This window comes from Corynebacterium sp. HMSC058E07 (assembly GCF_001809885.1).
In the GTDB taxonomy this organism is placed as follows: Bacteria; Actinomycetota; Actinomycetes; order Mycobacteriales; family Mycobacteriaceae; genus Corynebacterium; species Corynebacterium macclintockiae.
Genome location: NZ_KV799251.1, coordinates 1 through 47,033, shown reverse-complemented (window position 1 = coordinate 47,033; position 47,033 = coordinate 1). Strand labels below are relative to the sequence as shown.

Sequence of the window (47,033 nt, the reverse complement as noted above, 5' to 3'; positions counted from 1 at the left end):
CGCTATTGAGTTCTCAAACAACCTACGCACACCGATCGCACCAGTAAGGTTTGTGTTCCCCACTCGCTCTCGGCGACTTGATTTAATGTACACCCACCCCGAAGAAACACACAAATCCCCTGGTAGAAGCGGGAAATGCAACTACCAAGGGATCTGTTTAACGCATAAAGGCCGTTCGGGGTGGCGTCACTAAGAAGAAGCCCCAACGCGCGCACCGGCGAAACGCTTCTTGCCCTTGCGCAGCACCAGCCACGATCCGTGCAGCAGATCGTCGGCGGACGGCGACCATTCGATGTCCTCGATGCGCTGGTTGTTCACGTAAGCGCCACCCTCCCCGACGGTTCGACGGGCGGCACCCTTGGACTTCTCCAGGCCGGACTCGACGAGTAGGTCCAGGATGGTGGCATCGGAACCGACCTCGGCAACCTCGGTTTCCTGCAGTGCGGAAGACAGGGTGGCCTCGTCCAGGTCGTGCAGCTCCGCCTTGCCGAACAGCGCCTGGGCGGCCAGCTCCACGGCCTCAGTAGCAGCAGCGCCGTGCACCAGAGTGGTCATCTCGCGGGCCAGAACTCGCTGCGCCTCGCGCTTGAAGGGCTCCTCGGCGACCTTGCGCTCCAGCTCCGCGATCTCCTCCTGGGAAAGGAAGGTAAACCAGCGCAGGTAATCGATCACTACGGTATCGCCTGCGTTGATGAAGTACTGGTACCAGGAGTACGGGCTGGTCAGCTGCGGATCCAGCCACAGCTTGCCGCCGCCGGTGGACTTGCCGAACTTGTTGCCCTCCGCGTCGGTGACCAGCGGCACGGTCAGGCCGTGCACCTTGGCGCCGTTCACGCGGCGGTTCAGATCCACACCAGAAACGATGTTGCCCCACTGGTCGCCACCGCCGATCTGCAGCACGCAGTCGTACTCGTTATGCAGGTGCACGTAGTCGTTGGCCTGCAGCAGCATGTAGGAAAACTCGGTGTAAGAAATGCCATCCGATTCCAAGCGGCGCTTCACGGTATCGCGGTCCAGCATGGTGTTCAGCGAGAAGTTCTTGCCGACATCGCGCAGGTACTCAATGACGTTCATCTGACTGATCCAGTCAGCGTTGTTAACCATCACGGCCGGGCTGTCCACGTCGCTTTCGCCGGTGAAATCGACGAATGCCTCCAGCTGCTTCTTGATGGCCACCATGTTCTCACCGATCTGCTCTTCGGAAAGCATGGAGCGTTCGCCCACATCGCGCGGGTCGCCGATCATGCCGGTCGCGCCACCGGCCAGGGTGATCGGGCGGTGGCCGAACTGCTGGAAGCGCTTCAACATAATCAGCGGCACCAGGTGGCCCGCGTGCAGGGAGCTACCCGTCGGGTCGAAACCGCAGTACAGAGTGATGGGGTTCTGCGTGGCCTCCTTCAGCGCCTCCAGGTCCGTGGACTGATTAATCAGGCCGCGCCACTGCAACTCGTCAATGATGTTCTTGTTGTCGCTCATGCGTATTCGTTCTCGTTCCTCTTTTATGCGTTGCTACTTGACGGGGTTACTTGACCGGCCAGTCTTGAGCTTCTTCGACCAGCAATACCGGGATGCCGTCCTGCACCGGATAGGCCTTGTTCAGGCGGGGGTTCACCAAATAGTCACCGTGATCCTCCAGTGGCTGCTTGTCGATGGGGCACGCGAGGATCTCTAGGAGCTTCTGGTCAATCATGTTGCCCAGTCTAGCTGGTGGCTTGGGCTACTCTCTTAGTGACGCCCCCTACGTAGCCCAATACTTACTGGCCCTGTCCAGGGCAGTGGCCAGGCCGCCCTCTTTGGCCTTAAAGACTTCACCGCCGGTCTCTTCAGCAAGACGCTGCATGTCCTCTGCGTTTTCATTGCCGTAATGGACGATGTATACGGGGAAAATTACCCCCTCCTTGCGCTCCCTGTACCTCAGTTCGTGCGACCATTCCGCATAGTCCACACCTTTGGCAGGTGTTCCACTGGTCAGCAAGACTATTGACTGTCCTTGAATCAAGTTTCCTCTTCGCGGAATTCGCAGGTATTCCCTGTACAGCTGGTAATAGATATTGGCCTCTTGCCGGGGCGCCATACGGTCTACGTAATCCTTTAGAGCGTGTGCATGCTTTGGATCATCTGAGGAATAGTCCTTTTGGGTGAACGCTTTGCTCGAGGATGTACTGGATGTTGTGATATTTACCGCTCTGCCATCGACCCCCGCTTGTTCACCAAGCAAATCGAGTACGTCCTTCTTTACTTCCCTAAGGTTTTCCCCTTGCATGGAAGCGGAAACGTCGACTAGCAGGTTGATGTCTCTGGGGCGAAGCAGCTCCTCCCGATAAAAGCGCAATGTGTTATCGAACTCCTGCTTGGAGCTAGGGAGCTTATGAGTGGTTGTATCAGCACGGCGTTGCCCAGGTGAGTCGCCCAATTCAACTCGTATTTTATCCCGGAGTTCGTTGCCATGTTGAGTGATCCAATCAGCGAAGGCTTTCGTCTTAGCATGAGCAGAAGCCTCAGCTTCTTCGTCATCTGGATTCTTGATCACCGAAATCGGAAAGTCGTTAAACCCGATCCTGTCAGCGGGGATAACAAAGGTAATTTCTCCGTTATCCCTTAAAAGTTTCTCATCAGAAGAAAACGCGAAAACTGCTTGAGCAACATCATCTGTAGCAGAGAATCTGTCATACAATTCATCAGAAGTATCGCTTAAAAGCACCTGAGCGCCGAAAAACTTCTTCAATTGAGGATGACTTTACCTGCAACCTCTTCTGCTAAGTCATCTGATTGCAAGCCCCCGATCTTGTATAGTATGCCGATCAGAGACTGCATACCCAGGTTGGATTTGCCCGGATCTGCCATACCAAAAGTTAGGTCTCCCCTTGTGACCGCTTCCCGGACATCGTTCCACGTAACTTGCTTCTTCCGCCATCCCAAACGATCCAGGTCTTTGCTCCTTAATGCGAGCCCCAACGTATCCGAAGCCAACCCGTAGCTCTCTCCGAGCGCCTCATTGTTTTGCAGGTTCACATAGGAGTTAGTCGCCAACCAGACTGCATCGTACTCATCCCCTAGCTCCCCATTAGCAATCTTCCGGGAAAGCTCAACTGTGTCTCCCCCGAGGTCAATCTCGACTTGCATTCCGTAGTCACGCTTCGCTTCTACCCACAGGAACGGACTGAATGGAATGTCATTCGCCATCACTATCCGCAGCGGGCGCTCATCTTCTCCTCCATCACGTTTCTTGGCTACAGTCCCCACAGCCACAAAAAACACAACAAGGATAAATACGAGGAGAATACTGGCGGTCTTTTTGGAGAAAGCATTAGTCATTTCTTCAACTCTATTTGTGCGCAAACCGATGCATTATCTTGAAACCTAATTGATTTATACTCATTCCTCGGGCTTCCGTAGCACGCCGAATTCTAGTTCTAGGAATGTGCGATTGTCCTTCAGCTCTTGGAGGTTATCTTGCATGATCGCTTGGTGGACTTTGTCCATTTCCGATTGCAAAACTGCCAGCGAAGCACGGAAATCCTCAACGGCCTGGTTATGCGTTGCAGTCGGCATGTCATCAAGAATTCGGCAGGTCTCTGGGAAATAGACGTCCAAAATGCGGCGAACCTTGTTCTCTTGCGGCGGATCCGCAGCCAAGTGATCCCACTCGTGCACAACGTCCTTGCACGTGCTGTAGAAATGATCGAGATCCGCGTAGAACTCTTGGCGCTGCTGGCCGGAGACGCGCACGGATTCTTTGAGATGCTTAGAGTGGGTGCGGATGCCCTGTAGGGACTCGGTAGGAACCTCATAGAACGCGGGAGCTGGTTTACTAAAAGGTTCGTGCCGTTTCTTTTCCAGAGAGTGCTTCCCATCCTGGACTGGCTTCCCCTCTAGCGACTTTTGTTCCTGTCCTTCCGGCATGAGCATCCCAGCAGCACCGGCGAGGGCTCCCGCCACGACGATCCACAGAGATCCTAGATCCACCGCAGCATGCAAGCCCACGATCGCGACGAAAACGACAAGTCCAGCAACGATTTTCGGAAAGTACTTGGAGTTCATGGTTTCTTTCCTACCCTGTCCTACTGATTGCGGCCTACTGATTGCGGCCTACTGGTAACTGCGGATCTCTTCGAACGCCTTAGACAGATCACCGCTACGAGCGTTGAAAACCTTGCCACCGGTGAAGTCCGCCAGGAAGTTCATCTCCTCCTCGCTGGCTTCCCCATAGAGGATGACGAACACCGGGATCTTGCGGTCAGTCTCGGCCATCTTGCGCTTCATCTTGGTGATGAACTCCTGGCGATTCGTGCCGGAGTTCGACTCACCGTCGGTCATCAGCACAATCGAATTCAGGGAACCGCCGCCTTCGCCCACACGGTCGTAGGCGCGCAACACGGCGTCATAAATCGCGGTTTCACCACGGGGCTGCAGACCATTGACGTAATCCCGCAGGCCTCGACTCTGCTCCGCGCTGTCCGGGTCGTAGTGCTCCTGGGTGTATCCATCGGCAACCTTGCTACTGAAAGGCATAAGGGTGATCGTTTCGCGGCGGCCGAATCCCTTCGGATTACCGGCTTCGCCTGCGGTGCCGTCAATAAGCCTGTTCAGGATGCCCTTCAGATCTGCCAGTCGGTTGCCCCGCATCGAGCCGGACGTGTCGAGCAGGAAGTTGCTGTCAGCGGGGCGGCGAAGGTCATCACGATACAGGCTGACAAGAGAACGAATGTGATCCTTCGACGTCGGATACTCGTAGTAGTTCTGGGTGCCCTTGTTTTCCGCGTCCTTGCCCGAAACGATCAGGTGGGTTCGCTCCCCTACCTCTTCGCTGTGCTCTTTAAACCAATCGGCTAGGGCTTCGACCTTCGCTACGGTGTCCGCCTCAGGCCCCGTTTCTCCGGGCTTCGTGAGCGCCGAGAGAGGGTAATCAGCAGCGCCCGCGGCATCCCCGGGGACGATTACTTCAATATCTACCCCGTCGTTTTCCTTCATCGATTGCAGAACGGATTGATAGTTGAAGATGCCATCCGCCTTGCCAGGGTTCTTTACGAAGGTATCGCGCAGCCAACCGGAGGATCCGGAAGTGATCGTCTGGCCAGAGAAGAAGTCCTTCATACGTGGCTTGTCGAGAAACGCCGTCGAAAGATCGAACTTCTGCCCCTGCGGAGAATTGCTCAGTGCCGCCGCGACCGAAAGAAGAGTAAGGAAACCGGAGTTGGATTCCTGCGGATCTGTCATGCCGAACGTAAGATCACCGCGCTTTACGGCCTCAGCGATATCCGACCACTTGACGTCCTTATTGCGCCATCCCAGGCGATTGACCGCGTCCTGTTTGAGCCCCAGAGCTACCGGCGAACGGGCAATGCTGTGATCTTCGGACTGCTGGGATGAGCCCTCCGCTCTGGCAAAAGCGTTGGTTGCAAACCAGGTGGCGTCATACTTATCCCCATAATCACCATCCACCAGGTTACGAGTGTTGACGAGAGTGCCACTGTCGTACTCCATTTCAATCTCGAACCCCAAGTCCGAGGAAGCCTGTTGGATAAACGGTTCCATATCCGACAGCTCTGTAGCAGCGACAATTTTCAAAGGCTTGCTGGTGTCATAAGACTTCCCGCCAGATCCGGTAAGACTGCCGGGGAAATTCCCCGAGCCAACCACATAAGCAACCGCTGCTATCAGCAGCAACACAACTACAAGGAAAAACTTTGAACTGCTCTTTTTGCCGTTATTGGCGTTCAAGCTGCTGGGGTATGGGCTCGTCATAGGCCTGATCTTATTTCACACGCAGCTACTTTTCAGGTCAAACCGATCAAGCTGACAGGGCGAAACTACACGCTTGTGAGAGGTGCGTTACAGTGGAAAGCACAACCGAACACGGGCGCTCGAGGTATCGAGCTGAGACCGCGCTACATCCCGCGCGGGTACCGCTAGAACCTGTCTGGTTAGAACCAGCGAAGGAAGAGTCAGGAGAGTCTTTAATGACGGACACGTCTACCCAGAACACCGCTGCCACCCCCACCGACGAGTACGGCGCGGAGATCCACCCGAAGCACAGCTTCTCCCCCATCGAGAAGACCGTGGAATCCTTCGGCAAGACCTTCAAGCTGCAGGTTCCGGAGACGGAGATTCAGCTGGACGACTCACCGACCGGCCCCAACGCGCCAGTGAGGATCTACCGGACCCGCGGACCGTGGGCCGAGCCGACCAAGGGACTGGAAGGGCTGCGCAGCGAATGGATCGAAGCTCGTGGCGACGTGGAGCCCTACGAGGGGCGCCGCCGCAACCTGCTGGATGACGGCAACCGTGCAGTCAAGCGTGGCGAGGCCAGCGAGGAATGGAAGGGTTCCACCCGCCCCACCCTGCGCGCCAAGGACGGCAAGCGCGTTACCCAGATGCACTACGCCCGCCAGGGCATCATCACCCCGGAGATGGAGTACGTGGCGCTGCGCGAGCACTGCGACGTAGAGAAGGTCCGCGAGCAGGTTGCCTCCGGCAAGGCCATCATCCCGAACAACGTTAACCACCCGGAATCCGAGCCGATGATCATCGGCAACGCCTTCACCACGAAGATCAACGCCAACATCGGTAACTCCGCCGTCACTTCCTCCATCCGCGAAGAGGTCGACAAGCTGCGTTGGGCCACCCGCTGGGGTGCGGACACCGTGATGGATCTGTCCACCGGTAACGACATTCACACCACCCGCGAATGGATCCTGCGCAACTCCCCTGTACCCATCGGCACCGTGCCGATCTACCAAGCCCTGGAGAAGGTCGACGGCGTGGCCGAGGATCTGACCTGGGAGATCTTCCGCGATACCGTCATCGAGCAGTGCGAGCAGGGCGTGGACTACATGACCATCCACGCTGGCGTGCGCCTGCCGTTCGTGCCGCTGACCACCAAGCGCGTTACCGGCATCGTGTCTCGCGGTGGTTCCATCATGGCGGGCTGGTGCCTGGCACACCATAAGGAATCCTTCCTCTACGAAAACTTCGACGAACTGTGCGAGATCTTCGCTAAGTACGACGTCGCCTTCTCTCTAGGCGACGGCCTGCGCCCCGGCTCCATCGCGGACGCCAACGACGCAGCCCAGTTCGCAGAGCTGAAGACCATCGGCGAGCTGACCCACCGCGCCTGGGAGTACGACGTCCAGGTCATGGTCGAAGGCCCGGGCCACGTGCCACTGAACATGGTGCAGGTCAACAACGAAAAGGAGCAAGAATGGTGCGGCGGCGCACCGTTCTACACCCTGGGGCCGCTGGTTACGGATATCGCTCCGGGGTACGACCACATCACCTCCGCCATCGGTGCGGCAAACATCGCCATGGGTGGCACCGCGATGCTGTGCTACGTCACCCCGAAGGAGCACTTGGGTCTGCCGAACAAGGATGACGTGAAGACCGGTGTGATCACCTACAAGGTGTCCGCCCACGCCGCCGACGTTGCTAAGGGCCACCCGGGCGCCCACGAGTGGGATGACGCCATGAGTAAGGCCCGCTTCGAGTTCCGCTGGCACGACCAGTTCGCCCTTTCCCTGGACCCGGACACCGCGCAGGCGTACCACGACGAGACCCTGCCTGCGGAGCCGGCGAAGACCGCGCACTTCTGCTCCATGTGTGGCCCGAAGTTCTGCTCCATGCGCATTAGCCAAGACATCCGCGATGCTTTCGGCGACGAGATCGACGAGGCACTGGCCACCGATCAGAAGCAGTCGCTGGTCAAGGACCTGGGTCTGCCGGGCTTCGGCCGACAAAGCGTAGACGGCGTGGACGCTACAGATGCCAAGGCCAGCGCTGCGGGCGAGGAAGAGATGGCCGAGGAGTTCCGCCGTGCGGGCTCCCAGCTGTACCTAAACCGCGACGAGGCCAAGGAAGTTGCCGAGGATCTGCAGAAGGAGGCGGCAGCGCACGGTGAGCGCTAACGTCGATCTGCGCTGCTACCTGGTTACCGGCACACCGCACGAGAAGGTCGTCGACGTCGCCGCCGCGGCGGCCGCCGGAGGTGCGGGCGTGGTGCAGGTGCGCAGCAAACCCATTAGTGTGCGTGACCTGACGGCTCTGGCCATCGAGGTCGCCGCCGCGGTGCAGAAGGCCAACCCGGCCACCAAAGTGCTGATTGACGACCGCGTGGATGTTGCGGCTGCCCTCATGCCGGAGCACAACATCCACGGCGTACACATCGGCCAGGACGACCTGGACCCACGCTTGGCTCGCCAGTTGCTGGGCAAGGATGCCATCATCGGGCTGACCACCGGCACCCTGCCCCTGGTTCAGCAGGCCAATGAGTATGCCAACGTGATCGACTACATCGGCGCAGGGCCTTTCCGCCCAACCCCTACCAAGGATTCCGGCCGCGAGCCGCTGGGGCTGGAGGGCTATCCCGCGCTAGTAGAGGCCTCGCGAGTGCCGGTGGTCGCCATCGGCGACGTTCATGCGGAGGATGCAGCCGACCTGGCTGCCACGGGAGTTGCGGGAGTTGCGATCGTTCGCGAATTCATGAATTCGGCCGATCCGCGCGCTACGGCCCGGCAAGTGCTCGCTGGTTTTTCTTCGTGACGCCCACCACTTGCAACCCGCACAAGAAAGAGTGAGACACGTGACTAATCCCAGTCCCGACAGTTCCCAGCACCCCCAACACACCGAACGCACCCAGCACCACGCACACATCGTGGTGGGCGCGGGGATCGTGGGCCTATCCACAGCTTTCAAGCTAGTGGATCTCGGGGCAGATCCGGCTACCGTGGCGGTGATCGACCCCGCGCCAGTCAGCGGGGCCTCCTTCGTCGCTGGCGGCATGCTGGCCCCGGTCGCAGAAGTGCAGTATAAGCAGGAGCCGTTATACCCGCTGATGGTGGCGTCCAAAAACTTGTACGACGACCTGCTGCAACGGCTGGGCGAAAAGACGAACCTCAGCACAGGGCACAGAACAGAATCGACCTTTGTGGTGGGGGCGGATCGAGCGGACGCGCGGCACCTCAACGAGCTGACGGAACACCAGCACGGCCACGGCATGGAGGTACAGCGCCTGCCGCTGCGCCAGGCGCGCAAGGCAGAGTGGGGACTCAGCCCGCAGCTATCCGGTGTGGTCGAGATCCCCGGCGACCACCAGGTGAACCCGCGCATGTACTGTGCGGCGCTGCTGGATGCGCTGCGGAACATGGGCGTGGCGATCCTCGGCGAGCGGGTGGACAGCATCGAGGACGGTACCGTCACCACAGACGCCGCGACGTACACGGCCGACATGGTGTACCTGTGCAACGGGCTAGGCGCCGGGCAGGTAAAGGGCTGGTACGAGGGCGAGAAGTCTCCGCTGAAGCTGCGCCCGGTGCGCGGCGATATGCTGCGGCTGCGGGTGCCCGAGGGAATGGAGCCGCCCGTGGGGCGCGTGATCCGGGGATTCGTGGAGGACCGGCCGGTGTACATCATCCCGCGGACCGACGGCACAATCGCGGTCGGTGCGACCAGCCGCGAAGACGCCCGTCGTGGCCCCGCGGTGGACGGGGTGTACACGCTGCTGCGCGATGCGATTCGGATTGTGCCGGGCATCCAGGAGTGCGAATTCATTGAAGCGATCACCGGCGAACGGCCGGGCACGCCCGACGACCTGCCCTACCTGGGGAAAATCGGCGAGAAGCTGGTGATTTCCACTGGCTACTTCCGCCACGGAATTCTGCTGTCCGCGTTGGGGGCTAAAGTGGGGGCAGCACTGGGAATGGGCCAGCCGGTACCCACGTTGGAACCGGAGATCGATCTGGCCAGTTGCGCGCCACTGCGCCACGCCTAGAGGGGCGTGCGCGGGCGCTGCACAGAAGATCTTGCAAGGTAAAGCCGTAAAGCTAAGGAGTTTTCATGAACTACACGGTGAATGACGAACCGCGGTCGGCAGAAAACGCGCCGAGTGTGGCGGAAGTCGTGGCTGCGGAAACGGGCCGCGAGGCCTCTGCTGCGGAGGGCGCGAAGGGGGTCGCAGTGGCAGTGAACCGCGCGGTCGTTCCGGCTAGCGACTGGGGGCGCACCCTGGACGACGGCGACGCGGTGGACATCCTGATCGCCGTCCAGGGCGGCTAGGAGTAACCGGCGATGCTGAAGATTGCGGATAAGGAATTCGATTCCCACCTTGTCATGGGCACCGGTGGCGCCAGCAGCCAGTCACTGCTGGAGGATGCGCTGGTTGCCAGTGGCACGCAGCTAACCACGGTGGCGATGCGCCGCCACAGCGCACAAACTACCGGCGGCGGTGAGAGCGTCTTCGAGCTACTGAACCGCCTGGGTATAGACGTGTTGCCGAACACCGCGGGATGCCAGACGGCGCGCGATGCGATGCTGACGGCCCAGCTGGCGCGCGAGGCACTGGGGACGAACTGGGTGAAGGTAGAGGTCATCGCCGACGACCACACGCTGCTGCCCGACGTGGTGGAGCTGGTGGATGCCTGCGAGATGCTGGTGGCCGAAGGCTTCGTGGTGCTTGCCTACACCAGCGACGACCCGGTAGTAGCCCGGCGGCTGGAGGACGTGGGCGTGCATGCTGTCATGCCGCTGGGTTCGCCGATCGGCACGGGGCTGGGGATCCTGAACCCGCACAACATCGAACTGATCTGTTCGCGCGCCCAGGTGCCGGTGCTGCTGGACGCGGGCGTGGGCACGGCCTCCGACGCGGCGCTGGCGATGGAGCTGGGCTGTTCCGGTGTGCTGCTAGCCAGCGCGGTAAACCGCTGCCAGGATCCGGTGGCGATGGCGCAGGCCATGAAAGCGGCCGTGGAGGCCGGCCGATTGGCACGCGGGGCTGGGCGCATTCCCCAGCGCACGCATGCCCAGGGTGCGTTGGCGTCCTCTAGCTTCGACGGTTTGGCCAGCTGGGATGGCTGGGCAGACGAGGTGCTGTGATGTTCAGCGAATACACTTCGCTGCCCGCCGATGAACTGAAGCGGGTGGCGCGGCAGACGATCCTTCCGGGACACGGCCTGCGAGAACAGGAGCGCCTGCACGAGGCGCATGTGCTGGTGATCGGCGCGGGTGGCCTCGGCTGCCCCTTGATGCAGTCGCTGGCTGCAGCGGGGATCGGCGAGATTTCCGTCATCGATGACGACACGGTGGACATCACGAACATCCACCGCCAAATCCTCTTCGGCGCCAGCGACGTCGGCCGCCCCAAGGTGGACGTCGCCGGCGAGCGCCTGCGGGAGCTACAGCCCGGACTGCGCTTCCACGGCATCCACGGTCGCTTCCGCGCTGAGAACGCCGCCGAGCTGCTGGAAGGCGTGGACGTGCTGATCGACGGCTCGGATACTTTCGCCACGAAGTTCCTGGCCGCTGATGCTGCCGAGGCCACCGGCACTCCCCTGGTCTGGGGTTCCGTCCTGCGCTACCGTGGCGACGTGGCGGTTTGGTGGTCCGGCCCGGGCGCTGACATAAGCGCCGAGGAGTCCGCCCGGGGCGTCGGCATGCGCGACCTCTACCCCTCCCAACCGGATCCGGACAGCGTGCCGGACTGCGCCACCGCCGGAGTGCTGGGCGTAACGACCGCGGTAGTCGCGAGCCTCATGGCCACGGAAACCATTAAGTTCCTGCGCGATCCTGACTCTCGCGCACAGCAAGTTGGGCGGTTGCATATTTATGACGCCCTTAGCGCCAACATCCAGCACTTCAACGTCACCGCAGACCCAAAGCGGAAGCCGGTCACCGAGATCATGGCGGAGGAAACATCGAGCTGCGAGGTTGACGCAGCTCAGGATAGTAGGCCTGCAGCGGCTGGAAAAGATACAGCCGCCTGCCTACTGCGCGACCTAGCCGACGGCGCTGCGATAGCGATTGACGTGCGCGAGCCGGGAGAAAAGGCCATCAAGGACCTGCCGACGTTCTCCGAGTACCCCGGTTACCACCTGCCCACCAGCGTGTGGAGCGAGCAGCCGGAACTGGCGGAGCAGCTGCTTGAGAGCATGAGCAGCGCACACGGCACTGCGGAGGACACGGTGGATGTCGTGGTCTACTGCGCGTCCGGCAAGCGCTCGGCAAGCTTCGTCGAACGCTTCGCAAAGCACGCCGCCGGGCAGGGAGTGCGTCTGCACAACCTGCCCGGCGGGGCGAATGAACACGGGGTTGGGATCTAGACCCGATTGAACCTAGGTTCCCTGGGTGCTTAGACCAGGCGGGTCTTCTCAGCCCACTTGCGGTCGGTAGAGGAGGCTTCGCGCACGCGCTCCTTCTGCTCCGCCACGCGCACGCCAGCGGTGCCACCGCGGGTAGCGCGGGAGGCCACGGCACCGTCGATGGTCAGCACCTCGCGAACCTCCGGAGTCAGAGCCGTGTGCACACCCGCCAGTTCCTCGTCGGTGAGGTCCACCAGATCCACTCCGCGGGATTCCGCGATGCGGACACAAGAGCCGGAGGCCTCGTGGGCGACGCGGAAAGGCACGCCCTGGCGCACCATCCACTCCGCCAGGTCGGTGGCCAGCGTGAAACCCGCCGGGGCGAGCTCACGCAGGTGCTCCGGGTGGAAAGTCAGCGTATCGACCAGGCCAGCCATCGCCGGGAGCAGCAGGTTCAGCTGAGCCACGGAATCCGCGATCGGCTCCTTGTCCTCCTGCAGATCACGGTTGTAGGCCAGCGGCATAGCCTTCAGGGTGGCCAGCAGACCGGTGGCGTTGCCGATCAGGCGGCCGGTCTTGCCGCGCATGAGCTCTGCGACGTCCGGGTTCTTCTTCTGCGGCATGATCGACGAGCCGGTGGACCACTCATCGGCCAGCGTGACGTAACCGAACTCCGGGGTGGACCAGGCGATTACTTCCTCTGCCAGACGGGAAAGATCCACTGCAACCTGGGCAAACACGAAGGCTGCCTCGGATGCGAAGTCGCGGGAACTAGTGGCGTCAATAGAGTTATCCGCAGCAGAGTCAAAACCGAGCTCCTCCGCGATGGCCTCCGGGTCGAGCGCCAGGGAGGAACCCGCGAGCGCACCAGAACCGTACGGGGACACTGCCAGGCGCTTATCCAGATCCTGGAAGCGCTGCACATCGCGCAGCAGCGGATGCGCGTGCGCCAGCAGCTGGTGGGCCAGCAGCACCGGCTGGGCGGCCTGGAAGTGCGTCTTGCCCGGCATGATGGCCTCCGGGTGGCGATCACACTGGGCGACCAGAGCGTCGACGACGTCCAGTACGCCCGCGGTGATGTCGCGGATCGCATCGCGCAGCCACATGCGGAACAGGGTGGCGACCTGGTCATTGCGGGAACGACCCGCACGCAGGCGACCGCCGACCTCTGGGCCGACCCGATCAATCAGGCCGCGTTCCATCGCGCCGTGGACGTCCTCGTCGCTGGGTTCGGGGCCGAAGGAACCATCGGCGACGTCCTTCCCCAGTTTCTGCAAGCCAGCGATGAGGGTATCGAAGTCCTCGTCGCTGAGCAGGTTGGCCTTGTGTAGCACCCGTGCATGAGCCTGCGAGGCCAGCACGTCATAGGGGGCCAGGACCCAGTCGAAGTGCGTGGACTTCGACAGGGCAGCCATCGCCTCAGTCGGGCCGCCGGAGAATCGGCCGCCCCACAGGGCGCCCTCGTTCGTGCCGTGTGCCTCGGTGGTCATGGTTGGGTTCAGTGCCTTTCTGCTCTCGTTAGCCTCTGGTGAGCCTCTGGTGGGATTGGCCGCTAATTAGCCAGGTCGCGCTTCGCCGCGATCTTGGAGGACAGGCCGTGCAGCTCCACGAAGCCACGGGCCATGGACTGGTCGAAAGAGTCGCCCTCGTCGTAGGTGGCCAGGTTGAAGTCGTACAGAGACTTGCCGGAGCGGCGGCCGTTGATGGTGATGGAGCCAGCGTGCAGAACCAGGCGGATGTCGCCAGTGACGTGGGTCTGGGTGGACTCGATGAACGCATCCAGGGAGCGCTTCAGCGGGCTGAACCACAGGCCGTCGTAAACCTGGTTGGACCACTCAGCATCGATGCCGCGCTTGTAGCGGGCCAGCTCGCGCTCGACGGTGACTGCCTCCAAAGCCTCGTGTGCGCGGATCAGGGTCATGGCACCCGGAGCCTCGTAGATCTCGCGGGACTTGATGCCCACCAGGCGATCCTCAACCATGTCCAGGCGACCCACACCCTGGGCGCCGGCGCGGCGGTTCAGTTCTTCGATAGCCTCCAGCACGGTGACCTTCTTGCCGTCGATGGCGACGGGCTTGCCGCCTTCGAAGGAGATGATGACCTCATCCGGAGCCTGCCCCAGGCCCGGATCCTCGGTGTAGGCGTAAACGTCCTTGGTCGGGGCGTTCCACAGATCCTCCAGGAAGCCGGTTTCAATGGCACGGCCCCAAACGTTCTGGTCAATGGAGAACGGGGACTTCTTGGACTGCTCGATCGGGATGCCATTTTCCTCGGCGAAGGCGATGGCCTTCTCGCGAGTCCAGGCGTAGTCGCGGACCGGGGCGATGATCTCCAGGTCGGGGGCGGTGTTGGCAAAGCCGACCTCGAAGCGAACCTGGTCGTTGCCCTTACCGGTGCAGCCGTGGGCAACGGCGGTGCCGCCGTGCTCGGCAGCGGCCTCGGACAGGTGCTTCACGATCAGCGGGCGGGAGATCGCGGAGACCAGCGGGTACTCCTTCATGTACATGCCGTTGGCCTTGATGGTCGGCAGGCAGTAATCGTTGGCGAACTCATCGCGAGCGTCCACGACGATGGATTCCACGGCGCCGGCGCCCAGTGCGCGCTGGCGGACGGTCTCCATGTCCTCGCCGCCCTGGCCCAGGTCGATGGAGACACACACGACCTCTGCGTTGCGCTCCTTGGCGATCCAGCTGATGGCAACGGTGGTATCCAGTCCGCCGGAGTATGCGAGTACTACGCGATCCTTCATTCTTCTTTACGCTTCCCTTCGAAAGTCTTATGCAGTCTTTTGCGGTCTTGCTCTAGTATCAGTTAATTCATTCTAGCTTTGCGCCAGGTGGTAGAAGTACTCCCCCAGCTCCTTACCGCTGAGGGGCTCCCGCGCCAGGACGAACACCGTATCGTCGCCAGCGATCGTGGCCACCACTCGGTTGACGTCCGAGCGGTCGAGGATGCTGGCCAGGTACTGCGCGGCACCGGGTGGGGTACGCAGCACTGCGATGTTGCCGGAGTGATCGTGGTCGACCAGCAGCTCCCCCAATACTCGGCGCAGCTTATCCGGGCCATCGACACGCACGTCGTCGGACAGGGAGTAATACACCTCCCCGCCCACGCGCACCTTCTTGGCTCCCAGATCCACCAGGTCGCGCGACAAGGTCGCCTGGGTGACGTCGATGCCGCGGTTGACCAGGATGCCCAGCAGCTGGCGCTGGCTGCCTACCTTCTCGGCGCCGATGATGCGCCCGATCATGTCCTGTCGCGCGGTGCGGGTTAGCGAAGAAGCCATACCATCAGCGCCTTTTGTGCGTGCAAGCGGTTTTCTGCCTCATCGAATACCACGGACTGTGGCCCGTCGATAACCTCCGCGGTGACCTCGCTGCCCCGGTAGGCCGGCAGGCAGTGCAGGAAAATTGCGTCTTCCTTGGCGGTGCCCATCAGTTCCGCATCGACCTGGTAGGCCTTCAGCGCACTGCGGTCCTCGGAGGCATCCTGCCCCATCGACAGCCAGGTATCGGTGATCACCACGTCCGCGCCGGTGGCGTCCACCTTGTCGGTCACGGTCACGGTCGCACCGGTCTGCTCGGCGCGCTGCCGTGCACGCTCGACGAATTCTGCGGCCGGCTGGAAGCCCTCGGGTGCGGCGATGGTGATGTTCACGCCCGCGGTGGCGAAGCCCAGCATGTAGCTGTTGGCCATGTTGTTCGCACCGTCGCCGAAGTACACGGCGTTCAAGCCCTTCAGCTCGCCCTTGTGCTCCTTGATGGTCACCAGGTCCGCCAGGATCTGGCAGGGGTGGAAGTCGTCGGACAGGGAGTTGATCATCGGCACGCCCGCGGTTTCTGCCATCTGGTGCAGGTTGTCGTGCGCGCCGGTGCGCCACACGATCGCGGAGACGTAGCGGGAAAGCACCGCGCCTGTGTCTTGGAAGGTCTCTCCCTTTCCCATCTGCGAGCTTCCACTGTCTACGACGATGGCATTACCACCTAGCTCGGTGATGCCGGCGTCAAAAGAAAAGCGCGTGCGCGTAGAGGTCTTGTCGAACAGCACGGCGACAGAGCGGCGCTCCAACAGGGTGCGGTAGCCGTTGCCGTAGCGGTTGTCCTTCAGCTCCTCGGCCAGCGCCAGCACTTCGGCCTGCTCCGCCGGGGAAAGATCGTCGTCGGCCAGCACGTGGCGCAGCGGGGCGCGGTTCGGGGTATTCGTCATGTGGGGTTCCTTTGTTGTGTTACTGGTTCTGCTTGCGGTTGTCGTCCAGCATCTGCCTAATCTTTGTGACGCCACCCTGCACCTCATCCGCCGTGATGTTCAGCGGGGGGACCAGGCGAATCACGTCGGGCTGGGGCTTGTTAACGATCAGCCCGTAGTCCAGCGGATCCAGAGTCAGGGGCGCGTCCAGGACAATTCCCAGCATCAGGCCGCGGCCACGGATGGACTTAATGCTCGGGTGGTCGGTCAGGCCTTCGCGGATGGCTGCGGACTGGGTTGCGACGTTGGCCAGCAGGTCCTCTTCCTGGATCGTGTCGATTACCGCGTTGGCGGCCGCACACACCACGGGGTTGCCGCCGAAGGTGGTGCCGTGCATGCCCTTGGGCAGCAGCTGCGCCTTCGGCAGGGCTAGGGTCGCGCCGATCGGCAGGCCTCCGCCCAGTCCCTTGGCCATGGTGATCACGTCGGGCAGCACACCGGGTTCATGCTGGAAGCCGAACCACTGGCCGGTACGGCCCATGCCGGCCTGTACCTCGTCGACAACCATGAGGATCCCGTGCTGGTCACATAGTTCCCGGACGGCGGCCAGGAAGCCGTCCGGGGCGGGAATCACGCCGGTTTCGCCCTGGATGGGTTCAAGGAAGATCGCGGCCGTGTCGTCGTCCGCCATGTCCCGCAGCGCGTCGATGTCGCCGTAGGGGTAGTACTCCACGCCACCGGGCAGCGGCTTGAAAGGCTCCTGCTTGTCGGGCTGGCCGGTCAGAGCCAGGGCTCCCATGGTGCGACCGTGGAAGCCACGCTCAGCGGCAAGGATCTTGGTCTTGCCGGTCGCGCGGGCGATCTTGAAGGCCGCTTCGTTGGCTTCTGCGCCGGAGTTGGAGAAGAACACGCGGGCGCCGGCGACCGCCTCGGCGGCCTCCCCACTCTGCTCCGCCAGCAGGCCTTTAAGCCGCTCAGCGAGCTTGATCACCTGCGGGTGGGCGAAAAGGTTCGACGTGTGGCTGAGCGTGGCGATCTGACTCGTTACGGCGTCAATAATGGCTGGGTGAGCGTGCCCCAGAGCATTAACGGCGATACCGGACAGCAAGTCCAGGTACTCGTTGCCGTCGACGTCGGTGACGATGGCGCCGCGGCCAGACACGAGCTCGCGCGGCGGGGTGCCGTAGGTCTCGAAGATCGCGGCGTTCCAGTGGCTTTGCCAGTCAGTGCTTTTGCTGCTTGTCATGGCTAGTCCTCCCGGTAGTTGATGGCGGCGGTGGTTACGTCTTCCCAGTCCGCGGGACAGATCATGGTGCCGATACCGCCGGTGGTCATCAGCTCCAAGATTACGGAGTGCGGGATGCGGCCGTCGATGACGTGCGCGGCCTGTACGCCGGTGCGCAGCGCATCCAGGCAGGCCTCCATCTTCGGCACCATGCCGGAATCCAGGGTAGGTAGCAGCTCCGACAGCTGGTCGGGGGTCAGGCTGGAAACCAAGGAGTCCTTGTTGGGCCAGTCGGTGTACAGGCCCTTAACGTTCGTGAGCATCACGAGCCTCTCCGCGCCCAAAGCACCGGCCAGCGCTCCGGCGGCCGTGTCCGCGTTGATGTTGTAGATCCGGCCCTGGTCATCCGGTGCGACTGTGGAGACCACGGGGATACGGCCCGCGTCGATAAGGTCGATCAAGCTTTCAGCGTTGACGTGCTCGATCTGGCCCACACGTCCCAGGTCGACGGCTTCCCCATCGATGGTGATGGTGCGCTTGGAGGCGGTGAACAGACCTGCATCCTCGCCCGAGGCACCGACGGCGTAGGGGCCGTGCTCGTTGATCAGCCCTACTAGCTCGCGGCCGACCTTTCCGAAAAGCACCATGCGGACGTACTCCATGACCTCCGGGGTGGTGACGCGGAAGCCGCCCTTGAACTCCCCTTCCAGGCCGACGGTCTTCAGCATCTCGTTGATCTGCGGGCCGCCACCGTGGACCACGACCGGGCGGGCACCGATGGCGCGGAGGAATACCATGTCGGCGGCGAAGGCGCGCTTCAGTTCTTCGTCGATCATCGCGTTACCGCCGTACTTGACCACCACGATCTTGTCGCGGTAATGCAGCAGCCACGGCAGAGCCTCGGCCAGCACGTGGCTGCGCATCTCGGGGGTCAGCCCGGTGGTATCGATGGGATTGTGTTGGGGGGTCATTGGCGTATTTCCTGGTAGAAACGTGTTTTGGTCGCGGTTTAAGCCACAGCTTGGGGCGCGGTTTAGGTCGAGTACTCGGAGTTGATCTCCACGTAGGAGTACGACAGGTCGGTCGTCCACACCGTCGCGCGTCCCTCGCCCACGCCCAGGTCCACCTCTACGGCAATGTCTGCGCCCGATAGGTCCACCGTGCGGGCACCGGGAGCGCCCGTGGAATTGATGCACACTGGGTGGCCGTTGAAGGACACGCTGATGCCTGCCGGGTTCATCTTCACCGGCGCCATGCCCACGGCCGCCAGCACGCGGCCCCAGTTCGGGTCGGAGCCAAACATCGCGCACTTAAACAGGTTGTCGCGGCCGATCACGCGCGCGGCGGTCTGTGCGGCCTCGTCTGTTTCTGCGCCGCCGACGGTGATGGAGACTCTCTTTGTGACGCCCTCAGCGTCCGCCTGTAACTGCATTGCAATATCGAGGCACACCTGGTGGATCGCAGCGTTGAACTCCTCGGTATCAGGGGTCACGCCGGAAGCACCGGAGGCCATCAGCAGCACAGTGTCGTTGGTGGAGGTTGCCCCGTCGATGTCAATGCAGTCGAAGGTTGTGGGGGTCGCACTCGCCAGGGCCTGGTGGGCCATGGCGGAGCTGGGCAGGTGGGCGTCCGTAGTAATAAACACGAGCATCGTCGCCAGCGACGGAGCCATCATGCCTACGCCTTTGCCCATGGCGCCGATGGACCAGCCGTCACCGTGGTAGACGGCTTCCTTAGATACGAGGTCGGTGGTCATGATGGCGCGGGCGGCAGCGTTGCCAGCGGCGATGGACTGGTCGAGGTTACCGGCAAGCTCGTCGACACCGGCGAGGACCTTATCCATCGGCAGGACGTCGCCGATAAGCCCGGTGGAGCACACCGCAACGTCGCCGGGCTGGCAGCCCAGAGCCTCGGCTACCCTTTCCGCGGTAGCCTTGGCATCCTTGTCACCCTGTGCGCCGTTGCAGGCGTTGGCGTTGCCAGAGTTCACGACAACCGCGCGGAAGGTCCCGTCGTTATGCGCCTGGGTGTAACGCACCGGCGCTGCGGTGACCTGATTGCGGGTGAACATCGCCGCGGCGATGGCATCCGGGCCATCGTTGCGGATCAAAGCCATGTCCGACTTGCCGGAGGGCTTGATGCCCGCGGTCACCGCAGCGGCGCTGAAGCCCTGTGGCACCGTGACGCCGAGCTCGGCGGAGGAGGTCTTGGCTGTTACCTTGTCTGCGCTGGTCATAGCTGAATCAGAGTCCCGTCTGCGGGAGGCCCGCGGTTTCTTCCCAACCGAACATGAGGTTGAGGCACTGGATAGCGGCACCGGCGGTGCCCTTGGTGAGGTTATCGATGGCGCTGGTGGCGATAATCATGCCATCGGCGACCTCCACCTGGATGTGCACCATGTTGGAGCCGACAACGCTCTTGACCTCTGGCTGCTGGCCTTCCGGCAGCAGGTGCAGGAAGGGTTCGCCTGCACAGAAGTCCTCGTAGGCGCGGCGAATGTCACCCGCCTGTCCACGGGCTGCAGCGGTGACGGTGGTAAGGATGCCACGGGTCAGCGGTGCAAGCACCGGGGTGAAGGTGACGTGTACGTCGTCCGAGGAGTAGCCGGGAGCCAGCAGCTCCTCCACACTCTGCTTGATCTCCGGCGCATGGCGGTGCGTGCCCACGCCGTAGGCACGCAGGTTGCCCATCGTTTCCGAACCCAGGAGGTTTACAGCGGCTTTCTTGCCAGCACCCGTGGTGCCGGTGACGGAGACGACACTGACCTGCGGGGCCATGAGCCCGCTGGCAATGGCAGGCATCAGCGCCAGCGTGGCGCCGGTCGGGAAGCAACCCGGGGCGGCAACATAGTTGGCGGCGGCGATTTCTTCCCTGTGACCAGGCATCTCCGGGATGCCATAAGTGCGAGTACCCGCGTGCGGGGTGCCGTAGAAACGTGCCCAATGGTTGGCGTTCTTCAGGCGATAGTCCGCGCCGCAGTCCACAATCTTCATGGACTCGGGCAAGTTGAGGGCGGCGGAAACGCCGTGCGGAAGTGCGAGGATGGCAGCGTCGTTCGCGCCGAGGACTTCCTCGGTCGTCTCTTCGAGCACACGATCCGCCAGGGCGGGAAGGCCCGGGTTGAGGTCGCCGAAGCGCGTGCCGGCGTTGGAGCCGCCGGTAAGCGAGCCGATCTCGAAGTCCACGCCATAGCCAGGGTGGTTCAATAGGAGGCGAAGAGCTTCGCCTCCCGCGTACCCACTGGCGCCTGCCACTGCAATTTTCAACATAGGACGATTCTGCCCTATATTCCCCCACAATGCAAATTATTCAACATTGTGGGAATTATGCAGTTATCCGCGGAGCTGCGCCCCCACCCGCTCGGTGGCGGACTGCAGGGCGGCCTCGCGGGACTCGCTGGCTTCCTCTTCCGTCAGTGTCCGGTCGGCGGCGCGGAAACGCAGGCTGAAGGTCAGCGAGCGCTTACCCTCGCCCAGGGAATCCGAACGGTACACGTCGAACAGGCGAATCTCCTCGAGCAGTTCTCCCGCGCCGTCGCGCAGTGCATCCTCGACGTCCTGAGCCGGGGTGGTCTCGTCGACGACCACGGCAATGTCCTGCAGCACGGCCGGGAAAGCGGACAGCACGGGGCGCGGGAAGGTCTCCTCCAGCGGCAGTGCGTCCAGGTTTATCTCCATTGCGACGGTGCGCGGCGGCAGCTCCGCTCGCTCGCAGACCTGCGGGTGCAGCTCACCGGCGTGGCCAACGACCGTGTCCCCCACCGAAATCTCCGCGCAACGGCCCGGGTGCCACGGCAGGTACTCGGCATTTCGCACGGTGATTTCCACGCCTGCGGCACGGGCGACGACGCGGGCGGACTCGATGGCGTCCGCAGCCGTGAAGGACTCCGGGGCACCCCACGTACCCTGCAGCTGACGGTTACCCGTAGCAACAACGGCGACGTGCAGCGGCTGATCCGGCAGCGAAGCCAGCAGCTCGGCCAGCTCTTCCTTACCGGGTCGCTGCTTTACGGAAGGCATCGGCGAAAACGGCTTGGCCGACTTCGGCACGGAAACCTGCTCCACACCGTACAGAGCCACATCGCGCTGGCCACGGGTGACGTTCCGGCGCAGCGACTCGATCATCGACGGCAGCAAAGTGGTGCCGATGGAGGCGTAGTCGCTCTCCAGCGGATTCTGCACCTTCACAGTCAGGCGACGCGGATCGTCGGCGGGCAGCTCCCACACGTCGAACACGTCATTGGCGATGAACGGGGTCGGCAGGATCTCCGCGTAACCAGCCCACGCCAGCGCCTGGCCAACGTTGCGGCGCATCCGCTGGCGTGGGGTGTAGCCGCGGCCGGCCGGGGCGGTGGGAACGATCGATGGGATGTCCTCCAGCCCCTCCAGTCGCAGAACCTCCTCTACCAAGTCCGCGGGCATGGTCAGGTCAGGGCGCCAGCTCGGCGGGGTGACCTCGATCTCGCGGGCACCGTTATCGTCGCGGGAGCCGGTCTCGCGCACCTCGCAACCGACCTCACGCAGACGGGAGATAGTGGTGCCGTCCGGGTATATCTTGCCCGCCGTCTTGCCCGGGCGGGAGGTGTGCATGGTGATCATCGGCATCTCCGGAACCGTACCGAACAGGGTGCGGCCCTCCTCCACCTCGCCACCGGCGATGTTCACCAGCAGGGCAACGGCAAAGTCCAGGGCATCCTCAATGATCGCCGCATCCGTGCCACGCTCGAAGCGGCGGGAAGCCTCGGAGGATAGCTTGTGGCGGCGGCACGTCCGCGCCACGGTGATCTGATCCCAGTGTGCGGCCTCGAACAGCACGTTTGTGGTCTCGTGGGTGATCTCGGAGGTCGACCCGCCCATCACGCCGGCCAGCGACTGAATGCCGGACTCGTCGCAGATCACCACATCTTCGGCATCCAAGGTGCGCTCCACGTCATCCAGCGTGGTCAGCTTCTCCCCCTTCTGCGCCCGGCGGACGTGCAGCTCGCCATTGACCTTATCCGCGTCGAAGGCGTGCATCGGCTGGCCCAGCAGGAACATCACATAGTTCGTCACGTCCGTCGCGGGGTTCACGGGGCGCTGGCCACATAGCATCAGCTCGCGCTGCAGCCACAGCGGAGACTCCGCCTTCGGGTCGATTCCGTTGACCTTCCGCATGCCGAACTTCGAGCACTTCGCGTCCTCATCGACTTTCAGCGCCTGTACCTCGCCGTCCGTGCCGGGCAGGCCGGCGAACAGGTCGTTGCGCATCGCTGCTGCCGCCGGATCCTGCGCTGGGTCGCGGTACTGCAGGTTAAAGCTGGACGCCAACTCGCGGGCGAGTCCCCTGGCAGACAGCGCGTAGCCGCGGTCTGGGGTGATGTTTACCTCGAAGATCGTGTCCTGCAAACCCAACAGCCCGCGCGCGTCGTCACCTGGCTGAAGGTTGGCGCTGGCCAAATCGGCGTCAGAAATAGTCATGATCCCCGCATTCTGCTGGGAGGCAAGGCCCACCTCCATCGCAGAACAGATCATGCCTTCGGAGATCTTGCCGTAAGTCTTCCGCGCCGAGATCTCGAACGGGCCGGGCAGCACTGTGCCGGGCAGGGCGATGACCACGTTGTCGCCCTCGGAGAAGTTCCGCGCGCCGCAGATGATGTGCTGCAGCTCGCCGGTGCCGTTGGCCTGGCCGACGTTGACGTCGCAGTAACGGATCGGCTTCTTAAACTCGGTGAGTTCCTCGATCTTTTCGACGCGACCGATCACCAGTGGGCCGGTGGTCTCGGGGATCGCCTCGTAGCCCTCGGTCTCGAAGCCGACGCGGACGAAGCCAGCGTCGAACTCCTCGGCGCTCACGCTCCACTGCGGGTTAGAGGTCTGCAGGATTCGGGTCAGCCACGACTGGGAAATAAGCATTATTTTCGAAAGATCCTTTGGGGTTGTCTAAGTTCTAACCGCGTAGTTTTAACCGCGTACGCCGAACGGCAGGGTGAAGCGAACATCGCCCTCCACCATGTCGCGCATGTCGGGCAGGCCATTGCGGAACTGCAGGGTGCGTTCGATGCCCATGCCGAAGGCAAAACCGGAGTAAACCTCCGGATCCACGCCCGCGGCGATCAGGACGTTGGGGTTGACCATGCCGCAGCCGCCCCACTCGATCCAGCCTGCGCCGCCCTTCTTGTCTGCGAACCAAACATCGACCTCGGCGGAGGGCTCGGTGAATGGGAAGTAGTTCGGGCGGATGCGGGTCTTGGCTTCCTCGCCGAACAGGGTCTTGGCCAGGTGATCCAGCGTGCCCTTCAGGTGTGCCATCGTCAGACCCTTATCCACAGCCAGGCCTTCGACCTGGTGGAACACCGGAGTGTGGGTGGCGTCCAGCTCATCGGTGCGGAACACACGGCCAGGGCAAGCAATATAGATCGGCAGGTCGCGGGAAAGCATCGTGCGCATCTGCACCGGGGAAGTGTGGGTGCGCAGCACCTGGCCGGAACCCTCCGGAGCGATGTGGAAGGTATCCTGCAGCGTGCGCGCGGGGTGGTCCGGGATGAAGTTCAGGGAGTCGAAGTTGAAGTATTCGGCCTCGACCTCCGGGCCGTCCGCAATCTCCCAGCCCATGCCGACGAAAATGTCAGCGATCTGCTCGGACAGAATGGTGATCGGGTGCTGGGCGCCACGCTGCCCGCGGGTGGTCGGCTCGGTGACGTCGATGCGCTCTGCGCGCAGGACCTCCTCATTGCGCTTACGCTCGAGTTCGGCCTTGACCTGGGCGAAGCGCTTCTCGACGCGGCCCCGTGCCATGTTCACCAGGCGACCAGCGTCCTTGCGCTGCTCCTTGGGCAGGCTGCCCAGGCTGCGGCGGGCGGCCGGGATGGGGGCATCGTCGCCGAGGTGTTCGCGGCGGGCGACTGCCAGTTCCTCCAGATTTGCAGCTTCGGCGAAGGCTTTCTCAGCTGCGTCAGCGGCTGCGCTCAGCCCCTGCTCCGAAAGCTCTACCTGGGGAGTATCCGCGGAATCCGTCACTTGTGTGCGCTCCTCTATCTACGTGCACGGCTTAACCTGGTCAATAATACCCGGCGGGGATCATGGTGCGCCGAGTCGGGGGATATCAGTCCCCGGCTGACCCGTCTTCGGTAGCGCCGCGCGCCGCTGCCTGGGCACGCGCCGATTCATACATACAGATGGATGCGGCGGTCGCAAGGTTGAGTGATTCCGCGCGCCCGCGGATGGGGATGGAAACCCGCAGATCTGCCTCGGCGAGCAGCTCCTCCCCCAGTCCGTGGGCCTCGTTGCCGAACAGCCATGCGGTCGGCTTCGTAAGGATCTCCCCCGCGTCATCCAAGCTGACCTCACCGTCGGCTGCGGTGGCGACGATCTGCAGCCCCTGAGCGCGTAGCTGCCCCAGCACGTCCTTCACGTTGGTGGAACGCGCCACCGGCACGTGGAACAGCGACCCCGCAGAAGCACGTGCGGCCTTGCACGATTGCGGATCCGCGGTCTCGCCAGCGAACACCACGGCATCGGCGCCCATCGCATCGGCAACACGAATAAGGGTGCCTGCATTGCCGGGGTCGTTGGTTTCCACTGGGACGCTCACTAGCTGGGGCTGCGGCGTCAATGCCTTACCGACAGACCACAGGACAGGCTTGCATACGGCGAACAAGCCTGTGGTCGTGGCGGTATCAGAAAGGTGTTTGGCGGCTCTGTCGTTGATGTAGTGGACGAAGACGTTGAGGTAGCCGGCTGTGCGGATGATCGGCTCGAAGCGTTCTGCGGCTGCCGGCGTGACGAAGACGTCCGTGGCGCTGCCGGTGGCGATAGCGGCCTCGACGCTGTTTTCCCCCTCCACGAGGAAAACCCCCGCCTTCTTGCGCGCAGCCGCCCGGTGAAGTTTGGCGGCGTTGACGACGCGGGGGGTTCTTTCGGTGAAAAGGTCTTGTGCATCCTGCGGGCTCATAACCCACAGCATAATTGACCTACTTTTCGAACAGAGTCACTTGCTCCTCTTCCGTCGTGGTCACGCCGTTCTCGGTGCGGGTACGGGTCATGGTGCCGCCACCGCCTTCCTTGCCAACCTCAACGAGGAACTGCCCATCTACCCGGAGCTGTCCGCCATCTACCCGCACAGTGATCGGTTCTTCCTGGTTACCGGGCAGCATCGCCAAGCGAATGGAAACCGACCCGACCGGGAACGTGACCTTCGTACGTCCACTATCAACCTCGGCCTTCTTGGGGTCTGGCTTGGCTGTCATTGCACCTTGCCCATCGGTGAAACGCCACAGCACGTCGAGCGTCGTGTTAATGCCAACGATCAAGGCACCGGTATCTTCCTTAGACATGTCATCAGCACCGTCGACGCGATCCCGGAAGCCATAGACCTTATCGGCCGCTTCGATGGCGGTGTCTTTTTCTTCGTCGCTTAAGTCATTGAAGCTTTCGACGGAATTGACGCGCTTGAGCAGGCGCTTCTCCTCGTCAGGCAGCTTATCGATGGTGTCTACCAAGGACGTGTCAAAGACGGCATTAAAGAAATCCTCGACGGTTTTCGCCGCCTTTTCGGCGAAGTCTTCCTCCGACATATCGGCGTAAGAAAAGTCCTCGCCGGCCTTTTCCGAGGCTTCCTGCATAGCCTTTTCGGCGTCTTCGTTTGTGCTCATATTGCAGGCGGTCAAGGTACCGGTGAGCGAAAAGGCCAACAGTAGTGTCACTGCCCGGCGGGTGTAATCCTTCATTGCGGTCTCTCCTCGAAAAAGGCTGGCTAGCTTTCATTCAACCTAGCAGCCCTCAAAGCACAAAGAACCCCATCCGGGAAACCTTTCAGTTCAGGTTCCCCGGATGGGGTTTGCGTTACGCGCTACAAAGCTAGCTTTAGGAAGCAGCCGGTGCGTTAACGTCCTCCGGCAGGGCAGCCTTGGCAGCCTCGCACAGAGCGGTGAATGCGTCGAAGTCGTTGACGGCCAGCTCGGCCAGGTTCTTACGGTCGACCTCGATCTCAGCCAGACGCAGGCCCTGGATCAGGCGGTTGTAGGTCATGCCGTTCTGGCGTGCACCAGCGTTGATGCGCTGGATCCACAGCTTGCGGAACTCGTTCTTGCGGGCCTTGCGGTCGCGGAACTCGTAGGTCTTGGAGTGGAGCATCTGCTCCTTTGCCTTGCGGTACAGGCGGGAGCGCTGACCACGGTAGCCCTTAGCGGACTTCAGTACTTCGCGACGCTTCTTCTTGGCGTTCACTGAGCGCTTGACACGTGCCACGGTGATACTTCCTTTTCTTTAAGTGTGCGCGCCTCAGATGGGCACCTTCTATAGGTGCTGGAATTACTCGATGACGCGGTTAGGTGAATAGGGGTGGAAAGGCGGGCTTTAGTTATGCCTTGCCCAGCAGACGCTTCATGCGCTTGACATCGGCCGGAGCGACGTCCTCGGTGCCCTTCAGGCGACGGGTGCGCTTGGAGGGCTTGCCCTCCAACAGGTGGCGGCGGTTAGCCTGCTCGCGACGCAGCTTGCCGGAACCGGAGATCTTGATGCGCTTTGCGGCACCCTTGTGAGTCTTCTGCTTCATTGGTGAAAAACCTCTAACAACTAGTTCTGTTACTACTTCTTGCCCTTGCGGATCGGGCCCAGCACCATGGTCATGTTGCGGCCGTCCTGCTTGGCGCGGGTCTCAACTACGCCGTATTCCTCAACGTCGTTAGCCAGTCGCTCAAGCAGTCGGAACCCGAGCTCCGGTCGGGACTGCTCACGCCCGCGGAACATGATCGTGACCTTGACCTTGGAGCCCTTTTCCAGGAAACGAATGACGTTGCCCTTCTTGGTCTCGTAGTCGTGGTCGTCGATCTTCGGACGGAACTTCTGTTCCTTCACCACGGTCTGCTGCTGGTTCTTACGAGCTTCGCGAGCCTTCTGGGCCTGCTCGTACTTGAACTTGCCGAAGTCCATGATCTTTGCCACGGGTGGCTTGGCGTTCGGTGCAACCTCTACAAGGTCGAGGTCAGCTTCATAGGCCAGCTTTCGCGCATCGTCCGTCTTGACGATACCGACCTGTTCGCCGCCTGGACCGACGAGTCGGACCTCAGGGACTCGAATACGGTCGTTGATGCGAGCTTCTGCGCTAATGTGAACTCCTCAGTAGCAGTTTGGTTAATGTCTTACCGACCCCTGCAGTACTGAAGATCCCCCTATTCCCCCACAGTCACAGCCATAACGCACAAGCGGGAACATTCACCGATCACTGTGCATTGCACTGTCGGATTCTTGCACCCCATCTGCGTCTTGGCCACGACCCGAGTCCAACCGTGTTGGCGGTCTCTAGGTGGGAGAAGGAATCTCCACTTGCAGCCCGTTTCCATTTCATAAAGCCAAAGCCTTATTGGATGGAACGAGACGGTAGTGGTTGGAAGTATAACAAGTGTCCAAGCGATATCCAAAAATGGCTAACGCCGCGTCTCCGAGACCGAACAAGAATAAACTTTTGCCTTATGAATAAGCCTCTTAACGGACCCACTGAGCCCACTAACGATCTGATCAAGCGCATTGATGATCTTGCTCGTTCGCAGATGCAAGCCCAGTCGCAGATGTTTAGTATTTTGCGCGAGGTCGCTGTTAATCAACAAAAGCTCTCTTTGGCGCAGCAGCCCAGGGCTTCTTCGGTAGTGACGCCGCCAGCCTCATCTCCCCCACACTCCAGCCAGGAGGTTAAGGCTCCCCCGTCACAGCCCGCCCAGCCCCAGCAGCCAGCGCGACCACAGCAGGCGCAACCTACTCAGCCACAGCGGCCTCAGGTGCCGCAAACGCAGCAGTCACAACCCACTGCGGCACAGCGCCAACCCACTGCGGTGCAACGTCAACCCGTGGCGCCCGTTCAGCCGCCCCGTCATCAGAATCAGGAACCACAGAAGCAGCCACAGCAGCGACAATCGCCGCTGCCTAAATTCCCCGCAGCGCAGCGTCAACAAGCAGCGCGGTCGAAGCCAGCTACTCCGAACAGGCTCCAGCAGTGGTGGGAGAAGGAAGACCTGGTTACGCGCCTGCTGGCGATCATTGGCGGTTCCATTACCGTCGTGGGTCTGACCTTCCTGGCGCTACTGGCTTATGCGTCTGGGTTCCTGAGCCCGACGGGCGCCGTCATCCTCGCAGCAGTGCTGTGTGGTGGTTTGGCAGTCACGGCCACAGTCGTAAACAAGCGCCAGCCGAATGGCGTGAGTGCCGCAGCACTTCTGATAGTTGCCACGTTAGGCGGGCTCGCGGACCTGTGGGTCGCGGTATTCAAGATGGGCTGGTTCAGCGAGGCAGTGGGCAGTGTACTGACGGTGGTCATTTGTGCCGGATCGTTGGGCTTGGCCTACGCGTGGAAGAAGGAGATCCTCGCTTCCATTGTCACTGCGTTTGCACCCCTGTTCATCGTTCCTGTAGCAGCGAGCTTCCTGTCGATGTTCCCCTCCGACAACCCGGTGCAAAGGGAAATCCACACTGGCTACTTCGCCGGCAGCCTGCTAGCAGCCGCGATCTGTGGCTTCGCGGCCCGCTGGGGTCGCCCCTGGTTCAAACTGCAGGTCACCGCCACTGTTACCTACATCATTGCAATGCTCATGGCCTCCCCCTTCGCGGTATCCACCTTCTTGATGGGCGTGGTGAGCTTCGCGATCCTGGCTATCCTCAGCTTCGTCCCGCCATGGGCATCGCGTCAGCTGCACGTCGGCAGCGTCCTTGCGGTAGTGGTCGTTCCTGCCGCGCTGCTGTGTGTCCACGATTCCTGGGTGAGCCCGGCGTTTATCGCCCTGGCGACTGCCTGCTCCTTCTTGATCGCCCGGGCCAACGGTGGCATGTACAAGGTGGACTTCCAGGTGGATGGGAATGCTCCGCTACCTCCACAGGTGGCCAGCGCCTTCACGTTCACGATCTCCGCAGGGACGTTGCCCATCATCTTCATCATCCGGTTCTTCCGCTGGCATGCCCTCGATGGAGAGGTACAAAAGCACCTCGATAACTTCCCCTACTTCGGATACTGGAGCATTGGCATCGCGGTGGCGTTGCTGGTCTTCACTGCTGCCATTGTGTGGGGCCTGCCGAAAATGCCACGGTCCGTTGCCTGGATTTCCCTCATCTGCTCTTTCCTTGCTGTGTTCACCTATGCCCCGTTCAGCTGGGTTAACTCGAGGGCTATGGAAATCCCTGATTCCGCGATCGTGCTAGTGATGAGCCTTCTGCTTTCCGTGGCGTTGGCATACCGCCACCAACACCTGTTCGATGCTGAAATCAGGGGGATTGCCGGCCGCGAAGTTCCCGGCAGCCAGGCCAATACGGAGGTTGCGAAGCTGCTTATCGGCATTGTGACTCTCGTGCTCGCTTCCTCTGCAATCCCGGCCGTAGCCATGGCGATTTCCGCCACGAAGCTTTCGTTCATGGTGGCGCACGTGCTGATCTCCGTCAGCTGGATGCTGGGCGCGGTGTACCTACTGCACCGCAACAACTCCAAGCCCGGATTGCTGCTGGCCATCATTGCAACTGCGAAGCTAGTTTTCTACGACCTGTCCGTCCTGGGCGGCCTTGTCCAAGCACTGGCGTTCCTGATCTGTGGCATGGTGCTGCTGGTCGCCGCCGTCACACGTGAGAAGCCGAACAAGAGCACCGCTGTCGGTCCGCCGAACCCACTGCAGCAATCGGTACAGCCGCAGCCGCCGCAGAATCAGAGCATCGACCGCAAGTAACGGCCAGTGTGGGAGGCCTCCACCTCCGCAACCTGCTCCGGGGTGCCCTCGGCCACGACGGTGCCACCGCCGGAGCCGCCCTCCGGGCCCATGTCCACGATCCAGTCGGCGGCCTTAATGACATCCAGGTTGTGCTCAATAATGAACACGCTGTTGCCCTTGTCCACCAGTCCCTGGATCACCAGCATGAGTTTGCGGATGTCCTCGAAGTGTAGGCCCGTGGTCGGCTCGTCCAGGATGTACACCGTCCGGCCGTTGGAGCGCTTCTGCAGCTCGGCAGCCAGCTTCACGCGCTGAGCCTCGCCACCCGATAGCGTGGTTGCCGCCTGGCCCAGGCGCACATACCCCAGGCCGACGTCGACCAGAGTGTTCAGATAGCGGGAAATGGAAGTCACCGGCTCGAAGAACTCTGCAGCCTCCGAGATCGGCATATCCAGTACTTCGGCGATGGACTTGCCCTTGTAGTGAACCTCCAGGGTCTCGCGGTTGTAACGAGCGCCGTTGCAGACCTCGCAGGGCACGTACACGTCGGGCAGGAAGTTCATCTCGATCTTCAGGGTGCCATCGCCATGGCAGGCCTCACAGCGCCCGCCCTTAACGTTGAACGAGAAGCGCCCCGCGGTGTAGCCACGCACCTTCGCCTCCGTCGTCTCAGCGAAGAGCTTGCGGATCTTGTCGAACACACCCGTGTACGTCGCGGGGTTCGACCGCGGAGTGCGGCCGATCGGACTCTGGTCTACCTGCACCAGCTTGTCCAGGTGCTCCATTCCAGTGATCTTCTTGTGGTGCCCCGGCACCTGGCGTGCCTTGTTCAGGGTATTGCCCAGGGACTTCGCAACGATGCCGTTGATCAGGGAGGACTTGCCCGATCCAGATACGCCAGTCACACAGGTCAATACGCCCAGCGGCAGCGTGACGTCCACGTTCTTCAAGTTGTTTTCCTGTGCTCCGTGAACCTTCAGCACCCGGTCCTTATCGATCGGGCGGCGCTTATCCGGCACTGCCAGTACTCGCTGGCCGGAAAGGTATTGGCCGGTCAACGATTCTTCGACCTTGAAGATGCCTTCCGGCTCGCCTTGATAGACGATCTCGCCACCGTACTCGCCGGCGCGCGGCCCGATATCCACCAGCCAGTCAGCGGTACGAATCGTGTCCTCGTCGTGCTCCACCACAATCAGGGTGTTGCCCAGATCCCGCAGGTGCTGCAAGGTGCGGATAAGGCGCTCGTTGTCGCGCTGATGCAGGCCGATCGACGGCTCATCTAGCACGTACAGCACGCCCGCCAGGCCGGAACCAATCTGCGTGGCCAGGCGGATGCGCTGGGCCTCACCGCCGGAGAGTGTGCCCGCGGAGCGGGACATCGACAAGTAGTTCAGCCCGACGTCCAGAAGGAATTTCAGGCGCGCCTGAATCTCCCGCAGAACCGCCCCGGCAATCATCTCCTCCCGCTTGGTTAGAGATAGGTTGTCGAGGAAGCTGCTGGCGTCCGCAATAGAAAGATCAGAAACCTCGGCGATAGACAGTTCCCGATCGCCCGAGGCGATGGTTACGGCGAGGACCTCCGGCTTCAGGCGCGTGCCGTTACACGTCGGGCAGGCGACTTCGCGCATGTAGCTGCGGTAACGATCCTTGGACCAATCGGAATCGGTCTGGTCGAGCTTGCGCTTCAGGAAGGGCATCACGCCCTCGAAAGGCGCGTTGTAGTTGCGGGAACGGCCGTAGCGGTTGCGGTAGCTGACCTTGATCTGCGTCTTGTGGCCGTTCAGGATGGCCTTGCGGTGGGTTGCCTTCAGGTCCTTCCACGGGGACTTCGGGTCGAAGCCCATCGCCTCGCCCAGTGCGTTCACCAGCTTGGTGAAGTACTTGCTGTTCGGGCTAGACGACCACGGCGCGATCGCGTCGACCACGGCTGCGTCCTCGTCCGGGATCACCAGCTTCTCGTCTACCTCCAGGCGCGTGCCCAGGCCGTCACAGGCAGGGCAGGCTCCGTAGGGCGAGTTGAAGGAGAACGTGCGCGGCTCCAGCTCATCCAACTGGATCGCGTGACCATTCGGGCAGGCCATCTTCTCGGAGAAGCGGCGCGTGCGGTGCGGGTCGTCGTCCGGTAGGCCCACGAAGTCCAGAACCACGATCCCGTCGGCCAGCTGCAGGGCGGTCTCGATCGAGTCTGTCAGGCGCTGCTTCTGCGAATCCTTCACCTGCAGACGGTCGACCACCACGTCGATATCGTGCTTGACCTGCTTTTCCAGCGTCGGCGGATCGGACAGCTGGTACACCGCCCCGTCGACCTGCACACGGGAGTAGCCCTGGGCGGCCAGATCCTCGAAAAGATCCACGAACTCGCCCTTGCGGGTGCGCACCACCGGCGCGAGCACCTGGAACTTCAGGCCCTGATCCATCGCCAGAATCTGGTCGACGATCTCCTGCGGAGTTTGCCGCTGGATAACGCCGCCGCATTCCGGACAGTGCGGAATGCCGGTGCGCGCATACAGCAGGCGCAGGTAGTCAAAGATCTCCGTCACCGTGCCGACGGTCGAGCGCGGGTTGCGGTTCGTGGATTTCTGATCGATGGAGACGGCTGGGGAAAGTCCCTCGATCAGTTCCACATCCGGCTTGTCCATCCGCCCCAGGAACATGCGCGCGTAGGAGCTAAGCGATTCGACGTACCTCCGCTGGCCTTCCGCAAAAATCGTATCGAAAGCCAGGGAGGATTTACCCGATCCGGATAGCCCTGTGAACACAATCATCTTGTCGCGGGGCAGGTCGATATCCACGCCCTTCAGGTTGTGTTCGCTAGCGCCACGGACAATCAGTTGATCGGCCACTTTCACTCCTTGTAGTTGATTTATCAACCCTGTCAGTCTACGCCAAACCCGCAACAACGTTAATGTGGTGCCATGCAGCAAGTCACTGAGTTTAGCCATCTTTCCGCACCGCGCGACGTGCAGGTTCTTCGTACTGACGCCCACACGTACGCAGTAACGACCGTGGGTTCTATGGACAACAATTGTTGGTTGCTGTGCCGGGGCGGTGAAGCGCTGCTGGTGGATGCCGCGGATGACGCGGAGCACCTGCTGGGGTTGGCCGAACAGCTGGGTGTGCGCATCACCGATGTGCTGACCACCCACCAGCATGCAGACCACACTCGCGCACTGGCAGACGTGCTGGGGGCGACAGGCGCCCGCCATCACGGGCCGCGCCTGGATGCCGAGGCGCTGCCCGTGGCGCCGGATCGAGTGTATGGAAACGACGACGGGGCGCGGGAAGCGTTGGATCTGGCTGGCGCACAGCTGCCAGGGCTGGGCTTGCAGGTAGTCGAGCTACGGGGTCACACCCCGGGCGGCTTGGCAGTGCTGGATCTTGCAGGGGCGGATGCCGGGCAGAACCTGGCCGCCGGGCGCGTGCCACGAGCGTGGGTGGGCGACAGCGTTTTCCCCGGCGGCGTCGGAAAAACAAATAGCCCCGAGCAATTCCAACAGCTCCTCGGCGACGTCACCGATAGGATCTTCACCCTGCCTGCAGAGACTCGCATTCACCCTGGTCACGGCGATTCTACGACCGTCGGCGAGGAAAAGGGCAAGGTCGATGAGTGGGCAGCGCGAGGTTGGTAAAGACGAAGAGTCGGAGTGTTAGCATCCGCTCGGCGCATCACTAATTCGGGTAGCCTGGGTGATTGTTCGAGCACGACTAATTGCAGTCAAGGGTCGTGCCACCAACTAATGAGGAGTGTGTAGACCCAAATGTTCCGTACCCTTGCTCGCCCGCTGCTGGCTTCCGCTTTCGCTGTCGACGGTGCACAGATGCTGCTGAACAGCAACGAATACGCAGAGGACGCTAAGGCTATCAACGGCACGCTGCGTTCCGTACTGCCACAGGACAAGGCCGGGCTGATCCCCGATGATGCGGAGACCACCGTGCGCGTCGTAGGCACCACCAAGGTCATTGCCTCTGCCCTGCTAGCTACGGGCAAGGCTCCGCGTCTGGCTGCCGCTACCTTGGCCGCCGTGCAGATCCCGACTGCGCTGTCCCGCCACGCTTTCTGGAATGCTTCCAACGGCGCTGAGCGCAAGGAGGAGATCCGCGGCCTGGTTACCGATCTGGCTCTGCTGGGTGGCCTGGTCATCACCTCCGCTGACACGGCCGGCAAGCCGGGCCTGAAGTGGCGCGCCCAGCAGGCACTGCCGGGTAATTCCGAGCAGCAGAAGATGATCGAGAACGCGCAGACGCAGTCCAAGGCGTTCGCCGCCAGCGCCTCCGACCAGGCTCAGGGTTTCTTTGCCAAGACCAAGGAGGTCGCTGGCCAGGTTCAGGAGAAGGTCGCTGATTACGTCGACGAGCACCAGGACGAGTGGAAGGAAACCGCCGAGAACCTGCGCGAGCGCGCAGCAGAGTTCGGCGACCAGGCTTCCGACTACGCACAGTCCGCTGCGGCAAAGGCGCAGGGTGCATGGGAGGACTTCGACGCCGAGGAACTGAAGAAGGACGTCAAGAAGGCCACCAAGAAGTCCCGCAAGCGCGCCCAGAAGGCACAGAAGCAGGCACAGAAGCGAGCAAAGAAGGCGCAAAAGCAGGCACAAAAGCGCTTCAAGTAAGAGCTAAAAACACTTAGAGCCCCTGGTTAGTTCGGCTACCAGGGGTTCTTTGCTATCGAAAGCATCGCGGAGGGAGTAAACTAGCGTGCTCTATCCTTAACGCCCCCACACAGAAGGGACCCCGCACCCACCTTGGCGCCCAACAACGACATCGCCGCCGAGCAAAGTTACCTCGACGAACTCCTAGCCCGGGTAGACCACGCCCGCGAGAAGCTGGAACAGCGGCTCAAGGCTGTCCGCCTGGAGGCCGATATCGACGACCCGCAGGGTCTGATGGTGCGCGACCGCGAGGCTCGCGATATTGCTCAGCGCCTGGATTCCTACTCCGCTGCGGAAGTGGGCCTCATGTTCGGGCGCATCGACGTGGAGGACGCGGAACCGGAAAACCCCGTCCCCGGAAACGAACACCTGGATCGCCGATACATCGGGCGCATCGGCCTGCACGACGACGATGAGCAGATGCGCACCCTCCTAATGGACTGGCGCGCTCCCTTGGCTCGCCCCTTCTACCTGGCCACCACCCTGCACCCCGACGGAGTTCACACCCGGCGCCACATCACTACCCGTGGACGCACGGTGCGCAGCGTGGCAGACGAACAGCTATCCACCGCGGCAGGACCTTCTGAGTCTGTGGGCGCTGGGGCGCGAGGTGGCGTCGCCAAAGAAGAAGCCCTACTCGATGCCGTCAACAGGGCACGCACCGCCTATATGCAGGACATCGTCGAGACCATCGCGGCGGAGCAGGACACAATCATCCGCGCCGAACACCGCGGCGTAACTGTTGTCCAGGGAGCACCCGGAACAGGCAAAACAGCCGTGGCGCTGCACCGCGCTGCTTACCTGCTGTACACGTGGCGTGAACAGCTAGACAACACAGGCGTGCTGATCATCGGACCGAACGACCGCTTCCTTTCCTATATTTCCCAGGTGCTGCCTTCGCTGGGTGAGACCGGCGTGGTGCTGGCGACCCCCGGCACGCTGCTGCCGAACCTGCACACGGTGCCCGAAACGAACCTGCTAGCGCGCGAGGTCAAAGGATCCGAGGAAATGCTGACGATCCTGGCGGATGCGATCAAGTCGTATCAGACCGTGCCGGAAGACAGCATCGACATCAGCATCGACGGGCTCAACGTGCAGCTCACGCCAACCATGGTGCGGGCAGCCCGGGCACGCGCGCGACGATCCCGCAAACCGCACAACCACGCGCGGGCGGCCTTCCTGGACTACGGGCTGAACGCGCTGGCGGACGCGCTAGGCAAGAACATCGGCGCAGACCCTCTGGGTGGGGCGAACCTGCTGAGCAAAGGCGACATCGCCACATTGCGCGAAGAACTCGGAGCGGACCCGACGGTCGTGGATGTCCTTGGGCAGTTCTGGCCCGAGCTGCGCCCCACCCAGGTTTTGGAACGGCTCTATGCGGATCCGGCTGCCATCGCCGTGGACTACGACGAGGACACGTGGCGCGGCCTGGCCACCCACCCCAGCGGCGAATGGACGGATGCCGACGCGCCACTTATCGATGAATTGATCGACATGTTGGGATATGTCTCCGACGAGGAAACCGCCGCCGAAGAACGCGAACAGTGGCTGGAGAAAATCACGGAGGCGCAAGAGGCACTGGACATCTTGACGGGTTCGGCCAGCCAGGATCTGGACGATGGCTTCGCGCCCGAAGTGCTGATGGCCTACGACGTTATCGACGCGGAAACGCTGGCCGCCCGCCAGCAAGTGCGCGACGAGCGCACCACCGCCGAGCGCGCGGCAGCGGATAGCCGGTGGGCGTTCGGGCACGTGATTGTGGACGAGGCCCAAGAGCTCAGCGAAATGGCCTGGCGAATGGTGTTCCGCCGCTCGCCGAACAAGTGGATGACTTTGGTGGGCGATCCCGCGCAGACCGGCAATCCCGGCGGGGTTGATAGTTGGGCGGAGGCTCTATCCCCCTTTGTTGCGGATCGCTGGCAGCTACACCAGTTGACGGTGAACTACCGCACGCCGAAAGACATCGCGGACCTTGCCGCGCCGCTGTTGCACGAGATCGACCCCTCCCAGCCTTCTCCCCTGGCCCTGCGCGAATCGGGCACCGGGGTGCGCTATTTGCCGGTTGAGGGCGCCGAGCTCGGCTCGAAGGTTCAGGCCGCGGTTGAGCAGGCCCGGGAACTCACGGGTGAAGAAGGCCTTATCGGTGTGATCACCACCCGCCCGGAGCCGCTGCAGGCGGCGTTGTCCGAGCCCACAGATGCCTCCGGCGCGGAGGTTGTATTCGTCGACACGGCCGCCGCAAAGGGTCTGGAATTCGACGAAGTTGTGCTGGTCGAGCCCGCGGACATCGTGGAGGCCTCGCCGCAGGGGCTCAACGATCTTTACGTGGCCATGACCCGCGCCACCCAGGGGCTAACGGTCGTCCACGCCCGCGAGCTGCCCTGGAATTAGTCCCTTGTGCCGACGGTGTGGACGATCATCACGTCGCACTCGGCCTGGCGCGCAGCGTCGGCGGGAACGCTGCCCAGCAGACGTCCCGTCAGCGAGTTAATGCCGCGGTTACCCACCACCAGCAGGTCTGCCTCTTCGCTCTTCACAATGCTCATCAGGGCCTCTACCGGGTCGCCTTCCTTCAGCACCGCGCGAACCTTCTTCGCGCCCTCCCCTTCGGCCTCTTTTCTTGCGGACGCCAACACCTCAGCCGCCGACATCTCACCTTCCACAGCAGTGGAATTCTGGGCCGCGTTGTCCGCGTGCTCCCCCACGTAGGCGCTGGCCAACACAAGATCGGCATCCATGGCCGCAGCCACGCCCGCGGCACGCCGCACTGCTAAAAAGGAAGATTCTGACCCATCGGTTCCGACGACGACTGTGCTGTACATAACTCTGATCTTACAACCCAGCCTCGATCATGCCCCGAAGTTCCTTTTTTAGGTCTGCAATTTCATCGCGCAGCCTACCCGCGAGTTCGAACTTCAGCTCCTTCGCCGCCGACTTCATCTGTTCCGTCATCTCCTGGATCAGCTTCTCCAGCTGCGGGCGTGCCATCGGCTCGTCACTGGAGCCACGCACCAGCGCCCAGTCGGCCTCCGGCGATTCGCCTCGCCCGCCGGCGCTGGAATCGGCGCCGGTGCCGCCTGCGGCGTCCCCACCAGACTCCGCTTCGAGCTCCGCAACCTGGTCCAAGATATCGGCGATCTTCTTGCGCAGCGGCTGCGGGTCAATGCCGTGTTCCTCGTTGTAGGCGATCTGCTTGGCGCGGCGGCGTTCGGTCTCGTCGATGGCGTACTGCATGGAGTCCGTGACCTTGTCGGCGTACATGATGACCTCGCCCGAGACGTTACGGGCAGCGCGACCGATGGTCTGGATCAGCGAGCGTTCGGAGCGCAGGAAGCCTTCCTTGTCCGCATCCAGGATCGCGACCAGCGAGACCTCCGGCAGGTCGAGGCCCTCACGCAGCAGGTTGATGCCCACCAGCACATCAAACTCACCGAGGCGCAGCTGGCGGAGCAGCTCCACGCGCTTGAGGGTATCGATGTCGGAGTGCATGTAGCGGACCTTCACGCCGTGTTCCAGCAGGTAATCGGTGAGATCCTCGGCCATGCGCTTGGTCAGGGTGGTCACCAGCACGCGCTCGTTCTTCTCTGTCCGCTGGCGGATCTGTTCGATCAGGTCGTCGATCTGGCCCTCGGTCGGACGCACCTCCACCTTCGGATCCACCAGACCGGTCGGGCGAATGACCTGCTCTACGTACTCGCCCTGAGCGGCAGCGATCTCGTAATCGCCGGGAGTGGCGGACATGTAGACGCACTGACCCTTGCGGTCGTCGAACTCCTCCCACGTCAGCGGGCGGTTGTCCAGCGCGCTGGGCAGACGGAAACCATGCTCCACCAGGTTGCGTTTGCGGGACATGTCGCCTTCGAACATGCCGCCGATCTGTGGAACGGTCACGTGGGACTCGTCGATGATGGTGAGGAAGTCCTCGGGGAAGTAGTCGATCAGGGTGGCGGGCGCGGAACCGGCGGCGCGGCCGTCGATGTGGCGGGAGTAGTTCTCGATGCCGCTGGTGAAGCCCACTTGCTGGATCATCTCCAGGTCGTATTCGGTGCGCATGCGCAGGCGCTGGGCCTCCAGCAGCTTGCCGCGGTTTTCCAGCTCGTCCAGGCGCTGCGCCATTTCCTCCTTGATGGCCTGCATGGCCTTTTCCATGCGTTCCGGGCCTGCCACGTAGTGGGTCGCGGGGAAGATGCGCAGCTCGTCGACCTGGCGAATCACGTCTCCGGTGAGCGGGTGGATGTAGTACAGCGCATCGATATCATCGCCGAAGAACTCCACGCGCACCGCCAGCTCCTCGTAGGCGGGGATGATGTCCACCGTGTCGCCCTTTACGCGGAACGTGCCGCGAGTGAAGGCGACGTCGTTACGGGAGTACTGGATATCCACCAGCAGGCGCAGGAATTGGTCGCGCTCGACCTCCTCGTCGACCTTCAAGACCACCGAGCGGTCCAGGTAGGACTGCGGGGTGCCGAGGCCGTAAATGCAGGAGACCGAGGACACAACCACCACGTCCCGGCGCGACAGCAGCGCGGAGGTCGCAGAGTGGCGCAGGCGCTCCACGTCCTCGTTAATGGACGAGTCCTTCTCGATGTACGTATCCGTCTGCGCGATATACGCCTCCGGTTGGTAGTAGTCGTAATAGGAGACGAAGTATTCCACCGCGTTGTTCGGCAGCAGGCTACGCAGCTCGTTGGCCAACTGGGCGGCCAGGGTTTTATTCGGTGCCATGACCAGGGTGGGGCGCTGCTCCTTTTCGATCAGCCAGGCGGCCGTCGCGGACTTACCCGTACCGGTGGCGCCCATCAGCACCACGTCGCGCTCGCCTCGGTTGAGGCGCTGGTGCAGTTCTTCGATCGCCTTCGGTTGGTCACCGGCGGGTTTGTAATCGCTAATGACCTCGAACTTCCCGCTGGAGCGCTCGACCTCCCCCACGGGACGAAACTCGGAGTAGGACAGTTCGGGACGTTCTGCTGCAAAGGCCATGTGGCCAAGTCTACGTGTCGCCCCGGACACCACCTGCCGCGCTGCCCACCCAGCGCTTTTACTGTGACCGTTCTAAGGTTAATCACATGAAGCTCTTCTCCCGCGGTCGTGCCGCTATCGCCCCTGTCATCGCTCTTTCGCTCTTGGTTACTCCCTCTGCCGTTGCCGCGCCAGCGCCGGCTGTGCCCGCCGTTCCGCCGATCGTTGTCGGTCCCGCGCCGATCGGCCCCAACACCGTCGTTATTCCGGGCGAACTGTTGCCGGTCGGTCCCAGCGGTGCGCGTACTGCTCGCACTGTTGATGACGCCTACTCCGCGGCTGCCATCGCAGCCCAGTATCTGAACCAGGATCCCCGCCCTGCATTGGACCGGCTCTCCCCCGGCCGACGCGCCGAGGTTAGCCACATTCTGAAGGTCTTGGAAGCTCCTGTGAAGGCTCCTGGCAAGGCCACCAATCCGCGGGCAACTGTGGTGGTGCTGGGCAATGGCCTGAACCGGGATGGTTCCGTGCACCCCAACCTTCAGCGTCGCCTGGAGGTCGCCCGCGATTACGCCCGCAAGCACCCGGCTAGCCCCATCATCACCTCTGGCGGCAAGACCGAGCACGGCCACGTGGAGGCCGAGGCGATGAAGAAGTGGCTCGTCCGCGCCGGGATCTCCCCGAAGCGCATCCACGTGGAGGGCAACTCCTGGTCCACTATCAGCAATGCGTGGCACAGTGCCCGCCTTTTCAACAGCATCAACAAAGACATCCGCGGCAGGAAGCTACCGCGCGAGCTGGTGATTGCCACGACTGATAGCCACCTGCACCGGGGTGTCAGCGACTATCTCATCGCGTTTGGCCCGCATACCAGTGTTTATGGCCTGGCTTCCAAGTCCGATCCCGTGCAACAGCGCAACCTGAAAAAGGAGCGCACCTCTCGCTACCGCGACGCGGTCGGGCTGTTCATCTTCCCGGAGACGATCGTGGCCGACGGTCTGCCGCCGATCTTCGGCGCGGGAATCCCCCGGTTCTGGTAAAGCCCTAGAGTCCGCGCCAGAAAGCGTCGACCTGGTCTAGCAGGCTGTCCACACTGCCGGAGTTATCCAGCACCGTGTCGGCCGCGGCCAGGCGGGTTTCCCGATCGATCTGGGCGGCAATGCGGCGCCGAGCATCATCCTCATCCAAACCACGGTGCTGCACGAGCCGCTCGATGCGCAGCTCGTCGGGAGCATCCACCACCAGCACGTGGTCGACCTTGTCCACCTCGCCATTCTCGATGAGCAGTGGCATGTCGTAGACCAGCACTTGCGCGCCGGACTCCCTCCCCTGCCGAAACAGCTCCTCGGTGCGGGCGCGGATGCGCGGATGGGTAATCGCGTTCAGCTTTTCCGTCGCCTCCGGGGTGGCGAAGGCTTGGCGCGCCAGCTCTGCACGGTTCAACGTTCCGTCGGGGTTTAGCACCCCATCAAAAGCATCTGCCAGCTCGGCCAAAGCTGGCTGGCCGGGTTCGACGATCTCGCGCGCCACCAGGTCGGCGTCCACAATAAAAGCACCGTGCTCCGACAACCGCGAAGATACGGTCGACTTGCCGGAGCCGATGCCACCAGTCAGTCCAATTGTGATCATGAGGCCATGCTAGTGCCTACAGCGAGCCGGCCAGAGTGTTTCCGGCCAGACGGCACTGGTAATAGCTGGCGGCGAGGTTGCCGAAATCCACGCGCAGGCCATTGGCCTTGTGGATATCCTGCTCGGCGACAGCGGCATCCCACTGCTTACGGATCTGCTCAATCTGCTGACCCAGCTTCTGGCACGCCTTGGGCACCCGCGAGGAGCTACCCGTGCTACCCGTGGCCGGAGCCTCGACCTCCGGCAGAGGCTGCAGGGTCTCGGGGGCAGAGTCAGCATCCGCAGCATTGGCGATGCCCACCGCGCACGAAAGGCTCAAGCATGTAGCGGCAGCGATGGAAGCAATGCGAGAAAAGTTAGCCATAGTCGAAAATATAGCGAAGCATAGCGGGCAATGCAGGCCAGCGTGTGCGACTATGGTCGACATGCACAAGATTTCCGCCTCTCGCCGTACCCTCGCCTCCACTTTGACCGCCGGAACCATACTGGCGACCGCTACCGCAGTGTCCGCCCTGGCAACAGGCCAGGCCGCCGCGGACCCGTGCTGGACCTACAGCCCCACCCTGAGCGATGGGCTCGCAGCCAGCAGCAGCGGATCGCTGGCGGGCAGCCTCGGCCAGCCGCAGTGGCTCACCGGCAAGCCCGAGGGCATGCCGAAGGTCACCGGCAACACCGAGGCGGTGCACATGCTGACCGGGCGATTCGCCCCAGATCGCACCGACAAAACGGGCTTGAGCTCCACCGACCTGGGCATCATGTGGGATTCCGGGGACGGGCGTGTGCTGGCGGCGTTTGGTGATTCCTTCCGCTGCGGTGCGGGTGACAACGGCTGGCACTCCAACGCTTTGTACGAAACCGATGACATGGATCCCTCCAACGGTATCCACCTGGGCGGGCCGGCAACCGGTGCGCGCTCGGAGGAGTTCCTGCCCGCGTCCTTGAAGATCAGCGGGGTAGAAATGACGGTCATCCCCACCGCCGGCATCGAGGTCGGCGGTGCACAGTACGTGGACTTCATGTCGGTCCGCGATTGGGGCAAGCCCGGCCAGTGGCGCACGAACTACGCCGCAACGGCGAAGTCCACCGACGGCGGAAAGACGTTCTCTGTGGTGCCGGGCTCCTACCGCACGAGCTCGGCGGCCTCCGGTGACGGGCGCCTGCCGGACTTCCCTGCCCACCGACCGGGCGCGGATAACTTCCAGATGACGGCCTTTGTTAAGGCACCAGAAGGTGCAGAGGATGGCTACGTCTATGTCTACGGCACCCCGTCCGGCCGTTCCGGGCAGGCCCGCTTGGCGCGCATCAGCGAAGCTTCGTTCCCGGATTTTAACTCCGCGGAGTACTGGGATGGCAGTGGATGGAGCTCCCGTATGGACTCCGCCAAGCCGGTGTTGGACGGGCGCGTATCCGAGCTATCGGTGCAGTACAACAAGCACCTAGGTAAGTGGCTGGCTCTGTACGAAACCACGCAGGGCATGGTGCTGCGCCAGGCGGATAAACCAGAAGGACCCTGGAGCAGCGCGAAAACGCTGATCTCCAGGGCCCAGGTGCCGGATATCTACGGCGGTTTTATGTACCCGCACCAGACCGATGGGAACCTGTACTGGGTGGCTACCTCATGGCACAGCTACAACGCTGTGGTGTACAAGACTGATCTGGCGAAGGTTTTCTAGCAACCGGCGGCTCGCAGCCGCTGGTCGCTAGAAGCTAGCAGCTAACTAGCCGCTAGCGGCACTTTAGCGCTCGATGATGGCGACGATACCCTGACCACCTGCAGCGCAGATGGAAACCAGGGTGCGGCCGCCGCCGTTTTCCTCCAGCACCTTCGCAGCGGTGGCGATGATGCGACCGCCGGTAGCGGCGAACGGGTGGCCGGCTGCCAGGGAGGAGCCCTTGACGTTCAGCTTCTCGCGATCGATGGCACCCAGGGCGCCGTCCAGGCCTAGGCGCTCGCGGCAGTACTCGTCGGACTCCCACGCCTTCAGGGTGGCGCAGGTCTGGGAAGCGAAGGCCTCGTGGATCTCGTAGAAGTCAAAGTCCTGCAGGGTGAGGTTGTTGCGCTTCAACAGGCGGGCGACCGCGTAGGTCGGGGACATCAGCAGGCCGTCCGGGGTCATGCCGTCGCGACCGTTGATGAAGTCCACGGAAGCGACCTCGGAGTCGACCAGGTAAGCCTTAACCGGGATGTTGTGCTCTGCTGCCCATTCCTCAGAGGAGATCAGGACGGCGGAAGCACCGTCGGTCAGCGGGGTGGAGTTACCGGCGGTCATGGTGGCCTTGGTGCCGTGCTGCTCGGCATCCTTCTTGCCGAAGACCGGCTTCAGCTTGGCCAGCTTCTCCACGTTGGAGTCCGGGCGCAGGTTGGTATCGCGCTGCACGCCCAGGAACGGGGTGATGAGATCCTCAAAGAAGCCCTCGTCGTAGGCCTTGGCCAGCTTCTGGTGAGACTCGGCTGCCAGCTGGTCCTGCTCCTCGCGGCTCAGGCCGAACTCGCGGGCGGTGATGGCCGCGTGGTCGCCCATGGAAAGCCCGGTGCGGGGCTCGCCGTTGCTCGGCTGCTCCGGGGCCAACTGGGACGGGCGGATCTGGCCGACCAGCTTCAGGCGGTCGGTGGTGGTCTTTGCGTTGTTCAGCTTGATCAGGGTCTTGCGCAGCTGATCGTTAACGGCCAGCGGTGCGTCGGAGGTGGTGTCTACGCCGCCGCCGATGCCGGACTCGATGCGCCCCAGGGCGATAGCGTCTGCAACCTGCACCAGGGCAGCCAGGCCGGTGCCGCAGGCCATCTGCAGGTCAAAAGCCGGGGTGGTGGAGGACAGTGCGGAACCGATAACGGTCTCGCGGGTCAGGTTGAAGTCGCGGGAGTGCTTCAGGACGGCACCGGCGACGACCTCGCCCAGTTCTTCGCCCTGCAGGCCGTAGCGAGCCACCAGACCATCGATGGCAGCGGTCAGCATGTCCTGGTTCGACGCATTCGCGTATTCCTTGTTGGAACGGGCGAACGGGATGCGGTTGCCGCCGAGAATGGCGACCTTGCGGGGTGCTCCGTTAGTCATAGTTTTTGTGTCACTCCATCGAAGAATGTGAATTGAAAGAACGTTTTCCTACACGGTGTGCTCGATCACACCGTATGGTTATACATGAGAACATACATTGTCTCGGCAACGCACGTGTACGTATTGCCAACAAGACTCGTATATTTCCCGCTCACTTCCCCGCACCATGCCAGGTATAAGGCACAGTAGGGGCGAGTAAGTAGTTATCAATTTGAGGAGTTAAAGCAAGTGCCTGAAAACCAGGATGCATACCTGAAGTTCATCAACTCGGACCTCGGCAAGAAGATCTCCAAGCAGGCTGGCCTGCCGGTACCGACGAAGCTGCGTCGCTACAAGGAGGGCGAGCCCGCCCTGGACGGCCGTGTCCTGCTGGGCGGTTCCGGTCGCCTGGTCGGCCGCATCGAGGAGCTGCTCGCCGACGACTACAAGGTCTCTACCTCCGCTGGCGATAACAAGTACGCCGGCCTGGTATTCGACGCCACCGGCATCACCAAGCCGGAGGACCTCCGCCAGCTGTACGACTTCTTCCACCCGGTCATGCGTCAGCTGCAGCCTTGCGCCCGCCTGCTTGTCATCGGCACCACCCCGGAGCTGATCGATGACGCTGACGAGCGCATCGCACAGCGCGCCCTGGAGGGCTTCACCCGCTCCGTCGGTAAGGAGCTGCTCCGCGGCGCTACCGTCCAGCTGGTCTACACCGCCCCGGATGCGTCCGCTGATCTGGCTGGTCTGGAGTCCACCCTGCGCTTCGTGCTGTCTGCTAAGTCGGCCTTCGTGGATGCACAGGTTATTCGTGTTGACGCCCAGTCCGCGACCGCCCCGGCAAACTGGGACAAGCCGTCTGAGGGCAAGGTCGCAGTCGTCACCGGTGCTGCCCGCGGCATCGGCGCCACCATCGCAGAGGTGCTGGCTCGCGACGGCGCGAAGGTCATCTGCGTGGACATCCCGCAGGCTGGCGAGGGCCTGACCGAGACCGCCAACAAGGTTGGCGGCACCGCCCTGCCGCTGGACGTCACCGCTGATGATGCTGCCGAGAAGCTGAAGGAGCACGCTGAGGCTCGCCACGGCGGCCCGATCGACATCATCGTCCACAACGCCGGCATCACCCGCGATAAGCTTCTGGCCAACATGGACGAAGGCCGCTGGGATTCCGTCATTGCTGTGAACCTGGTCGCCCCGGTTCGCATCACCGAGAAGCTGCTGGACAACGGCGGCCTGGCCGACAACGGTCGCGTCATCGGTGTGGCCTCCATCGCCGGCATCGCCGGTAACCGTGGCCAGACCAACTACGGCGCTACCAAGGCTGGCGTGATCGGCTTCGTGGATTCCTTCTCCGAGAAGCTGGCTGACCGTGGCATCACCGTCAACGCTGTGGCTCCGGGCTTCATCGAGACCCAAATGACCGCCGCCATCCCGTTCGGCACCCGTGTCGGTGGCCGACTGCTTTCCTCCCTGCAGCAGGGTGGCGAGACCGTGGATGTCGCCGAGACCATCGCCTACTTCGCAGCTCCGGCTTCCCAGGCTGTCACCGGCAACGTTGTCCGCGTGTGTGGCCAGGCAATGCTGGGCGCCTAAGACGAACCCCGTCAAGCGAACTGTAGAGAAAGGAGCCACGACCAGTGGTTGACTACAAGAAGCTGGATTCCATCCCAGTGCTGATGGACGAGTACCGCAACGCCATGAAGGATGTTGTTCCGGGCGTGGGTAGCCCCCGCAGCGCCAAGGAGAATCCGACAACTGCGTTCAAGGTTGAGGGCGTCAAGATCAAGGTGCCAGAACTAGCTGCCTACAACGCGGCAACGGGCCTGCGGCTGCGCAACGAGCTGCCGATCACGTATCCGTACGTGCTGAGCTTCCCGATCGTCATGAAGATCCTGACTGCCTCGGACTCCCCCGTGAACGCCGTGGGCCTGGTGCACCTGACCAACCGCATCGAGCAGACCCGCGACCTGACTGTGGATGACGTGCTGGATATCCGCGTGCACGCGGAGAACCTGCGCCCGCACACCAAGGGCGTGCTGCTGGATGTCGTCACCGTCGTCTCCGTCGAAGGCGAGGACGTGTGGAAGCAGACCAGCGGCTTCCTGTCTAAGGGTGCGAAGCTGTCCAGCTCCTCGCCCTACAAGGACGAGCAGCCGACCGATGGCCGCATTCTAGAGCCCGTCGCGTTCGATGAGTACGACGCAACCCCGACCGCGAAATACCGCGTAACCCCGGCGGATATTCAGGAGTATGCGCAGGCTTCGGGCGACAAGAACCCGATCCACGTCTCCGGCATTGGTGCGAAGGCATTCGGCTTCCCGGCCGTCATCGCGCACGGCATGTGGTCCGCTGCCACGATGCTGCGTGGCCTGGAAGGCGTGCTGCCGTCCGCCGCGCGCTTCAGCGTGGAGTTCGCCAAGCCGGTAACTCTGCCGGCCACCGTGGCATTCTTCGCCGAGGCTGCGGGCGACAAGGCCTACCCGCGCCCCAGCGAGTGGGATCTGCAGCTGCGCAAGGCTTCCAACCTGAAGACTCTGCACGCAGTGGGCAAGGTCGAGAGAATCTAGCCAACATCTAGCCAACGTCTAGCCGACGTCTGTTATGTCCATAGGGTTTTTGGACATGGAG

General features: G+C 62.5%; 41 protein-coding genes and 1 riboswitch. Of the genes, 14 read left to right on the top strand and 27 right to left on the bottom strand.

The window, feature by feature from the left end; translation table 11 throughout:
* Positions 1 to 189 precede the first annotated feature (189 nt).
* The 6 genes from tyrS to HMPREF2678_RS01580 are packed head-to-tail and all read right to left on the bottom strand — an operon-like array spanning position 190 to position 5,535.
* Entirely contained in the window at positions 190 to 1,476 is a 1,287-nt protein-coding gene (gene tyrS / locus HMPREF2678_RS01605) for a tyrosine--tRNA ligase (protein ID WP_070550601.1), read from the bottom strand.
* A 46-nt stretch (positions 1,477 to 1,522) separates the two neighbouring features.
* Positions 1,523 to 1,690, bottom strand: a complete 168-nt coding sequence (locus HMPREF2678_RS01600) for a Trm112 family protein (protein ID WP_034966121.1) — start codon at positions 1,688 to 1,690, stop codon at positions 1,523 to 1,525.
* 48 nt (positions 1,691 to 1,738) lie between these two features.
* A complete protein-coding gene (locus tag HMPREF2678_RS01595) occupies positions 1,739 to 2,725 on the bottom strand; it encodes a VWA domain-containing protein (RefSeq protein WP_070550600.1) in 987 nt (328 codons plus the stop codon).
* Positions 2,722 to 3,315: a substrate-binding domain-containing protein gene (locus HMPREF2678_RS01590; protein WP_070550599.1), complete on the bottom strand. Its 594-nt coding sequence runs from the start codon at positions 3,313 to 3,315 to the stop codon at positions 2,722 to 2,724. Before HMPREF2678_RS01590 ends, HMPREF2678_RS01595 begins: the two co-directional genes overlap by 4 nt.
* 60 nt (positions 3,316 to 3,375) lie before the next feature.
* On the bottom strand, positions 3,376 to 4,041 hold the full coding sequence (locus HMPREF2678_RS01585; RefSeq protein ID WP_005295687.1) for a hypothetical protein: 666 nt from the start codon (positions 4,039 to 4,041) through the stop codon (positions 3,376 to 3,378).
* Between the two features lie 48 nt (positions 4,042 to 4,089).
* Positions 4,090 to 5,535, bottom strand: a complete 1,446-nt coding sequence (locus HMPREF2678_RS01580) for a vWA domain-containing protein (RefSeq protein ID WP_246817857.1) — start codon at positions 5,533 to 5,535, stop codon at positions 4,090 to 4,092.
* 311 nt (positions 5,536 to 5,846) lie between these two features.
* A riboswitch (TPP riboswitch) is annotated at positions 5,847 to 5,960 on the top strand.
* Between HMPREF2678_RS01580 and thiC the strand changes: the two genes are divergently transcribed.
* The 6 genes from thiC to HMPREF2678_RS01550 all read left to right on the top strand — a co-directional run bounded on the left by thiC (position 5,961) and on the right by HMPREF2678_RS01550 (position 12,086).
* Positions 5,961 to 7,901, top strand: a complete 1,941-nt coding sequence (gene thiC, locus HMPREF2678_RS01575; RefSeq protein ID WP_034966112.1) for a phosphomethylpyrimidine synthase ThiC — start codon at positions 5,961 to 5,963, stop codon at positions 7,899 to 7,901. It begins immediately after the preceding riboswitch.
* Positions 7,891 to 8,535, top strand: a complete 645-nt coding sequence (locus HMPREF2678_RS01570) for a thiamine phosphate synthase (RefSeq protein WP_070550597.1) — start codon at positions 7,891 to 7,893, stop codon at positions 8,533 to 8,535. Before thiC ends, HMPREF2678_RS01570 begins: the two co-directional genes overlap by 11 nt.
* Positions 8,536 to 8,644: 109 nt before the next feature.
* Positions 8,645 to 9,763, top strand: coding sequence for a glycine oxidase ThiO (thiO, locus tag HMPREF2678_RS01565; protein ID WP_070550604.1), 1,119 nt, complete (start codon positions 8,645 to 8,647; stop codon positions 9,761 to 9,763).
* A 65-nt stretch (positions 9,764 to 9,828) separates the two neighbouring features.
* The gene (thiS, locus tag HMPREF2678_RS01560) at positions 9,829 to 10,047 is read left to right on the top strand and encodes a sulfur carrier protein ThiS (RefSeq protein WP_034993379.1); all 219 of its coding nucleotides are present in this window, start codon (positions 9,829 to 9,831) and stop codon (positions 10,045 to 10,047) included.
* Positions 10,048 to 10,059: 12 nt separating this feature from the next.
* The gene (locus HMPREF2678_RS01555; protein ID WP_034966104.1) at positions 10,060 to 10,863 is read left to right on the top strand and encodes a thiazole synthase; all 804 of its coding nucleotides are present in this window, start codon (positions 10,060 to 10,062) and stop codon (positions 10,861 to 10,863) included.
* Positions 10,863 to 12,086 carry a ThiF family adenylyltransferase gene (locus HMPREF2678_RS01550; RefSeq protein WP_070550596.1) on the top strand — a complete coding sequence of 408 codons (1,224 nt, stop codon included), beginning with the start codon at positions 10,863 to 10,865 and terminating at the stop codon, positions 12,084 to 12,086. Before HMPREF2678_RS01555 ends, HMPREF2678_RS01550 begins: the two co-directional genes overlap by 1 nt.
* Before the next feature lie 29 nt (positions 12,087 to 12,115).
* On the opposite strand, the gene argH is transcribed toward HMPREF2678_RS01550, so the two are convergent.
* The 15 genes from argH to infC form a co-directional block, all read right to left on the bottom strand.
* Positions 12,116 to 13,555, bottom strand: coding sequence for an argininosuccinate lyase (argH, locus tag HMPREF2678_RS01545; RefSeq protein ID WP_035002556.1), 1,440 nt, complete (start codon positions 13,553 to 13,555; stop codon positions 12,116 to 12,118).
* Between the two features lie 62 nt (positions 13,556 to 13,617).
* On the bottom strand, positions 13,618 to 14,814 hold the full coding sequence (locus HMPREF2678_RS01540) for an argininosuccinate synthase (protein ID WP_070550595.1): 1,197 nt from the start codon (positions 14,812 to 14,814) through the stop codon (positions 13,618 to 13,620).
* 72 nt (positions 14,815 to 14,886) lie between these two features.
* Entirely contained in the window at positions 14,887 to 15,351 is a 465-nt protein-coding gene (gene argR / locus HMPREF2678_RS01535) for an arginine repressor (RefSeq protein ID WP_034966094.1), read from the bottom strand.
* Complete coding sequence (argF, locus tag HMPREF2678_RS01530) at positions 15,336 to 16,271, bottom strand: ornithine carbamoyltransferase (protein ID WP_070550594.1); 936 nt, start codon at positions 16,269 to 16,271, stop codon at positions 15,336 to 15,338. The genes argR and argF overlap by 16 nt, the downstream gene beginning before the upstream one ends.
* Before the next feature lie 19 nt (positions 16,272 to 16,290).
* Entirely contained in the window at positions 16,291 to 17,496 is a 1,206-nt protein-coding gene (locus tag HMPREF2678_RS01525; RefSeq protein WP_070550593.1) for an acetylornithine transaminase, read from the bottom strand.
* Between the two features lie 2 nt (positions 17,497 to 17,498).
* The gene (gene argB / locus HMPREF2678_RS01520; RefSeq protein WP_070550592.1) at positions 17,499 to 18,446 is read right to left on the bottom strand and encodes an acetylglutamate kinase; all 948 of its coding nucleotides are present in this window, start codon (positions 18,444 to 18,446) and stop codon (positions 17,499 to 17,501) included.
* Between the two features lie 62 nt (positions 18,447 to 18,508).
* Positions 18,509 to 19,711 carry a bifunctional glutamate N-acetyltransferase/amino-acid acetyltransferase ArgJ gene (gene argJ, locus HMPREF2678_RS01515; protein WP_070550591.1) on the bottom strand — a complete coding sequence of 401 codons (1,203 nt, stop codon included), beginning with the start codon at positions 19,709 to 19,711 and terminating at the stop codon, positions 18,509 to 18,511.
* Between the two features lie 7 nt (positions 19,712 to 19,718).
* Positions 19,719 to 20,744, bottom strand: coding sequence for an N-acetyl-gamma-glutamyl-phosphate reductase (argC, locus tag HMPREF2678_RS01510; RefSeq protein WP_043012837.1), 1,026 nt, complete (start codon positions 20,742 to 20,744; stop codon positions 19,719 to 19,721).
* A gap of 63 nt (positions 20,745 to 20,807) precedes the next feature.
* Positions 20,808 to 23,366 carry a phenylalanine--tRNA ligase subunit beta gene (gene pheT / locus HMPREF2678_RS01505; RefSeq protein ID WP_070550590.1) on the bottom strand — a complete coding sequence of 853 codons (2,559 nt, stop codon included), beginning with the start codon at positions 23,364 to 23,366 and terminating at the stop codon, positions 20,808 to 20,810.
* 48 nt (positions 23,367 to 23,414) lie between these two features.
* Positions 23,415 to 24,470, bottom strand: a complete 1,056-nt coding sequence (gene pheS / locus HMPREF2678_RS01500) for a phenylalanine--tRNA ligase subunit alpha (RefSeq protein ID WP_034973556.1) — start codon at positions 24,468 to 24,470, stop codon at positions 23,415 to 23,417.
* Between the two features lie 85 nt (positions 24,471 to 24,555).
* The gene (locus tag HMPREF2678_RS01495) at positions 24,556 to 25,416 is read right to left on the bottom strand and encodes a TrmH family RNA methyltransferase (RefSeq protein ID WP_034993402.1); all 861 of its coding nucleotides are present in this window, start codon (positions 25,414 to 25,416) and stop codon (positions 24,556 to 24,558) included.
* A gap of 7 nt (positions 25,417 to 25,423) precedes the next feature.
* Entirely contained in the window at positions 25,424 to 26,179 is a 756-nt protein-coding gene (locus HMPREF2678_RS01490; RefSeq protein ID WP_246817856.1) for a hypothetical protein, read from the bottom strand.
* 136 nt (positions 26,180 to 26,315) lie between these two features.
* Positions 26,316 to 26,699: a 50S ribosomal protein L20 gene (gene rplT, locus HMPREF2678_RS01485; protein ID WP_011273437.1), complete on the bottom strand. Its 384-nt coding sequence runs from the start codon at positions 26,697 to 26,699 to the stop codon at positions 26,316 to 26,318.
* A gap of 112 nt (positions 26,700 to 26,811) precedes the next feature.
* Positions 26,812 to 27,006: a 50S ribosomal protein L35 gene (gene rpmI, locus HMPREF2678_RS01480; RefSeq protein WP_005295736.1), complete on the bottom strand. Its 195-nt coding sequence runs from the start codon at positions 27,004 to 27,006 to the stop codon at positions 26,812 to 26,814.
* Positions 27,007 to 27,038: 32 nt separating this feature from the next.
* Positions 27,039 to 27,560 carry a translation initiation factor IF-3 gene (gene infC, locus HMPREF2678_RS01475; RefSeq protein ID WP_080716109.1) on the bottom strand — a complete coding sequence of 174 codons (522 nt, stop codon included), beginning with the start codon at positions 27,558 to 27,560 and terminating at the stop codon, positions 27,039 to 27,041.
* 734 nt (positions 27,561 to 28,294) lie between these two features.
* Here infC and HMPREF2678_RS01470 point away from each other — a divergent pair.
* Positions 28,295 to 30,151: a DUF2339 domain-containing protein gene (locus HMPREF2678_RS01470; RefSeq protein ID WP_230580374.1), complete on the top strand. Its 1,857-nt coding sequence runs from the start codon at positions 28,295 to 28,297 to the stop codon at positions 30,149 to 30,151.
* Here HMPREF2678_RS01470 and uvrA read toward each other — a convergent pair.
* On the bottom strand, positions 30,130 to 32,976 hold the full coding sequence (gene uvrA / locus HMPREF2678_RS01465) for an excinuclease ABC subunit UvrA (protein WP_070550588.1): 2,847 nt from the start codon (positions 32,974 to 32,976) through the stop codon (positions 30,130 to 30,132). The two genes, HMPREF2678_RS01470 and uvrA, sit on opposite strands and share 22 nt — an antisense overlap.
* A gap of 72 nt (positions 32,977 to 33,048) precedes the next feature.
* Between uvrA and HMPREF2678_RS01460 the strand changes: the two genes are divergently transcribed.
* From HMPREF2678_RS01460 to HMPREF2678_RS01450, 3 genes are all read left to right on the top strand, one after another.
* Entirely contained in the window at positions 33,049 to 33,762 is a 714-nt protein-coding gene (locus HMPREF2678_RS01460) for an MBL fold metallo-hydrolase (protein WP_070550587.1), read from the top strand.
* Positions 33,763 to 33,891: 129 nt separating this feature from the next.
* Positions 33,892 to 34,743, top strand: coding sequence for a DoxX family protein (locus tag HMPREF2678_RS01455; protein ID WP_034975813.1), 852 nt, complete (start codon positions 33,892 to 33,894; stop codon positions 34,741 to 34,743).
* Positions 34,744 to 34,875: 132 nt separating this feature from the next.
* Positions 34,876 to 37,173, top strand: a complete 2,298-nt coding sequence (locus HMPREF2678_RS01450; RefSeq protein ID WP_070550586.1) for a HelD family protein — start codon at positions 34,876 to 34,878, stop codon at positions 37,171 to 37,173.
* Here HMPREF2678_RS01450 and HMPREF2678_RS01445 read toward each other — a convergent pair.
* The gene (locus HMPREF2678_RS01445) at positions 37,170 to 37,604 is read right to left on the bottom strand and encodes a universal stress protein (RefSeq protein ID WP_034966036.1); all 435 of its coding nucleotides are present in this window, start codon (positions 37,602 to 37,604) and stop codon (positions 37,170 to 37,172) included. The two genes, HMPREF2678_RS01450 and HMPREF2678_RS01445, sit on opposite strands and share 4 nt — an antisense overlap.
* A 10-nt stretch (positions 37,605 to 37,614) precedes the next feature.
* Positions 37,615 to 39,762, bottom strand: a complete 2,148-nt coding sequence (gene uvrB / locus HMPREF2678_RS01440; protein WP_070550585.1) for an excinuclease ABC subunit UvrB — start codon at positions 39,760 to 39,762, stop codon at positions 37,615 to 37,617.
* 86 nt (positions 39,763 to 39,848) lie between these two features.
* Between uvrB and HMPREF2678_RS01435 the strand changes: the two genes are divergently transcribed.
* Complete coding sequence (locus HMPREF2678_RS01435) at positions 39,849 to 40,781, top strand: YdcF family protein (protein ID WP_070550584.1); 933 nt, start codon at positions 39,849 to 39,851, stop codon at positions 40,779 to 40,781.
* A gap of 4 nt (positions 40,782 to 40,785) precedes the next feature.
* Here the strand turns inward: HMPREF2678_RS01435 and coaE are convergent, their stop codons facing one another.
* Positions 40,786 to 41,370 (bottom strand): dephospho-CoA kinase, encoded by a 585-nt coding sequence (gene coaE / locus HMPREF2678_RS01430; RefSeq protein ID WP_035008683.1) that lies wholly within the window; start codon positions 41,368 to 41,370, stop codon positions 40,786 to 40,788.
* 16 nt (positions 41,371 to 41,386) lie between these two features.
* A complete protein-coding gene (locus HMPREF2678_RS01425) occupies positions 41,387 to 41,734 on the bottom strand; it encodes a hypothetical protein (RefSeq protein ID WP_070550583.1) in 348 nt (115 codons plus the stop codon).
* 61 nt (positions 41,735 to 41,795) lie between these two features.
* Here HMPREF2678_RS01425 and HMPREF2678_RS01420 point away from each other — a divergent pair, with 61 nt between their 5' ends.
* The gene (locus tag HMPREF2678_RS01420; RefSeq protein WP_034966127.1) at positions 41,796 to 43,043 is read left to right on the top strand and encodes a DUF4185 domain-containing protein; all 1,248 of its coding nucleotides are present in this window, start codon (positions 41,796 to 41,798) and stop codon (positions 43,041 to 43,043) included.
* A 63-nt stretch (positions 43,044 to 43,106) separates the two neighbouring features.
* Here HMPREF2678_RS01420 and HMPREF2678_RS01415 read toward each other — a convergent pair whose 3' ends face one another.
* Positions 43,107 to 44,423: an acetyl-CoA C-acetyltransferase gene (locus HMPREF2678_RS01415; protein ID WP_034966024.1), complete on the bottom strand. Its 1,317-nt coding sequence runs from the start codon at positions 44,421 to 44,423 to the stop codon at positions 43,107 to 43,109.
* A gap of 228 nt (positions 44,424 to 44,651) precedes the next feature.
* Here HMPREF2678_RS01415 and HMPREF2678_RS01410 point away from each other — a divergent pair, with 228 nt between their 5' ends.
* Positions 44,652 to 45,998 carry a 3-oxoacyl-ACP reductase gene (locus HMPREF2678_RS01410; RefSeq protein ID WP_034971558.1) on the top strand — a complete coding sequence of 449 codons (1,347 nt, stop codon included), beginning with the start codon at positions 44,652 to 44,654 and terminating at the stop codon, positions 45,996 to 45,998.
* Between the two features lie 44 nt (positions 45,999 to 46,042).
* Complete coding sequence (locus tag HMPREF2678_RS01405; RefSeq protein ID WP_246817855.1) at positions 46,043 to 46,972, top strand: MaoC family dehydratase; 930 nt, start codon at positions 46,043 to 46,045, stop codon at positions 46,970 to 46,972.
* Positions 46,973 to 47,033: the final 61 nt, after the last annotated feature.

Coding starts and splice junctions, on each gene's coding strand:
- thiS (WP_034993379.1), top strand. CDS start 9,829: ATGAACTACACGGTGAATGACGAACCGCGGTCGGCAGAAAACGCGCCG.
- tyrS (WP_070550601.1), bottom strand. CDS start 1,476: ATGAGCGACAACAAGAACATCATTGACGAGTTGCAGTGGCGCGGCCTG.
- argB (WP_070550592.1), bottom strand. CDS start 18,446: ATGACCCCCCAACACAATCCCATCGATACCACCGGGCTGACCCCCGAG.
- HMPREF2678_RS01590 (WP_070550599.1), bottom strand. CDS start 3,315: ATGACTAATGCTTTCTCCAAAAAGACCGCCAGTATTCTCCTCGTATTT.
- HMPREF2678_RS01490 (WP_246817856.1), bottom strand. CDS start 26,179: ATGAAGGATTACACCCGCCGGGCAGTGACACTACTGTTGGCCTTTTCG.
- pheT (WP_070550590.1), bottom strand. CDS start 23,366: ATGCTTATTTCCCAGTCGTGGCTGACCCGAATCCTGCAGACCTCTAAC.
- HMPREF2678_RS01415 (WP_034966024.1), bottom strand. CDS start 44,423: ATGACTAACGGAGCACCCCGCAAGGTCGCCATTCTCGGCGGCAACCGC.
- HMPREF2678_RS01495 (WP_034993402.1), bottom strand. CDS start 25,416: ATGCTGTGGGTTATGAGCCCGCAGGATGCACAAGACCTTTTCACCGAA.
- HMPREF2678_RS01600 (WP_034966121.1), bottom strand. CDS start 1,690: ATGATTGACCAGAAGCTCCTAGAGATCCTCGCGTGCCCCATCGACAAG.
- uvrB (WP_070550585.1), bottom strand. CDS start 39,762: ATGGCCTTTGCAGCAGAACGTCCCGAACTGTCCTACTCCGAGTTTCGT.
- HMPREF2678_RS01585 (WP_005295687.1), bottom strand. CDS start 4,041: ATGAACTCCAAGTACTTTCCGAAAATCGTTGCTGGACTTGTCGTTTTC.
- HMPREF2678_RS01555 (WP_034966104.1), top strand. CDS start 10,060: ATGCTGAAGATTGCGGATAAGGAATTCGATTCCCACCTTGTCATGGGC.
- argF (WP_070550594.1), bottom strand. CDS start 16,271: ATGACGAATACCCCGAACCGCGCCCCGCTGCGCCACGTGCTGGCCGAC.
- HMPREF2678_RS01580 (WP_246817857.1), bottom strand. CDS start 5,535: ATGGAACCGTTTATCCAACAGGCTTCCTCGGACTTGGGGTTCGAGATT.
- HMPREF2678_RS01540 (WP_070550595.1), bottom strand. CDS start 14,814: ATGAAGGATCGCGTAGTACTCGCATACTCCGGCGGACTGGATACCACC.
- HMPREF2678_RS01460 (WP_070550587.1), top strand. CDS start 33,049: ATGCAGCAAGTCACTGAGTTTAGCCATCTTTCCGCACCGCGCGACGTG.
- argR (WP_034966094.1), bottom strand. CDS start 15,351: ATGGCTTCTTCGCTAACCCGCACCGCGCGACAGGACATGATCGGGCGC.
- HMPREF2678_RS01525 (WP_070550593.1), bottom strand. CDS start 17,496: ATGACAAGCAGCAAAAGCACTGACTGGCAAAGCCACTGGAACGCCGCG.
- argH (WP_035002556.1), bottom strand. CDS start 13,555: ATGACCACCGAGGCACACGGCACGAACGAGGGCGCCCTGTGGGGCGGC.
- HMPREF2678_RS01425 (WP_070550583.1), bottom strand. CDS start 41,734: ATGGCTAACTTTTCTCGCATTGCTTCCATCGCTGCCGCTACATGCTTG.
- argC (WP_043012837.1), bottom strand. CDS start 20,744: ATGTTGAAAATTGCAGTGGCAGGCGCCAGTGGGTACGCGGGAGGCGAA.
- thiC (WP_034966112.1), top strand. CDS start 5,961: ATGACGGACACGTCTACCCAGAACACCGCTGCCACCCCCACCGACGAG.
- coaE (WP_035008683.1), bottom strand. CDS start 41,370: ATGATCACAATTGGACTGACTGGTGGCATCGGCTCCGGCAAGTCGACC.
- HMPREF2678_RS01550 (WP_070550596.1), top strand. CDS start 10,863: ATGTTCAGCGAATACACTTCGCTGCCCGCCGATGAACTGAAGCGGGTG.
- HMPREF2678_RS01420 (WP_034966127.1), top strand. CDS start 41,796: ATGCACAAGATTTCCGCCTCTCGCCGTACCCTCGCCTCCACTTTGACC.
- argJ (WP_070550591.1), bottom strand. CDS start 19,711: ATGACCAGCGCAGACAAGGTAACAGCCAAGACCTCCTCCGCCGAGCTC.
- HMPREF2678_RS01435 (WP_070550584.1), top strand. CDS start 39,849: ATGAAGCTCTTCTCCCGCGGTCGTGCCGCTATCGCCCCTGTCATCGCT.
- rpmI (WP_005295736.1), bottom strand. CDS start 27,006: ATGAAGCAGAAGACTCACAAGGGTGCCGCAAAGCGCATCAAGATCTCC.
- HMPREF2678_RS01455 (WP_034975813.1), top strand. CDS start 33,892: ATGTTCCGTACCCTTGCTCGCCCGCTGCTGGCTTCCGCTTTCGCTGTC.
- HMPREF2678_RS01445 (WP_034966036.1), bottom strand. CDS start 37,604: ATGTACAGCACAGTCGTCGTCGGAACCGATGGGTCAGAATCTTCCTTT.